Annotated in this window: 52 protein-coding genes and 1 tRNA gene (1 of these 53 only partly in view); 25 read left to right on the forward strand and 28 right to left on the reverse strand. The window is 70.1% G+C overall.

Annotated elements, in window-relative coordinates; genetic code table 11:
• On the forward strand, positions 1-277 hold the end of the coding sequence (locus QBJ89_RS08040) for a glycoside hydrolase family 43 protein (protein WP_277980007.1). Its footprint begins 1,280 nt before the window's first position; the window shows 277 of its 1,557 coding nt (coding positions 1,281-1,557); the start codon falls outside the window, past its left edge; the stop codon is at positions 275-277.
• Positions 278-394: 117 nt separating this feature from the next.
• On the opposite strand, the gene QBJ89_RS08045 is transcribed toward QBJ89_RS08040, so the two are convergent.
• Positions 395-2,341, reverse strand: a complete 1,947-nt coding sequence (locus QBJ89_RS08045; RefSeq protein ID WP_277980008.1) for a sialate O-acetylesterase — start codon at positions 2,339-2,341, stop codon at positions 395-397.
• Between the two features lie 121 nt (positions 2,342-2,462).
• Positions 2,463-2,918 (reverse strand): YaiI/YqxD family protein, encoded by a 456-nt coding sequence (locus QBJ89_RS08050; RefSeq protein WP_277980115.1) that lies wholly within the window; start codon positions 2,916-2,918, stop codon positions 2,463-2,465.
• Positions 2,919-3,060: 142 nt separating this feature from the next.
• On the opposite strand from QBJ89_RS08050, the gene QBJ89_RS08055 reads away from it, so the two are divergent.
• Positions 3,061-3,546, forward strand: coding sequence for a hypothetical protein (locus QBJ89_RS08055; protein WP_277980009.1), 486 nt, complete (start codon positions 3,061-3,063; stop codon positions 3,544-3,546).
• Here the strand turns inward: QBJ89_RS08055 and QBJ89_RS08060 are convergent.
• A complete protein-coding gene (locus QBJ89_RS08060) occupies positions 3,516-4,679 on the reverse strand; it encodes an MFS transporter (protein ID WP_277980010.1) in 1,164 nt (387 codons plus the stop codon). The genes QBJ89_RS08055 and QBJ89_RS08060 overlap by 31 nt on opposite strands.
• Positions 4,680-4,692: 13 nt before the next feature.
• Positions 4,693-5,727, reverse strand: a complete 1,035-nt coding sequence (locus tag QBJ89_RS08065) for an aldo/keto reductase (RefSeq protein ID WP_277980011.1) — start codon at positions 5,725-5,727, stop codon at positions 4,693-4,695.
• 89 nt (positions 5,728-5,816) lie between these two features.
• Between QBJ89_RS08065 and QBJ89_RS08070 the strand changes: the two genes are divergently transcribed.
• The gene (locus QBJ89_RS08070; protein WP_277980012.1) at positions 5,817-6,734 is read left to right on the forward strand and encodes a LysR family transcriptional regulator; all 918 of its coding nucleotides are present in this window, start codon (positions 5,817-5,819) and stop codon (positions 6,732-6,734) included.
• A 23-nt stretch (positions 6,735-6,757) separates the two neighbouring features.
• Here the strand turns inward: QBJ89_RS08070 and QBJ89_RS08075 are convergent.
• From QBJ89_RS08075 to QBJ89_RS08085, 3 genes are all read right to left on the reverse strand, one after another.
• A tRNA-Thr gene (locus QBJ89_RS08075) sits at positions 6,758-6,832 on the reverse strand.
• Between the two features lie 204 nt (positions 6,833-7,036).
• Positions 7,037-7,159 (reverse strand): hypothetical protein, encoded by a 123-nt coding sequence (locus tag QBJ89_RS08080; RefSeq protein ID WP_260172996.1) that lies wholly within the window; start codon positions 7,157-7,159, stop codon positions 7,037-7,039.
• Positions 7,138-8,937, reverse strand: coding sequence for an aminopeptidase P family protein (locus QBJ89_RS08085; RefSeq protein ID WP_277980013.1), 1,800 nt, complete (start codon positions 8,935-8,937; stop codon positions 7,138-7,140). Before QBJ89_RS08085 ends, QBJ89_RS08080 begins: the two co-directional genes overlap by 22 nt.
• 156 nt (positions 8,938-9,093) lie before the next feature.
• Between QBJ89_RS08085 and QBJ89_RS08090 the strand changes: the two genes are divergently transcribed.
• Positions 9,094-9,663 carry an HNH endonuclease gene (locus QBJ89_RS08090; RefSeq protein ID WP_277980014.1) on the forward strand — a complete coding sequence of 190 codons (570 nt, stop codon included), beginning with the start codon at positions 9,094-9,096 and terminating at the stop codon, positions 9,661-9,663.
• Between the two features lie 37 nt (positions 9,664-9,700).
• The gene (locus tag QBJ89_RS08095) at positions 9,701-10,129 is read left to right on the forward strand and encodes a hypothetical protein (RefSeq protein WP_277980015.1); all 429 of its coding nucleotides are present in this window, start codon (positions 9,701-9,703) and stop codon (positions 10,127-10,129) included.
• A 183-nt stretch (positions 10,130-10,312) separates the two neighbouring features.
• Here QBJ89_RS08095 and QBJ89_RS08100 read toward each other — a convergent pair whose 3' ends face one another.
• Positions 10,313-11,269, reverse strand: a complete 957-nt coding sequence (locus QBJ89_RS08100; RefSeq protein ID WP_219748277.1) for a UDP-glucuronic acid decarboxylase family protein — start codon at positions 11,267-11,269, stop codon at positions 10,313-10,315.
• Positions 11,270-11,431: 162 nt separating this feature from the next.
• On the opposite strand from QBJ89_RS08100, the gene QBJ89_RS08105 reads away from it, so the two are divergent.
• Entirely contained in the window at positions 11,432-12,430 is a 999-nt protein-coding gene (locus QBJ89_RS08105) for an acyltransferase family protein (protein WP_277980016.1), read from the forward strand.
• Here QBJ89_RS08105 and QBJ89_RS08110 read toward each other — a convergent pair.
• The gene (locus QBJ89_RS08110) at positions 12,384-13,559 is read right to left on the reverse strand and encodes a glycosyltransferase family 2 protein (RefSeq protein WP_277980017.1); all 1,176 of its coding nucleotides are present in this window, start codon (positions 13,557-13,559) and stop codon (positions 12,384-12,386) included. The two genes, QBJ89_RS08105 and QBJ89_RS08110, sit on opposite strands and share 47 nt — an antisense overlap.
• A gap of 294 nt (positions 13,560-13,853) precedes the next feature.
• Between QBJ89_RS08110 and xrtV the strand changes: the two genes are divergently transcribed.
• Positions 13,854-14,750 carry an exosortase V gene (gene xrtV / locus QBJ89_RS08115; RefSeq protein ID WP_277980018.1) on the forward strand — a complete coding sequence of 299 codons (897 nt, stop codon included), beginning with the start codon at positions 13,854-13,856 and terminating at the stop codon, positions 14,748-14,750.
• On the forward strand, positions 14,743-15,450 hold the full coding sequence (gene epsI, locus QBJ89_RS08120) for an exosortase-associated protein EpsI, V-type (protein ID WP_277980019.1): 708 nt from the start codon (positions 14,743-14,745) through the stop codon (positions 15,448-15,450). Before xrtV ends, epsI begins: the two co-directional genes overlap by 8 nt.
• Positions 15,451-15,456: 6 nt before the next feature.
• Here the strand turns inward: epsI and QBJ89_RS08125 are convergent, their stop codons facing one another.
• Positions 15,457-15,708, reverse strand: a complete 252-nt coding sequence (locus tag QBJ89_RS08125) for an XrtV sorting system accessory protein (protein ID WP_277980020.1) — start codon at positions 15,706-15,708, stop codon at positions 15,457-15,459.
• An 87-nt stretch (positions 15,709-15,795) separates the two neighbouring features.
• Here QBJ89_RS08125 and QBJ89_RS08130 point away from each other — a divergent pair, with 87 nt between their 5' ends.
• Complete coding sequence (locus QBJ89_RS08130) at positions 15,796-16,647, forward strand: SurA N-terminal domain-containing protein (RefSeq protein ID WP_277980021.1); 852 nt, start codon at positions 15,796-15,798, stop codon at positions 16,645-16,647.
• Positions 16,648-16,959: 312 nt separating this feature from the next.
• Here QBJ89_RS08130 and QBJ89_RS08135 read toward each other — a convergent pair whose 3' ends face one another.
• The 4 genes from QBJ89_RS08135 to QBJ89_RS08150 are packed head-to-tail and all read right to left on the reverse strand — an operon-like array spanning position 16,960 to position 21,021.
• The gene (locus tag QBJ89_RS08135; protein WP_277980022.1) at positions 16,960-17,769 is read right to left on the reverse strand and encodes a CpsD/CapB family tyrosine-protein kinase; all 810 of its coding nucleotides are present in this window, start codon (positions 17,767-17,769) and stop codon (positions 16,960-16,962) included.
• Between the two features lie 2 nt (positions 17,770-17,771).
• A complete protein-coding gene (locus tag QBJ89_RS08140; RefSeq protein WP_277980023.1) occupies positions 17,772-19,244 on the reverse strand; it encodes a GumC family protein in 1,473 nt (490 codons plus the stop codon).
• Entirely contained in the window at positions 19,241-20,443 is a 1,203-nt protein-coding gene (locus tag QBJ89_RS08145) for a hypothetical protein (protein ID WP_277980024.1), read from the reverse strand. The genes QBJ89_RS08140 and QBJ89_RS08145 overlap by 4 nt, the downstream gene beginning before the upstream one ends.
• 5 nt (positions 20,444-20,448) lie before the next feature.
• Positions 20,449-21,021 (reverse strand): polysaccharide biosynthesis/export family protein, encoded by a 573-nt coding sequence (locus QBJ89_RS08150; protein WP_277980025.1) that lies wholly within the window; start codon positions 21,019-21,021, stop codon positions 20,449-20,451.
• 239 nt (positions 21,022-21,260) lie between these two features.
• Between QBJ89_RS08150 and QBJ89_RS08155 the strand changes: the two genes are divergently transcribed.
• The 7 genes from QBJ89_RS08155 (at position 21,261) to QBJ89_RS08185 (ending at position 28,208) form a co-directional block, all read left to right on the forward strand.
• The gene (locus QBJ89_RS08155; RefSeq protein ID WP_277980026.1) at positions 21,261-22,640 is read left to right on the forward strand and encodes a tetratricopeptide repeat protein; all 1,380 of its coding nucleotides are present in this window, start codon (positions 21,261-21,263) and stop codon (positions 22,638-22,640) included.
• A gap of 67 nt (positions 22,641-22,707) precedes the next feature.
• The gene (locus QBJ89_RS08160) at positions 22,708-24,123 is read left to right on the forward strand and encodes an undecaprenyl-phosphate glucose phosphotransferase (protein WP_277980027.1); all 1,416 of its coding nucleotides are present in this window, start codon (positions 22,708-22,710) and stop codon (positions 24,121-24,123) included.
• Positions 24,113-24,898 carry a WecB/TagA/CpsF family glycosyltransferase gene (locus QBJ89_RS08165; RefSeq protein WP_277980028.1) on the forward strand — a complete coding sequence of 262 codons (786 nt, stop codon included), beginning with the start codon at positions 24,113-24,115 and terminating at the stop codon, positions 24,896-24,898. Before QBJ89_RS08160 ends, QBJ89_RS08165 begins: the two co-directional genes overlap by 11 nt.
• A gap of 4 nt (positions 24,899-24,902) precedes the next feature.
• Positions 24,903-25,454: a hypothetical protein gene (locus tag QBJ89_RS08170; protein ID WP_277980029.1), complete on the forward strand. Its 552-nt coding sequence runs from the start codon at positions 24,903-24,905 to the stop codon at positions 25,452-25,454.
• A 356-nt stretch (positions 25,455-25,810) separates the two neighbouring features.
• Positions 25,811-26,320, forward strand: coding sequence for an FxDxF family PEP-CTERM protein (locus QBJ89_RS08175; protein ID WP_277980030.1), 510 nt, complete (start codon positions 25,811-25,813; stop codon positions 26,318-26,320).
• 142 nt (positions 26,321-26,462) lie between these two features.
• Positions 26,463-27,401: a beta-1,6-N-acetylglucosaminyltransferase gene (locus QBJ89_RS08180; protein WP_277980031.1), complete on the forward strand. Its 939-nt coding sequence runs from the start codon at positions 26,463-26,465 to the stop codon at positions 27,399-27,401.
• 48 nt (positions 27,402-27,449) lie between these two features.
• Complete coding sequence (locus QBJ89_RS08185; RefSeq protein ID WP_277980032.1) at positions 27,450-28,208, forward strand: metallophosphoesterase; 759 nt, start codon at positions 27,450-27,452, stop codon at positions 28,206-28,208.
• 38 nt (positions 28,209-28,246) lie between these two features.
• On the opposite strand, the gene QBJ89_RS08190 is transcribed toward QBJ89_RS08185, so the two are convergent.
• The 4 genes from QBJ89_RS08190 to QBJ89_RS08205 form a co-directional block, all read right to left on the reverse strand.
• Complete coding sequence (locus tag QBJ89_RS08190; protein ID WP_277980033.1) at positions 28,247-28,774, reverse strand: CAP domain-containing protein; 528 nt, start codon at positions 28,772-28,774, stop codon at positions 28,247-28,249.
• Between the two features lie 99 nt (positions 28,775-28,873).
• Positions 28,874-29,506, reverse strand: a complete 633-nt coding sequence (locus QBJ89_RS08195; RefSeq protein ID WP_277980034.1) for a L,D-transpeptidase family protein — start codon at positions 29,504-29,506, stop codon at positions 28,874-28,876.
• The gene (locus QBJ89_RS08200) at positions 29,503-30,168 is read right to left on the reverse strand and encodes a PEPxxWA-CTERM sorting domain-containing protein (protein WP_277980035.1); all 666 of its coding nucleotides are present in this window, start codon (positions 30,166-30,168) and stop codon (positions 29,503-29,505) included. The genes QBJ89_RS08195 and QBJ89_RS08200 overlap by 4 nt, the downstream gene beginning before the upstream one ends.
• Before the next feature lie 111 nt (positions 30,169-30,279).
• Positions 30,280-31,188, reverse strand: a complete 909-nt coding sequence (locus QBJ89_RS08205; RefSeq protein WP_277980036.1) for a LysR family transcriptional regulator — start codon at positions 31,186-31,188, stop codon at positions 30,280-30,282.
• An 84-nt stretch (positions 31,189-31,272) separates the two neighbouring features.
• Here QBJ89_RS08205 and QBJ89_RS08210 point away from each other — a divergent pair, with 84 nt between their 5' ends.
• From QBJ89_RS08210 to mmsB, 6 genes are all read left to right on the forward strand, one after another.
• Positions 31,273-32,826, forward strand: coding sequence for a CoA-acylating methylmalonate-semialdehyde dehydrogenase (locus QBJ89_RS08210; RefSeq protein ID WP_277980037.1), 1,554 nt, complete (start codon positions 31,273-31,275; stop codon positions 32,824-32,826).
• A gap of 22 nt (positions 32,827-32,848) precedes the next feature.
• Complete coding sequence (locus QBJ89_RS08215; RefSeq protein WP_277980038.1) at positions 32,849-33,346, forward strand: hypothetical protein; 498 nt, start codon at positions 32,849-32,851, stop codon at positions 33,344-33,346.
• 14 nt (positions 33,347-33,360) lie between these two features.
• Positions 33,361-34,524 (forward strand): acyl-CoA dehydrogenase family protein, encoded by a 1,164-nt coding sequence (locus tag QBJ89_RS08220; RefSeq protein WP_277980039.1) that lies wholly within the window; start codon positions 33,361-33,363, stop codon positions 34,522-34,524.
• Between the two features lie 41 nt (positions 34,525-34,565).
• Positions 34,566-35,609 carry an enoyl-CoA hydratase/isomerase family protein gene (locus QBJ89_RS08225; RefSeq protein ID WP_277980040.1) on the forward strand — a complete coding sequence of 348 codons (1,044 nt, stop codon included), beginning with the start codon at positions 34,566-34,568 and terminating at the stop codon, positions 35,607-35,609.
• Positions 35,610-35,620: 11 nt separating this feature from the next.
• On the forward strand, positions 35,621-36,397 hold the full coding sequence (locus QBJ89_RS08230; RefSeq protein WP_277980041.1) for an enoyl-CoA hydratase: 777 nt from the start codon (positions 35,621-35,623) through the stop codon (positions 36,395-36,397).
• A 166-nt stretch (positions 36,398-36,563) separates the two neighbouring features.
• Entirely contained in the window at positions 36,564-37,442 is an 879-nt protein-coding gene (gene mmsB, locus QBJ89_RS08235; protein ID WP_277980042.1) for a 3-hydroxyisobutyrate dehydrogenase, read from the forward strand.
• Positions 37,443-37,609: 167 nt separating this feature from the next.
• On the opposite strand, the gene QBJ89_RS08240 is transcribed toward mmsB, so the two are convergent.
• The 6 genes from QBJ89_RS08240 to QBJ89_RS08270 all read right to left on the reverse strand — a co-directional run bounded on the left by QBJ89_RS08240 (position 37,610) and on the right by QBJ89_RS08270 (position 47,509).
• Positions 37,610-40,264: a M1 family metallopeptidase gene (locus QBJ89_RS08240; RefSeq protein ID WP_277980043.1), complete on the reverse strand. Its 2,655-nt coding sequence runs from the start codon at positions 40,262-40,264 to the stop codon at positions 37,610-37,612.
• 189 nt (positions 40,265-40,453) lie between these two features.
• Positions 40,454-41,266, reverse strand: coding sequence for a tryptophan 2,3-dioxygenase (gene kynA, locus QBJ89_RS08245; RefSeq protein WP_277980044.1), 813 nt, complete (start codon positions 41,264-41,266; stop codon positions 40,454-40,456).
• Positions 41,266-42,459 carry a kynureninase gene (gene kynU / locus QBJ89_RS08250; protein ID WP_277980045.1) on the reverse strand — a complete coding sequence of 398 codons (1,194 nt, stop codon included), beginning with the start codon at positions 42,457-42,459 and terminating at the stop codon, positions 41,266-41,268. Before kynU ends, kynA begins: the two co-directional genes overlap by 1 nt.
• Positions 42,460-42,800: 341 nt before the next feature.
• On the reverse strand, positions 42,801-44,345 hold the full coding sequence (locus QBJ89_RS08255; RefSeq protein WP_277980046.1) for a DHA2 family efflux MFS transporter permease subunit: 1,545 nt from the start codon (positions 44,343-44,345) through the stop codon (positions 42,801-42,803).
• A gap of 192 nt (positions 44,346-44,537) precedes the next feature.
• A complete protein-coding gene (locus QBJ89_RS20205) occupies positions 44,538-47,057 on the reverse strand; it encodes an efflux transporter outer membrane subunit (RefSeq protein ID WP_431522519.1) in 2,520 nt (839 codons plus the stop codon).
• Positions 47,045-47,509 (reverse strand): MarR family winged helix-turn-helix transcriptional regulator, encoded by a 465-nt coding sequence (locus QBJ89_RS08270; RefSeq protein WP_277980047.1) that lies wholly within the window; start codon positions 47,507-47,509, stop codon positions 47,045-47,047. The genes QBJ89_RS20205 and QBJ89_RS08270 overlap by 13 nt, the downstream gene beginning before the upstream one ends.
• Positions 47,510-47,639: 130 nt before the next feature.
• Between QBJ89_RS08270 and QBJ89_RS08275 the strand changes: the two genes are divergently transcribed.
• Entirely contained in the window at positions 47,640-50,498 is a 2,859-nt protein-coding gene (locus QBJ89_RS08275; protein WP_277980048.1) for a M16 family metallopeptidase, read from the forward strand.
• A gap of 10 nt (positions 50,499-50,508) precedes the next feature.
• On the forward strand, positions 50,509-50,808 hold the full coding sequence (locus QBJ89_RS08280; protein ID WP_277980049.1) for a hypothetical protein: 300 nt from the start codon (positions 50,509-50,511) through the stop codon (positions 50,806-50,808).
• A gap of 121 nt (positions 50,809-50,929) precedes the next feature.
• Here the strand turns inward: QBJ89_RS08280 and QBJ89_RS08285 are convergent, their stop codons facing one another.
• Entirely contained in the window at positions 50,930-52,006 is a 1,077-nt protein-coding gene (locus QBJ89_RS08285) for an AI-2E family transporter (protein ID WP_277980050.1), read from the reverse strand.
• 163 nt (positions 52,007-52,169) lie between these two features.
• Here QBJ89_RS08285 and QBJ89_RS08290 point away from each other — a divergent pair, with 163 nt between their 5' ends.
• On the forward strand, positions 52,170-52,448 hold the full coding sequence (locus QBJ89_RS08290; protein ID WP_277980051.1) for a hypothetical protein: 279 nt from the start codon (positions 52,170-52,172) through the stop codon (positions 52,446-52,448).
• A gap of 16 nt (positions 52,449-52,464) precedes the next feature.
• Here QBJ89_RS08290 and QBJ89_RS08295 read toward each other — a convergent pair whose 3' ends face one another.
• Genes QBJ89_RS08295 through QBJ89_RS08305 form a run of 3 tightly spaced genes read right to left on the reverse strand, consistent with a single transcriptional unit; the run spans position 52,465 to position 55,062 of the window.
• Positions 52,465-53,538: a 5-(carboxyamino)imidazole ribonucleotide synthase gene (locus QBJ89_RS08295; RefSeq protein ID WP_277980052.1), complete on the reverse strand. Its 1,074-nt coding sequence runs from the start codon at positions 53,536-53,538 to the stop codon at positions 52,465-52,467.
• Positions 53,535-54,011 carry a 5-(carboxyamino)imidazole ribonucleotide mutase gene (gene purE, locus QBJ89_RS08300; RefSeq protein ID WP_277980053.1) on the reverse strand — a complete coding sequence of 159 codons (477 nt, stop codon included), beginning with the start codon at positions 54,009-54,011 and terminating at the stop codon, positions 53,535-53,537. The genes QBJ89_RS08295 and purE overlap by 4 nt, the downstream gene beginning before the upstream one ends.
• A gap of 52 nt (positions 54,012-54,063) precedes the next feature.
• Positions 54,064-55,062, reverse strand: coding sequence for an LLM class flavin-dependent oxidoreductase (locus tag QBJ89_RS08305; RefSeq protein ID WP_277980054.1), 999 nt, complete (start codon positions 55,060-55,062; stop codon positions 54,064-54,066).
• Between the last annotated feature and the right edge of the window lie 15 nt (positions 55,063-55,077).

Consider the following 55,077-nt stretch of genomic DNA (forward strand, 5'->3'; position numbering starts at 1 on the left):
TACCGAGACTCGCGCCACCGTGCCGCTCGCGAGCGCTCGGCTGTGGCTGCGTACCGAGATGGACTTCCGCGCCTCTATCGGTCGTGTCGCGTACAGCGAGGACGGGCGTCGCTGGCGCGGGCTCGGCGGCGACTTCCCGCTGCGCTTCGCCTGGCGCACCGGCACCTTCCAGGGCGAGCAGTTTGCCTTGTTCTGCTACGCGCCCGGCGAGAGCAAGGGGTGGGTGGACGTGGACTCGTTCACGCTGTCGCCGGTGGCGGCGGGCGCGCGGCCGTAGCGAGCGGAGTCTTACGGCGATCCAGTGAGCCCCTCCCCTTCAGGGGAGGGGTGAGCTTATCCAGCGTCCCGTTCGTCGTGCCGGACCATGTACCCGCCTTTTCCGAGGCCCACCCGCTCACTCCACCGGCACGTCGAAGGTCCCGACCGGCAGCTGCGCCTCGTCGAACAGGTTCACCACCGGCGTCTCGGCCCAGGCATAGCGGACGTGCGTCACCGGTTGCCCGTCGCCCGCCAGCGTCACCATGTCGCCCGCGACCGTCCCCGCGGCGAAGCGGCACGATCCCGCCGCCGCACCGCACAGCTCGAAGCCGATCGCCTGCGCCGCGCCGCGCGCGCTGAGCGTCCCCGTCGCCCCGGTGAAGCGCAGCACCGCGCCGCCGTCGGCGCCGCGCTTCGCCCCCGCGATCGCGGGCCCCGCCGGCGCGACCGGCTCGCCGTAGCGTGCCGCCTGCATCGCGCGCGCGAGCCGCAGCCCGACCTCGCGCTTCTCGCCAGGGTGGATGTCGAGCGCGTCGCCCAGGTCGAGCGCCACTGCCATCCCGGCGTGCGGGTCGGCCGCGGTGACGCGGCGCTGCGCGTCGCGCACCATGCCCCAGCCGCTCTCCGCCGGCGCCTTGGCGCGCGTGCCATAATCGGCGAGTTGCACCACCGCGAAGCCCGTCTCGGGCGTGCCCATGCGGCGGCGCCAGTCGGCGATCAACGCGGCGAGGCGCTTGTCATAGCCGGGCAGGCCGGTGTCCGATTCGCCCTGGTACCAGGCGATGCCGGCGAGCTGGAGCGGCGCGAGCGGGGCGATCATCGCGTTGTCGAGCGTACCCGCGCCGTTGATGTCGTCCCACGGCACGCGCGGCGCGCCGCCGGCGACCCGCTTGGCCACGGCATAGCGCCAGCCGCCATCGAGCGGGACGCTGCTGCCGTCGGCGAAGGTCAGCCGCATCCGCTCGGTCGGCCCGGTCATCCCGCCCAGCGCATAGACGTCATCATCGTTGACGGTGATCACGTTGCGCCCCGCGCGCAGCGTGCCCGCGGGCAGCGCGTAGACGCGCGGCTGCGACGCGAGGCTGCTCGAGCCGACGCCGACGCCGTTGATCCAGGTGGTGTCGGCGTCGTCGACGACACCGAGCGACAGCGTCGCTGCGCCGCGCGCCTGCGCCGGCGTGAGCTCGGCCGCCTTCTGGTACCAGATCATGCCGTTGTAATCGGCCAGCTCGGGCACGCCCCAGGTTTCGAAGTTGGTGAGCGCCGGCACCGCGCGCCAGTCGAGCGCGGCCTCGGGCTGCCAGGGCTCCTTGCCGCGCGCGTCGCCGCTGGCGCCGCGCCACCATTCTTCCCACTGGCCGATCGCGCGGCGCACCGCGGTGGCGGGATCGCGGGCGTAGAGCGCGATCAGCGTCGCGGCGTCCGCCTGGCCGCCGGCGCGCAGCGCGGCGTCGCTCATCCAGGCGCTGATCCGTGACCCGCCCCAGCTCGAGTGGATCGCGCCGATCGGCACCTTCTGCGTCCGCCGCAGCGACTGCACCATGTAGAAGCACGCGGCCGAGAAGCTGCCGACCGAGTCCGGTCCCGCCGCCTGCCAGCGCGGCGGCGTGCCGAGGCGGTCGAGCGGCGTAACGCTGGCGTTCTTGGCGATCGTCAGCAGCCGGAGCTGCGGGTCAAGCGGTGGGTGCGCGTCGGCGAACAAGGTCTGCGCGTCGTCGACGGTCAGCTCCATGTTGCTCTGGCCGGAGCAGAGGAAGACGTCGCCGATCAGGAGGTCGCCCAGCAGCGTCGCGCCGCTCGGTGCGGCCACGGTCAACTCATAAGGGCCGCCCGCGGGCAGAGCCGGTAGGCGCGCGGTGAAGCGACCGTCACGCGCCGCAGTAGCGCTCACGCTGTGACCCGCGAGGCTGATCATCAACGTCTCGCCCGGCGCCGCGGTGCCGCGCACGTCGATCGGGCGGTCGCGCTGGAGCACCGCATGTTCGCCGATCGCGCCGTCGAGCTTCGGCGCTGCGAGCGCAGGGGTGGCGAGGGTGGAGGCGGCGAGCAGGAGAGCAAGGCGACGCGCAGGACGGATCGGCATGGGTTCAGGATTCCGCTGGGACGATCGGCGCCGGGGCGGGTGCCGCGCGACGCGGGAGGCGTCGCTGCGGCGAGACTGCGTCAGCGCGCGTCGCGGCGCAATCTCCCGTGATGTCCGGTCTTTAGCCGATCCACCGGCGGGCGCGCTGGATCGCCTCGTCGAGCGCGGAGAGGAAGCGGGAGCGATCCTCCTTGGCGAAGGGCGGCGGACCGCCGACGCGGTCGCCGCCCGCGCGCAGATCGCTCATGATCGCGCGCACCGCCACCGCGCTGCCGATCGAACTGGCGGTGAACGGACGCCCGTTGGGACCGATCACCGCCGCTGCGCCGCCCTTGAGCGCGCGGTCGGCAAGCAGGATGTCGGCGGTGACGACGATCGCGCCCGCGTCGGTGTGCTCGGCGATCCAATCGTCCGCCGCGTCGAACATGTCGCTCACCGTCACCCGCTCGATCAGCGGGTGGACGGGGACGCGCAGGTGCGCGTTGCTGACGATCGCCACAGGCACCTTGAGCCGGTAAGCGACCCGGTAGATTTCCTCCTTCACGGGGCAGGCGTCGGCGTCGACGAGGATATGCACGCGCTGGACCATCGCCGCGCTCTGCCACAAACCCGCGGGTGCGTCGCCACGGATCACGAACAGGCGCGATCCCGATGTCACTCCGGACCGGCCTGCCTCGTCTATCGACGCGCGCGCGACGGAGCGCGCCAGGAGACCGACGATGCCACCCCGTATCCGCGACCCGCACGCACTCGCACCCGAGGACCGGGAGCGCGCCGCGCTCGGCTGGGCCGAGGCGCTGACCCGGTTGCCCGAGAGCCGTGCTCCCGACGATGCCTATGCCGCGCTGGCAGCTGCCTTCTCGGAGCGCGGCGCTGGCGCGGCTGCTCGCCGCCGACGTCGCGATCCACGCCGACGGGGGGGGCGCGTGCTCGCGCTCCGCAACGTCATCCGCGGCGTGGATCGCGTGCGGCGGCTGTATGCCGGGTTGGCGCGCAAGCACCGCGACACGCCGCCGGAACTGCTCGCGATGACCTGGATCGACGGGCTGCCCGGTCATGTCAGCCGTGAACGCGGTGGCGTGGTGCAGACCACTGCGCTCGAACTGCGCGACGGCCGGATCGCCGCCGTCTACATCGCGCGCAACCCCGACAAGCTCGCGCACGTCCGCGTGCTTCACGCGGCGGAGGTGATGCCGCGCGGCTGACGCGCCGCCACCAGCAGCAGCGCGAGCGCCGCCGCCGCCATCGCCGCGCCCGCCAGCGACACCGCGGGCAGGCCGAGCCCGGCGGCGATCACCCCGCCGCCGAGCGCCGCGCCGATCGCATTGCCGAGGTTGAAGGCGCCGATGTTCATCGCCGAGGCGAGGTTGGGCGCCTCGCCCGCGGCGGCCATCACCTGCATCTGGAGCGGCGGCACCGTCGCGAAGCTGGCGATGCCCCAGACGAGGATCGCGGCGCTGGCGGCGAGCGGCGCGTGCATCAGCCAGGCGAAGGCGAGCATCACCAGCGTCAGCAGCGCGAGCATGGCGGCGAGCGCGCGCGTCACCGAGCGGTCGGCGAGCCGGCCGCCGAGCGTGTTGCCGATCGTCGCGCCAATGCCGAACAGCATCAGCGACACGGTGACCATCGCGGTCGAGGCGTGCGCGACATCGCGCAGGATCGGCACGATATAGGTGAAGACGGTGAACACCCCGCCGAAGCCGAGCGTGGTGAGCGCCAGCGCAAGCAGCACGCGCGGGCGGCCGAGCACGCGCAGCTCGCTGGCGAGGTCGGCCCCCGCCGGCGCGGGCAGCGGCGGCAAGGCGAGGCGCAGCGCGACCATCGCGACCGCGCCGATCGCGGCGATGCCGGCGAAGGCGGGACGCCAGCCGATCGTCTCGCCGACCCAGGTCGCGAGCGGCACGCCGCCGATCGTCGCCACAGTCAGCCCGGTGAACATCGCCGCGACCGCGCCGGCACGCCGCTCCGGCGGCACCAGCCCGGCCGCGACCACCGCGCCGACGCCGAAGAAGGCACCGTGGTTGAACGCGGTGACCACCCGCGCCGCCATCAGCCACGCATAGCCGCCGGCCACGGCGGACAGCGCGTTGCCGAGCGTGAAGATCGCCATCAGCGCGATCAGCACGGTGCGGCGGTCGAGCCGCGCGCTGGTCAGCGTCATCAGCGGCGCGCCGATCAGCACGCCGAGCGCATAGGCGCTGACCAGCAGGCCCGCCGAGGGGATCGAGACGCGCAGGTCGGCGGCGATCACGGGCAGCATGCCCATCGGCGCGAACTCGGTGACGCCGATGCCGAAAGCACCGATCGCCAGCGCGAAGAGGCCGGGATTGAACTTCATGACGGATCTCCGCTCAGACCAGCCGCGGCGCGAGGCGGGCGAAGCCCTCCTGCTGGCGGTAGGGTGTGTGAGGATAAGGCGGGAGCTGGTCGCTGGCGGCGTCGAGCGCCGCGATCTGCTCGGGACTGAGCGCCCAGCCGACCGCGCCGAGATTGTCGCGCAGCTGCGCCTCGTCGCGCGCGCCGAGGATCACCGAGGCGACCGTCGGTCGCTGCAACAGCCAGTTGAGCGCGATCTGCGGCACCGTCCGCCCGGTCTCGGCGGCGATCGCCTCGAGCGCGTCGACGACGCCGTAGACATGCTCGTCCGTGACCGGCGGCGCGAACTGCACGGTCTCATGCAGGCGGCTCCCCGCCGGTATGGGCCGATCGCGCCCGATCTTCCCGGTCAGCCGGCCCCAGCCGAGCGGGCTCCACACCAGCGCGCCGACACCCTGATCCTGCGCCAGCGGCATCAGCTCCCACTCATAGGCGCGGCCGATCAGCGAGTAATAGACCTGATGCGCGACCAGCCGCGGCCAGCCGTGGCGATCCGCGATCCCCTGCGCCTTCATCAGCTGCCAGCCGGGATAATTGGAGACGCCGGCGTAGCGGACCTTGCCCGCGGCGATCAGCCGATCGAGCGTCGCCATCAGCTCCTCGGCGGGGGTGTGCGCGTCATAGGCGTGGAGCTGGAGCAGATCGAGGTGATCGATGCCGAGCCGCCGCAAGGAATCCTCCACGGCGCGGATCAGCCGCGCACGCGAGGCGCCCCAGTCCTGCGGGCTGTCGCCCATCGGCAGGCCGGTTTTGGTCGACACCAGCACCGCGTCGCGCCGGCCCTTGATGGCGGCGCCGAGCACCTCTTCCGACGCGCCGTCCGAATAGACGTCGGCGGTGTCGAACAGGGTGACGCCGGCGTCGAGGCAGATGTCGAGCAGCCGGCGCGCCTCGGCGGCGTCGCTCTGCCCCCAGGCGCCGAACAGCGGGCCCTTGCCGCCGAACGTGCCGGTGCCAAAGGACAGTGCGGGAACGCGCAGCCCTGATGCGCCCAATTGCCGATAGTCCATGCTCCACCTTTTGCGATCCGTTCCGAAGCGGTTAGATGGCGCGAGCGGCGTAGGAGAAGAACTGCCGCTATAAACGAAGGATCTGTGCGATGGATGCAAAGCTGACAGGTGGCAGCGACCGGGCACGCGCGCTCGCCCTGTTCGCCACCGTGGTCGAGGCGGGGAGTTTCTCCGCCGCCGCCCGCACTCTGGCGCTGACCCCCTCCGCGGTGGCACGCGCGGTCGACCGGATCGAGGCGCGGCTCGGGGTGCGGCTGCTGCTCCGCTCGACGCGCGCGCTGACGCTGACTGCGGAGGGGCAGGCCTATCTGCTCGCGGCGCGTCGCATCCTCGCCGATCTCGACGACGCCGAGCAGCAGATCGCCGATCAAGGCAGCCCGCGCGGGCGGCTGCGCGTGTCGGCGGCGCTCTCGCACGGGCGGCTGTGCGTCGTCCCGCTGCTCGGTGACTTCGCGCGCGCCTATCCGCATATCCTGATCGACATCGCGCTGACCGACACGTTGGTCGACGTCGCGGCGGGGCAGGCCGACGTCGCAGTGCGCTTCGGCCCGCTTGCCGACAGCGCGCTCACCGCGCGCAAGTTGGGGCAAAGCGGCCGCGTCATCGTCGCCGCGCCCGAGTATCTCGCGCGCCACGGCACGCCGGCGGTGCCCGAGGATCTGCACGGGCACAATTGCCTCAACTTCAGCTTCCGTCGCGCCGAGCCGACCTGGCCGTTCCGTCGCGACGGCCGCGACGTCACCTTGTGCGTCGACGGCGGGATCGTCGCCAATAACGGCGAGACGCTGGGGCAGCTCGCCGCCGCAGGTGTCGGGGTGGCGCGGGTCGGGCGGTTCAGCGTCGAGGGCGAGATCGCCGACGGGCGGTTGGTGCCGCTCCTCGAGGATTATAACCCCGGCGATATCGAGCTGATCCACGCGGTGTTCGTCGGCGGCGCGCATCTGCCCGCGCGGGTACGCGTGTTCGTCGACTTCCTTGCCGAGCATTTGGCGGGATCAGCCGGGTGAGTCGTCGAGATGAAGAAGAAAAATGGTGCTGCCGGTGAGGATTGAACTCACGACCTCAGCCTTACCAAGGATGCGCTCTACCACTGAGCTACGGCAGCACTTCCGACCTCGTCGGGCGGAGGGCGCCTAAGAGACGAGCCGCCGGTGATTGTCAAGGTGCCTCGCTCGCTCTAGCGCGCTTTTCATGAGCGACCGCGACGAACGGGCGGCCCGTCTGGCCGAGCAGCTGCGCCTCAACCTGCGGCGGCGCAAGGCGCAGGCGCGCGCCGGTCAGGACGTCGATCCGCGGCCGGACGCACCGGTCAGCCCCCCGCGGCGCGATGACCCAGCGTGAAGGCGAGCGACAGCACCTGCCAGACACTCACCGACGCCGCGCCGAACAGCGCGCCCACACCCGCCACGATCAGCGCATGATGCGCGTACACTTTGCCTCGAGCCATGCCGCGTCGTCTCCCCCCAGCACCGGCGCGAGCGTTTCCGCCACGCGGTGGTGGTACGTATTGATCCACGTCAGCTCCGCGTCGGTCAAGAGCGCGGGTTCGATCAGATCGCGATCGATCGGTGCCAGCGTCAGCGTCTCGAAGCCGAGCATCGGCGACTCACCGTCGGGCAGCTCGCGCTCCACCACCAGCAGCAGGTTCTCGATGCGGATGCCGTACGCCCCGGCCTTGTAATAGCCGGGCTCGTTCGAGAGGATCATGCCGGGCAGCAGCGGCTCGGCCGGGCCGCCGCCCGGGTAGCTCGGCTTGGCGATGCGCGCCGGCCCCTCATGGACGGAGAGATAGCTGCCGACGCCGTGGCCGGTGCCGTGCGCATAGTCGAGCCCGGCGTCCCACAGCGGCCGGCGCGCGAGCGAGTCGAGCTGGCCGCCGTTGGTGCCGCGCGGGAAGGTTGCGGTGGCGAGTGCGATATGCCCCTTGAGCACGCGCGTGAACCGGTCGCGCATTTCGTCGCTCGGGGAGCCGATCGGCACCACGCGGGTGACGTCGGTGGTGCCGTCGTCATACTGGCCGCCTGAGTCGATCAGGTACAATTGTCCCACCTCGATCGGCAGGCTCGACTCGGGCGTGACGCGATAATGCGGGATCGCGCCGTGCGGCCCGGTTGCCGAGATCGCATCGAACGACTGGTCGCGCAGCAGCCCGCCCTCGGCGCGGAAGGCGAGCAGCCGCTCCGCCGCGGACAGCTCGGTGACGCCGCCGCGCGATGCCGCGTCGGCGACCCAGCGCAGGAAGCGGGTCAGCGCCGCGCCGTCGCGCAGCGAGGCGGCGCGATGGCCGGCGACCTCGGTCGCGTTCTTGGTGGCGCGCGGCAGCACGGTCGGGTCGCGCAGCGGCAGCACAATGCCGCCGGCGCGCTCGACGCGGTCGGCGATCGCCGCGACCGCCAGCGACGGGTCGATCGCGACCCGCTTGCCGGCGAGCGAGCCGAGCGACGCGGCGAAGGCGGCGCGGTCATGGACCCGCACCGCGTTGCCGAGGTGCTCGGCCACCGCGGCGGACATCTTCCCGGGGGCGACATAGAGATCGGCGGTGCCGTCGGCGTGCGCCACCGCGTAAGCGAGTGCCACCGGGGTACGCGCGACATCGGCGCCGCGCAGGTTGAGCAGCCAGGCGATCGAATCGAGGGCGGTGATCACGGTCGCGTCCGCGCCGGCAGCGGCGAGCCAGTCGGCGACGTCGGCGCGCTTGGCGGCGGCACCGCGCCCGGCGAGCCGCTCGGGGTGGACCGCGAGCGGCGCGGGGGAGGGGGCAGGGCGGTCGGCCCAGATCGAGTCGATCGGGTTGCGCTCGACCGCGACCAGCTCGGCGCTGACGCCGGTGAGGGCGGCGCGCGCCTCCTCGACCCACCCGCGCGTGTGCAGCCACGGATCATAGCCGATGCGCATGCCGGCGCGGGCATGCGCGCCCAGCCAGGCGGCGACATTGCTCTCGGGCACGCTCACGAACGACCAGTCCGCCTCCGAGACCTGTTCGCGCACCTGGATCGTGTACCGGCCGTCGGTGAAGACGGCTGCCTCATCCGCCAGCACCACCGCCGTGCCGGCCGAGCCCTCGAAGCCGGTGAGCCACGCCAGCCGCTGCGCATAGTCCCCGACATACTCGCTCATATGCTCGTCGGTGAGCGGCACGACGAACCCATGGAGCTGGTCGCGCACGAGCTGGTCGCGAAGTGCGCGGAGGCGCGCAGAGGGGGTCGGCATGGACGGCATCCGGTGGTGGAGAGGCGAAGCCGCGTGGCGTGCCACAGCCGCGCGGTGGCGACCAGTCTTGAAGCCGCGGAGTCGGGCTGTCATCATGTCGTCACGCCTCTGCGCGACAGCGCCGGCGCGAGTAAGAGGTAAGGGAGACGTTCAAGCGTGTTCCATCCCGACCTGATCCGGCATCCGGACAGCTGCCCGACGTTGGTGCTGAACGCCGATTACACGCCGCTGTCTTATTACCCCCTCAGCATCTGGCCGTGGCAGACCGCGGTGAAGGCGGTATTCCTCGATCGCGTCGACATCGTCGCGCATTATGATCGCGAGGTGCGCAGCCCCAACCACGTCATCCGGCTGCCCTCGGTGATCGCGCTCAAGCAGTTCGTGCGGCCGTCACAATTCCCCGCCTTCACGCGGTTCAACCTGTTCCTGCGCGACACCTTCGCCTGCCAATATTGCGGCAGCAACGCGCGCGAGCTGACGTTCGATCACGTCGTGCCGCGCGCGCAGGGCGGGCGCACGACCTGGGAGAACGTCGTCACCGCCTGCGCGCCGTGCAACCTGAAGAAGGGCGGCCGCACCCCGCGGCAGGCGCATATGCCGCTGGCGATCGAGCCGATCCGCCCGACCAGCTGGCAGCTGCAGGAGCACGGGCGCCGCTTCCCGCCGAATTATCTGCATGAAAGCTGGCACGACTGGCTCTACTGGGACGTCGAGCTCGAGGCGTGACGCGTCGCGGCTGACACACACGGGAGTTTCGCGGCGCATGCGGTGGCAGATGATGGTGGCGGGGGCCGTGCTGCTCGCCGCCTGCTCGAAGGAGAATGCGGAGGACGCGGCCGATCCCGCGGTACTGGCCAATTACGTGCCGCCGTTCGTGATGTCGCGGCTCGATTACGGCGGCGTGGTCGAACGCCGCTTCCGCCGGCTCGACGTCAACCACGACGATCACCTGACGCCCAACGAGCTGCCCAAACGGCTGGCCGACCGATTCGCCGAGATCGACCGCGACAAGGACGGCCGCATCTCCAACGACGAGTGGAGCGCGTGGATGCTGGCACGCTTCGACCAGCAGGACGCCAACCATGACGGCACCGTCACCAGCGACGAGCGCGAGCGCGCGCGCGAGCAGAAGGAGATGGATTTGCCGACTCCGGCAGAGGAACCCGACAACAGCGCCGCGCCGGCGGGGTAAGGCGGCGGCGGGGGGCTCGCGAGCCGGGAGCTAGGTCCTCCGGCGACACCCTCCTTGGTCATGCCCGCGCAGCGGGAATCCAGACGCGCGGACCTCGCGGGATGAGCGGCGCGTCAGCGTGTCTGGATCCCCGCCTTCGCGGGGATGACGGCGAAGGAAGCAGGGCCGCCGCCGCCCGTCACCTCAGGCGGCGAACTCGCGGAAATAGTCGATCGTGCGCTGCAGCCCCTCGCGCAGCTGCACCGTCGGCTCCCAGCCGAGCTTCGACTGCGCCAGCGAGATATCGGGCTTGCGCTGCATCGGATCGTCCTGGGGCAGCGGGCGATAGTCGAGCGTCGAGGACGAGCCGGTCAACTCGATCACCAGCTCGGCGAGCTCGCGGATGGTGAATTCGTTGGGGTTGCCGATGTTGACCGGCCCGGCGAAGCCCGGCTCGCTATCCATCAGCCGCAGGAAGCCCTCGATCAGATCATCGACGAAGCAGAAGCTGCGCGTCTGCGAGCCGTCGCCGTAGAGCGTGATCGGCTCGCCCTTGAGCGCCTGCATGATGAAGTTGGACACCACGCGGCCGTCCGCCGGGTGCATGCGCGGGCCATAGGTGTTGAAGATGCGCACCACCTTCACGTCCAGATTCATCTGGCGGTGATAGTCGAAGAACAACGTCTCGGCGCAGCGCTTGCCCTCGTCGTAGCAGGAGCGGATCCCGATCGGGTTGACGTTGCCCCAATAGTCCTCCTTCTGCGGGTGGACGTGCGGATCGCCGTAGACCTCGCTGGTCGACGCCTGGAACACCTTGCACTTCAGTCGCTTGGCGAGGCCGAGCATGTTGATCGCGCCGATCACCGAGGTCTTGGTGGTCTGCACCGGATCATACTGGTAGTGGATCGGCGAGGCGGGGCAGGCGAGGTTGTAGATCTCGTCCACCTCGACGTAGAGCGGGAAGCACACGTCGTGGCGCAGAAACTCGAAGCGCGGGTTGCCGTGCAGATGGTCGATGTTGCGCTTGGCACCGGTGAAGAGATTGTCGACGCACACCACTTCGTCGCCGCGGTCGAGCAGGCGATCGATTAGGTGCGAGCCGAGGAAGCCGGCACCGCCGGTGACGAGCACGCGCTTCCGCGACTGATAGTTGCGCGACATAGACGGTGAAACTCCCTGATAGCGCCGGCCGGCGCCCGACCGACCGCCGGGCGCGTGCTTGTGCCAATGATCCCGCGCGGCGACAAGGAAGCTTTGAGACAAAGCCGTCATCACGTCGTCGACGCTGGCCAAGCATGGCGGCGAATGACTAAGGGACCATTGATGCAGCGCATTCCGATCCTCGACGGCTGGCGCGCGCTGAGCATCCTGCTGGTGCTCGCGGGGCATCTGCTGCCGCTCGGGCCGCATCGCTGGGGGCTCAACGGCGCGGTCGCGGCGAGCGGCATGGCGCTGTTCTTCACTTTGTCGGGCTTCCTGATCACGCAGTTCCTGTCGCATCGGCCGGAGGTCGTGCCGTTCCTGATTCGCCGGCTGTTCCGCATCGTGCCGCTCGGCTGGGGCGCGATGATCGTCCTGGCGCTGGCGAGCCGCGCCGGGGCTGAGTCGCTGGGTGCGAACCTGCTGTTCGTCGCCAACCTGCCGCCGACCCGGCTGCTGCCCGCAGGCGAGCATCTGTGGAGCCTGTGCGTCGAGGTGCAATTCTACGTCGGCGTCGCGCTGCTGGTGGCGCTGGGCAGCCGGCGCGCTCTGTGGCTGCTGCCCGCTTTGTGCATCGCGGTGACGCTGACGCGGGTGGCGCAACACGCGCCGATCAGCATCTTCACCTGGCAGCGAGTCGATGAGATTCTGGCCGGTGCGACGCTGGCGCTGCTGCACGCGCGCGCACCGCGCTGGACCGCGTCGCTGCCGCGCGTGCTGCCGCTGCTGCTCCTGCCGCTGTTGCTCGCCTCCGGCCACGAGGGTGCCGGCGCGCTGATGTACCTGCGCCCCTATCTCGCCGCGGCGACGGTGGGCAGCTCGATCTACGCCGCGCCGGCATGGCTGCGCGCGGTGTTCGGCTCGGCGCCGGCGCGCTACGTCGCCGAGGTCTCCTACGCGGTCTATGTCTTCCACGCGATGTTCGCGGCGACCTGGCTGGGCAGCGGCGACACGTTGGTGCGCTATGCCAAGCGCCCGTTGCTGTTCGCCGCCACCTTCGCCGCCGCGCATCTCTCCACCTTCCGCTTCGAGCGGCCGATGATCGAACTCGGCAAGCGGGTCGAGCGCCGCTGGATCAGCGCGCGCGCAGCCAGGACGTCGGCCGACCGCCGAGCAACTTGAGGTAGAGCGGGATCTTCCACAGCACGTAGAGCGGCAGCCGCGCCGCCGCCCCGGCCGAGAGGAACGGCCGCCCGACCCGCCGCCACGCCACCCACAAAGCGACCGCCGCGGCAGTCAGCGCGGCGGCGAGCAGCACAGCGGGCCACGGCGACGCGCCGGCGAGTACGAGCAGGCCGGTGACCACCAGCGCGGCGAGGTCGAGCATCAGCAGCAGCGTCAGCGGGGGGATGGCGAGGCTCAGCCCAGCCCAGAGGGCGCGCGCGTCGCGCCCACGCAGCGCCGCCGCCATGGCCGGCAGCGCGCGGGTGAGCGAAGTGGCGAGGAAGCCGCCCTCCCAGCGCTGGCGCTGCTGCAACGTCCCCTCGGCGCTGCTCGCCGCGCTCCACACCGTCGCCTCGGGAACGTAGCGCGGCAGCTTGCCGCGGCGGGCAAGGTCGAGCCCGAGCGCGAGGTCCTCGACGATGTCGGAGGTGGCGAGCGGCGCGTCGCGGAAGATCGGCCAGGGGAACGCCATGCCCGTGCCGGTGAGATTGGCGCGCCCGGCCAGCCGGGCGAGTCCGCCCTGCCGCACCAAATTCTTGATGACGAACGCGAAGTTGGAGACCTGCACCATCGGCGCGGCGGTCAGATCGGGGGCGAGCAGGTTGGTCGCCTGCACCGGCCGCTCGGTCGCGCGCCCCGCCATGGCGAGCAGCGAGGCGCGATCGGTGGCGCCGTCGGCGTCGAGCACCATCACCACTGCGGGCTGGTCGCCAGGAGCGCGCGCCGCAAGCTGGTCGCGCGCGTGCGCCAGCGCATAGCCCTTGCCGCGGCGCGTCGGATCGTCGCGCCGAGTCACGCTCGCGCCCGCCGCGGCGGCGATCGCGGCGGTGTCGTCGCGGCAATTGTCGGCCACCACCAGCAGCTCGAACCCGGTCGGCAGCTCGGGAAGCAGGCGCGCGACCGTCGCCGCGATGATCGGCCCCTCGTCGTGCGCGGGCATTACGATCACCGCGCGCGGCGTGGCGCCAGCCGGCGCAGGGGAGACGGGTGAGCGCAGTCCCGCGACCACCTCGATCACGAACGCCGCGGTGAGCGCCAGCAGCGGCGCCGCGACGAGGGCGGCGACGACGGTCGCGATCACTGCCACTGCTGTCACTCGCTTATTCCCCTGAACGCCGCTCAACGAGCGCGGCCGCGGCTGTAGCGCAGCGGTGCGCGCGCTGGCCACTAGCTTGTCGCTGGTGAGTGTTCGGTAAACGCCGCGTTAGCCTAATACCGTGCCACTTTCGTCAATCAGCGCCAGCGCATGGTCGCCCCGGTCAGTTGCGAGCGGGTGGTTTGATGTTTATGCCCAGGTCCGCCGGAAGGGGTCGCCGGTGCCGCGTCGGTATGTGCCCGCTCGTCGAGTCTGATACAGGTGAATAGTCAGCATAGTGCGACCATGTCGACCGCGGCCCAGCTGGATCGGCCACGCGGCCGGCCCGCGCCGCGTCTCCCCTCGCTGTCGCTCTCGGCCTGGCTGCTGCTGATCGGCTGCGTCGCGCTGGCAGTCCCGACGATGCTGACGGTCGCACGCTTCAGCTGGTCGACCGAGCAGGGTGGCCACGGTCCGCTGGTGCTCGCCACCGGGCTTTGGCTGCTCTGGCGCGAGGTGCCCGGCGTATGGCCGCTGCGGCGGCCCGGCTCGGCGGTGGTGATCGCGCTGCTACTGCCGGTCTGCCTGCTGCTCTACCTGGTGGCGCATATCACCGGGATCATCGAGATCGAGGGCTTCGCGCTCTACGGCGCGCTGCTGGTGGCGGCCTATGCGCTGCTGGGCGGCGCGGTGCTGCGCGAGCTGTGGTTCCCGATCGTCTACCTCGGCTTCATCTTCCCGCCGCCCGATCAGGTAGTGGCGGTGATCACCCAGCCGCTCAAGATCGCGATCTCGGAGCAGGCGGTGAACCTGCTCTACGCGCTCGGCTATCCGATCGGCAGCTCGGGCGTGACGATCCAGATCGCGCAATATGACCTGCTGGTGGCGGCGGCCTGCGCGGGGCTGAACTCGATCATCAGCCTCACCGCGATCTGTCTCTTCTATATCTACGTGCGGCATCAGGCGAACTGGCGCTACGCCGCGCTGCTCATGCTGACGATCGTGCCGATCGCGATCTTCGCCAACTTCATCCGCGTGATCCTGCTGATCCTCATCACGTATTATTTCGGTGACGCGGCGGCGCAGGGCTTCGCGCACGATTTCGCCGGGCTGGTCATGTTCCTGGTCTCGGTGCTCACCATCTTTGCGATCGACGCGCTGGCGACGCCGCTGCGCCGCGCGCTGGGGAACGGCCATGACTGAGGCGAGCGGCCCCGCGCTGCCCGAGACGCGCCTGCTCGACCGGCGCCGCGCGCTGCTGGGCGGCGCCTTCCTGCTCACCGCGGGCGTCGCCGCGGCGCGGGTGCCGGGCAACCACATCGACCTGCTCGGCAAGCGCAAGCTCGACGCGCTGATCCCGGCGCGTGTGGGGCCCTGGTCCTTCTACTCGAAAAGCGGGTTGGTGACGCCGCCGCCCGACCAGCTCTCCGACCTGCTCTACTCGCAGTTGCTCACGCGCGTGTATCTGGCGCCGGACCAGCTGCCGATCATGCTGCTGATGGCGCAGAGCAGCGGCCAGACCGGCGTGCTCCAGGTACACCGTCCGGAATATTGCTACCCCGCGGGCGGCTTCACGCTGACGGACAAGGCCGTCCGTTCGGTGCCGCTGCCCGGGGGGCCGCTCGACGCGACCGTGATGACCGCGAGCGCCGACAATCGCGTCGAACAGCTGATGTACTGGACGCGCGTCGGCCGCGACATGCCGCTGAGCTGGGCGCAGCAGCGCTGGTCGGTCGCGCGCGCCAACCTGCGCGGCGACGTGCCCGACGCGATGCTGGTGCGGATCTCGACGCTGACGCACGACCGCGAGGCCGGAATGGCGACGCTGGCGACCTTCACTCGTGCGCTGTTCGCCGCGGTGCCCGCCGACGTGCGCCGCGTGCTCGACAGCGCCGCCGGCTGAGCCGCCTCACGAGCGGCGGCTGGGCAGGTCGATCGGCTTCAGGACGAGGAGGATGAAGATCAGGTTGGCGATGATCAGCGCGATCGCGAGAAGATGCTGACCCGAATTGCCAAAATAATTGGCGAGCGCGCAGATCACCGCGCCGGCCAGATAGGCAAGCATCGAGTCCTGCCGTTCGCTGGAAACAGATCGTTGCAGAAACAGCACGACAAGGCCGGCGAAAATGGCCAAAGTCACCCAATCGTAAGCAGTTTCCATCCGGCGGTCCAATCCTTGACGCGGTAGCGGTACAGCAAATCCGCAGCTTGTGCTAGGTAGGCCATCAACAGTGAAAAGGGGATTGAGATGTTCAGGCGTGGGACTTTAATCGCGGCGAGCTCGCTCGCGCTGCTCGCGGCGGGGTGCGACCGCAAGCCGACCGGACAGTCGGTCGCGGTGGTCAACGGGGACGAGATCTCGATCGGCGAGCTCAACGCCGAGCTGCAGCAGGCCAATGTGCCGCAGGGCGCCGACCAGAAAGCGGTGCGCGCGCAGCTGCTGCAGAATATCATCAGCCGCCGGCTGCTCGCGCAGGACGCGCGCAAGAACGGCGTCGACAAGACGCCGGAGTTCCTCAGCCGCCAGCGTCGGCTCACCGACGAGCTGCTGATCGCGATGAACGCCGAGCGCCAGAACGGCAGCCAGAAGCTGCCCGACCAGAAGGCGATCGACCAGTTCATCGCGGCCAACCCGCAAGCCTTCGCGCAGCGCCAGGTGCTCGCGCTGCAGCAGATCGCGATCGATCCGCCGAGCGATCCCAAGTCGCTGGAGCCGCTCAAGGACGCGCACTCGCTCGACGCGGTCGCGGCGGCGCTGACCAAGCTCAACATCCCGTTCACGCGCACCAGCGGCCGGCTCGACACCGCCAGCGTGCCGCCCGAGGTGCTTAAGCGCATCCTCGCGTTGCCGTCGACCGAGCCGTTCGTGCTGCCCGCGGGCGGCAAGCTGTTCGCCAACGTGATCGTCGGGCGCGAGCCGGTGGCGATGTCGGCGGACGACATGCGCAAGGCCGCGCTCGGCGCGTTGCGCAAGCAGAACGAAGACAAGAGCCTTAACGATCAGGTCAAGCAGCTCCGCTCGACCGCGAAGATCGAGTATCAGCCGGGCTATGCCCCGCCGCCGACCGGCTCGGGCGCGCCGGCTGCTGCCGCTAAATGAGGTGAGGGCGGCGGCGTCATGGGACGCCGCCGCTCGTCCGCGTGGTCCTGCGGACACGAAAGTGAGTGCGTTCAGCGCCCGTGCCATCGGGCCGCGGCGTTCGTAGGAGCACGCCGGAGCGCTGCATTATTGTCGTTGTGCTACTCGACCGTCGTCATCCCGGCCTCGAGCTGGGATCCACGGTTCCGCTCGAACAACGAGTCGGACGAGCGCGGCTCGATGGGTCCCGGCTCAAGGCCGGGATACCCAGGTGTTGCGATGGGCGCGCGCCGCTGGCCCCGATCGCTCGGGCCGCAATACCAGTCCTACCGTTTACTTATAATAGTCCGCATAGCCGGCGCCGTAGCCATAGCCATAGCTGTCGGCGAGCAGCCCGCCGTCGAAGCGGTTGAGCACCACGCCGGCGCAGGGCGCCTGATCGAGCACGTGAAGCGCGTCCTTAACCTGCTTCTTGGTCGTGCGACCTTCCTCGACCACCATGATGAAGGCGTCGAGCTTGGTCGTCACGATCGTCGCGTCGTCGTTGGCGAAGACGGGCGGCAGATCGCACAGGAAGATCGAGGGCGCGGTGACCGCGCGCATCGATGCGATCGTGCGCTCCATCCGCGACGAGGCGAGCAGCTCGGCCGAGTGCGCCGGGGCGCGGTCGGTCGGCAGGATCACCAGCCGCTCGCCCTGCGGATGGCAGGCGAACGCAGCGAGCGAATCGACGTCACCCTCGAGATAGTCGCGCATGCCACGCTCGACCGGGATGCCGAAATTGTACGCGATCGAGCCGCGGCGGAGGTCGAGGTCGACGAGATAGGTGTCGAGCCCCGGGGTACGCGACAGCGCCGCCGCCAGGTTGGTGGCGCAGAACGACTTGCCTACCGCCGGCGTCGCCGAGACGATGCCGAACAGCCGCCAGCCCTTGTGCCGCTGCAGCTTGAGCAGCCGCGAGCGCAGCATGTTGAACGGGCGCGAGCGCACGTCGCGGCTGTCGAAGCCGTAGATGCCGCGCTGCTTCGCCTCGGCGGTGGACCAGGCGAACTCGGCGCTCCGGTCGAACTCGGGGAAGGTCTCGCCCGCGAACGGAGCGATCTCGGGCTTGGTCATGGGAATGGCCTTGAGCATGTCGGTCATCTTCACAGCGCTCCGCCAGACTCGGCGGCCAGACGGGGTTTGCGGCGGAACGGCAGCCCGGGCAGCCAGCGGCGGATCTTCTGTCCCGGCGCGAGGTCGGGCGTGAAGGTGGGCACCACCGTCAGCGTCTCGAGCCCGAGCGCCTTGAGCTGGTCGACCCCGCGGATCGGGCGCATCAGGAACTCGAGCGCGAGCGCGAGCACCAGGCCGAGGCCGAGGCCGCCGGCGACGCCGCCGCCGATCAGCATCAGGCGGTTGGGCGAGACCGGGCGGTCGGGTGCCGCGGGAGGATCGACCACGGTGAGTCGCTCGCCCTTCTGCTCCTGCGCCATCCGTGCCGAATTCTGCGCACGCAGCACGTTCCCGGTGATGTCCTTGAGCTGGTCGCGCAGGCCGCTGGCGCGCGCCTCGAGCTGGTTGACCTGCTCCATCACCACCGGCGCACGCGAGGAGTTGGCAAGGCTGGCCGAGGCGCGCGCGTTGTCGCTGGCGCGATAGGATTCGAGCTGCGCGATCTGCGAATTATTGGCCTGGATCTGACTTTGCACCAGCGGGGCGTCGGACGTGTCGCCCTGCGACTTGGCGATCTCCTGCGCCTGCGCCAGCCGCGCTTTGGCGCGGATCACGTCGGGGTGACCCTCGTTGTAGACCGCGCGCGCCGCGATCAGCGCCTGCTCGGCCTGCTGCACCAGCGGGTCCTTGCCGCCGGACCTGCGCGACTGCGCCAGCAGCGCCCGGTTCTCGCTCTGGAGCTGCGCGATCTGCGCACTGTAGCCGCTGCTGTTCGAGGGCATGACGATGCCGCCCGACGACAGCGCGAGGCCGTTGCGCGCCTTGAGCTGGGTGATCTGCCCCTCGATCTGGCCGATCTGGTCCTGCAGCTTGCGCGACTGGTCCTGGAGGAAATCGACCGTGTTGGTCGCCTGCGCCGCCATGGTGGTGGCGTCGATCTCGAGGAAGCGGCTGACGATGCTCTGCATCACGGCCTGCGCCTTGGCGGGATCAGCGTAATCGAAGCTCATCGTGAAGGCGATCGTGCTGGTGCCGCCGTTCTGCGCCTGCTGCCCCTGGCCGATATCGCCGCTCACCGCCTGCACCGCGGTGGCCTTCTGCATCGTCTCGACGATCTCGGACAGCGGCTTGGAGCGCCGCTCCTTCTCGTACAGATTGTTCTGCTCGATCAGCGCGATCAGGTCGCCGCGGCTGAGCACCTGCTCGCGGATCTTGGCGATGCGCTGATCGATGATCGTCGTCAGCGGCGAGCTGACCAGCGTCGAGGGCAGTTCCTGCGACTCGACCAGCAGCGTCGCCGACGAGCGGTACGTCGGCGGCAGCAGCAGCGCGAGCGCTACCCCGATGGTGGAAAGCACCAGGAAGGGAATGATGATCAGCCAGCGGCGCTGCCACAGGATCGTGGGGATGTAGCCGAAGAAGCCGCCGCCGCCCTCTTCCTCGTTCGTGTCGACGTCACTCACTGCGTATCGCCCCATCTCGCTCGCACGAATACTTTGACGTTGAGGTCCGACGGCCAGTCCTGCCCGCCACCGGTTGCTCGACGATAGCCGCCCGCCACGCCCCCGAAGAGGCGCCGCGAGAAGCCATGTTCGTAACTTGCACCACCAGTGATGAAGGAGGCGTTGCGCGCCTGAAGAAGATTCGACGTTTCCTGCACGCGCGAGTAATCGACCGAGGCACGCACCACGTCATTCTCGCGGACCTGGTACGAATAGTCCAATCCGGCGCCCTGGCGCTTGGAAATGTCACCGAAGCCGGTCGGCTGCGCGTCCGAATAGGCGCGGAAGCAGGTGTTGCTGCGCTGCCCCGCCTTGCACGCGAAGACATTGCCCGAGACGCCGGTCGAGTGCGTCGTCCCCAGCGGCGTGCGCGAGGTGATGAACAACGCACCGAGGGCGGCCGTCACCGTGACCGAGGAGCTGAACTGGTGCGTCAGCGTCACCTGCGGCTGGTAGAAGGCGCCCGAGGTACGCTGGCGCTCGAAGCTGGTCCACGATCCCGAGCCTTGGAGGCCGACGCTGGTGCGCGCCGACACCGCGTGCGACCAGCCGAGCGTCGCCGACTTGGTGGTGGACGAGGTCAGGATACCGCTGTCGGCGTAGCTGATCCGGCTGGCGCGTAGCTCGCCGTTGACGGTGTCGCGCGTGCTGATCCGCAGGTCCGCGCCGAGCGCGGCAACGAGGCTCTTCTGGCGCTGACGCAGGCCGAGCAGCGCGATATCGGGCGTGCCGAGATCGGGCGGGAGCGACGGATCGAGCACGCCGACCACCCCATAGCTGCTCTGGCCGATGATCGAACTGTCATAGCTCACCACCGCGTGCGCGTTGAACGTCTGGCTCAGCTGGCGCCGCGCGCGCGCCTCGACGCCGTAGCTGTCAGCCGAGTCGTAGCGCGTGAAATAATCGGTGCGGCGATAGTATGCACTCAGCGCCGCCTCGCCCTTCTCGTCGAGGCGGACGAGCTGGGGCGTGATCGACAGCTCGGTGAAGGCGCTGCCCGTATCATTGTCGTCGACGACGAACGGGTTGGTGGAGTAACCGACACCCGCCTGGCCATCGACGATGAAGCGCGTGGTCTGCGCTTCGGCCAGCGCGGACGGCAGCACCGCCAGCGCGACACCGAGCGGCAGCGCAACACCGGCGCGCAGACGACGACTCACGCCACTCACGGGACGATTACCGTGTCGCCGCCGCGCACCAGCGGCAGCGAATCGTTCGAGAGATTGTCGGTCGAGCCGCGCATCAGATCGCTCAGCCGCACGCGCACGGCCTGCGCGCCATTCGGCGTCTTGCGCAGGATCACGACGTTGCCGAGCGAGGCGAACTCGGTCGGGCCGCCGGCGAAGCTGAGTGCCTCGAGCACGTTGACGTAGCGACCGGGGTTGAACGAGCCGGGCGAGCGGACCTTGCCCAGCACTGAGAATTGCATCCCCTGCGGCGTCTTCACCGAGACGGTCACCTGCGGCACGGCGGTGCGATACTGGCCTTCCAGTCCCTTGGTGATGCGCGCCTCGATCTCGCTGGGCAGCGCGTTGAGCGCGTCGACCTTGCCGACGAGCGGGAAGGAGAAGGTGCCGTCGGGCAGAACCCGGACGGTGCGCTGCAGGCGCTCCTCGCCCCATACGAAGATGTCGAGCTCGTCGCCCGGGTTGATGCGATAGGCCGCAAGCGCCGCGGCCGAGCCGCCGGCGCCCGACTGCGCCGACGCGGGCACGGCCCCGATCAGCGCCAAGGCCATCGCTGCCCCGGACAGTAGCTTATTCACCATTCCCTTGACCCCCCAACTACTAAGGCCTGATCCACAAATCGATCGGCGCGCGCCACGAGTTTATTTGATCGCTCGTCCCATATCGAGTAACGGGCGCAGCGTCAGCCGCCTTACCGCATTTTCCTTTCCATGTACGCACGAGATTGTTGAGTATGTGCAGCATTCTGGTGCGTCGAACGAAGCGGTCGGGGCGCGCCGCGCTATTGTTAATGCTTTTCACCCTGGCCGCCTGCCGCGCGCCGGAGGAACGCGCCGCGCGCTACGCTGGCATGTACGAGGCGGCGTTGGCCGGCAACGATCCCTGGACTGCCCGGCTGGCGATGCAGCGCGCCGTTGCGATCGATGATTCGAATCCGCAATATTGGGCGGCGCTGGGCCGCGTGCAGCTGACCCTGGGCGATTACGCCGGCGCCTTTGCTGCATTCGTCCGCGCCAACGAGCTCGATCGCTCCAACGCGAACGTGATCCAGACACTCGCCGACCTCGCCGCGCTGAGCGGACGGGTGGAGGACGCGCGGCGCTACGCCAACCAGGTGTTGCTGCTGCTGCCGAGCGACCCGGCGCCACAGGCCACGCTCGGCTTCGTCGCGCTGCACGACCGCGATTTCGACACCGCGCTCAAGCGCGCCGACACGGTGCTTGCCAGCCGCCCCGACGATTCGAACGCCACGATCCTGAAGGCGCGCGCGCTGGCCTCGAGCGGCGATCCCGACGCGTCGCTGAAGCTGCTGACCGCTTTCACCGCGGCCCACCCGCGCGACGGAGCCGCGCTCGACACGATGGTGACGGTGGCGCGGCGCTTCAATCGGCTGCCGTCGCTCGCCGCGGCGCGCGAGAAGCTGGTGGCGCTGCGTCCGCACGATGCGGCGGGTCGCGTCGCTTATGCCGAGACGCTCTACGCGCTCGGCCAGCGCGACCGAGCGCGGGCGCTGACCGCGCGGCTGATCCGCGGCGGCGACTATGGCGACTCGCTGGTGGACGTGCTCGCGCTGTGGCGCCGCTACGAGCCGCGCGACTGGAGCGTGCCGACCGTGCGCACACTGGCCGCAGCGGCGGCGCCGCGCGACCGGCTGCGCTACGCCTATTTCCTGATGCTGACCGGCGCGGCCGACGACGCCGAGTCGCTGGTGGCGCCGCTGGCGAAGCCGCCAGTGACCGCCGCCAACGCTTCGGTGCTGGCCTTGCTGGCGCAGATCCGCGCGACTCGAGGGCGGGACAGCGAGGCCGAGTCGCTGCTCAATCAGGTGCTGGCCTTCGATCAGAGCAACGTGGTCGCGCTGCGCGCGCGCGCCGATCTGTACCTGCGCACCGGGCGGGGGCGGCAAGCGGTGTTCGATGCGCAGAAGCTCGTGGCGGAAAAGACCCGAGCGCCCGACGATCGGGTGCGACTCGCCCGCGCCTACCGCCAGGCGGGGCAGCCGCAGCTGGCCGAGAACGCGTTGCGCGGCGGCCTGCAGGACATTCCCGCCGATCCGCTGCTCTATGGTGAGCTGCGAAAATATCTCGCCGCAACGGGGCGCAGCGACGAACTCGACGAGTTGGGTCAACAATTTGTAGAGCAGCAGCGACTAGCACGGTTGCAGTGGTGAGATATTCTCGCGCGAAAAGGGAAGAGCGAGGCGTGAGCGAGTGGCGACGGTAGTGCGGCCCACCAGAGTGAGGCGGTTCACGTCCAACGTGATTCCGTCGCTGATCTTCGTCGTCGATCTGCTCTGCCTGCTGATCAGCATGCCGGCGGCGCTGCTGCTGTACGAGTTTTCCGTCGGCCTGGCGGTGGTGCCCGGCGTCCACACGGCGGCGGCGTTCATCGCCGGGGTCGCCTTTTTCCTGATCCGGCAGTCACGCGGCGTGTACAGCCAGTCGCTCGCGCTGCTCCGCTCGAGCGACGCCGCGGTGGCGCTCGACTATGTCTTCGCCGCGCTGCTGAGCAGCGCAATCGTCTGGCAATTTGGTTTGGTCGATGAATTCTCGCGCGGGCTGACGCTCTGGTACGTCGGCTCCTGCGTGGGCTCGCTGCTGGTCAGCCGCTTCGTGCTGCGCGCGCTGCTGCATCGGCTCGCGGTCGGCGGGCGGATACGCCAGCGCGTCGTGCTGTATGGCGCGGACACCGAGATCGTCGAGCGGACCTGCCGCATGCTCGACCTCCAGGCGCTGCCGCAGCTGCTGCTGGTCGGCGTGGCGGACGATTATTCGCGCCGATCGCGTGACGAGACGGTCGGGGATCTGCCGTTCATCGGCGGCTTCTCCGAGCTGCTGGCGATGGCGCGCGACGGCGAGGTGGACCAGGTGCTGATCGCGCTGGCCGACCTCACGCGTGACCGGCTCGACCTGATCCTCGACAAGCTCAGTGAGGTGGCCATCGACATCTCGCTGATCCCGCGCGAGGCGATCGCGCTGGCACCGGACTATCGGGTGAACTTCGTCGGCGCGATCCCGGTGCTGACACTGTGGCAGCGCCCGATGCGCGACGGCGATACCTTGCTCAAGGACGCCGAGGATCTGTTCATCGCCGCGGTGGCGCTGGTGTTCCTGTCGCCGCTGCTGCTCGTCACCGCGCTGGCGATCAAGGCGACCAGCCGCGGTCCTGTCTTGTTCAAGCAGCCGCGCTTCGGCTTCAACAACCGCGAGATCATGGTCTACAAGTTCCGGTCGATGTACGTCGACCGGCAGGACGTTTCGGGCGCCGAGCGGACGCGCAAGGGCGACCCGCGGATCACGCCCGTCGGTCGGCTGATCCGCAAGCTCAGCATCGACGAGCTGCCGCAGATCTGGAACGTGTTGCGCGGGGAGATGTCGATCGTCGGCCCGCGCCCGCACGCCACGCACATGAAGGTGGGCGACCATTATTACTTCGATGCGGTGAAGGGCTATGCCGCGCGCCACCGCGTCAAGCCGGGCATCACCGGGTTGGCGCAGGTGCGCGGGCTGCGCGGCGAGATCCAGACGATCGAGCGCGCCAAGCGCCGCGTCGAGTTGGACCGCTATTACATCGATCACTGGTCGCTCACGCTCGATCTCAAGATCATCATCCAGACCGTGGCCAACATCCTGTTCGACAAGAATGCGTACTGAACCGGACGCGGCACGTAGCTTCCTCGGGCTGCGGTTCGACCCGCTCGACACCGATGCGGCGGTCGCCTGGCTGCGGCAGGCGACCGCGGCGGCTCCCTTCGCTTATGTGGTGACGCCCAACGTCGACCATATCGTTCGGCTCGACGCGGCGGGGCGCGACGAACCCACCGGGGCGGCGCTGTGGCGTGCGTATGAGGGCGCGGCGTTGACCCTGTGCGACAGCCGCGTGCTTGCTCGGCTGGCGCGCTGGTGCGGCGTGACGCTGCCGGTCGCGCCGGGGAGCGATCTGACGGTGCGGCTGTTCGACGAGGTCGCGCAGCCCGGCGACCGTCTCGCCATCATCGGCGGCGACTCGATGCTGGTGGCGGCGCTGCGGCAGAAGTATCCCGGTTTCGACATCGTCCAGCACGTCCCGCCGATGGGATTGCTGCGCGACCCCGCCGCGCTGGAGGCTGCGGCGGCGTTCGGGCGCGACTCGCGCGCGCGATTTCTCCTGCTCGCGGTCGGTTCGCCGCAGCAGGAGATCGTCGCCGCGCGAATCGCGGCACTGCCCGAGGCGCGCGGCGTAGCGCTGTGCGTCGGCGCGTCGCTCGACTTCATCGTCGGGCGCCAGCGCCGCGCGCCCCGGCTGGTACAGCGACTCGGACTGGAATGGGCGCACCGGCTCGCCTCGCAGCCGCGTCGGCTGTGGCGGCGCTACCTGATCGAAGGGCCGCGCATCTTCCGCCTGGCGCGGTCGTGGCGCGCAGGGCGCGGTTCGTTCGCTCCGGACTGAGCGCATGGACGATCGCTGGCATCCCGGCATCGGCGATCCGACCGCGATCGGCTGGATCACCGTCCTGGCCTATTTCAGCGCGGCGCTGCTGTGCGCCGCGGCGCAGCGCCGCGATTCGGCGGGGCCGCGACCACGGCATTTCTGGCTGGCGGTGGCGGTGCTGCTCGTCTTGCTTGGGATCAATAAGCAGCTCGATCTGCAGTCGCTCTTCACGCAAGTTCTACGTGACCGGGCCAAAGCGCATGGCTGGTACGAGCAGCGACGCGAATTCCAGGCGCTGTTCATCTTCGTCATCGCGGCCGTCGGCGCGGCGTTCTTTGCTGCACTGCCATATGTCATGCGGCACCAGCCGCGCGCTCGAAACGTGACCTTGGCGGGTCTCGTTTTTCTTTATTGCTTCATCCTGGTGCGCGCTTCGTCGTTCCATCATGTCGACTGGGCGCTGAGCCAGACGCTTTTCTGCATCCGGCTCAATTGGATCCTGGAATTGGGCGGTATCATCATTGCCGCAGCAGGGGCGTTGTTGGTCTCGCGTCGTTCGCGGGCGAGTCGTTAACTATAAAATATAGTCGAATGCTCGCGCCCGATGTGGCGGATGCGTCTGTCCGAAGCGGATCGATCATGCTCCGGCCATGGGCGGCAGTGACTTGCTCGTCCCGATCTAGGAAAAGCCGAGCATTGCGATGCGCGGCGTCCCGCGCTCTTAAGTGCGCAGGACGAAATGAGGCGGCTCTGACCCATCCTAGCATTTGTTGCACCGAGGACGTGTCCCGAAACAGTCCGAAGTGCCTCAAAACGGCGATGGTGTACCTTCCGTAAACGAGTATCAGCTCGGTCATCGGGTGGTGAAACAGCCTCGTCATTCAACCGTCCGGGTCGTGGTGTTTTCAGGGATCTAAGGGAGTTATCCGCATGAAGAAGTTCGTTGCATCCGCACTTGTCGCCGCCGCCTTCAGCGCCGCGACCCCCGCCATGGCGACCGAGCTGGCGCTCGAGCAGTCCGCCGACGGCACCTATTCCGCCACCACCGGCTTCGTCTCGAAGACGGCGGGCAGCTTCACCGACAGCTACACGTTCAACGTGCCGTCGGTCGGCAAGGTGGGCGCGAGCGTCATCTCGCTGTCGATCACCGGCGCGCTCCAGCTGCTCTCGGGCACGCTCAACGGCACCGCGCTGATCATGCAGCAGCTCGGCACCGACTCCTACGTGCTGCGCTCGGCCGACGGCGGTCAGCTCACCATCGACAATCCGCAGAAGCTGATCATCAACGGCACCTCGCAGGGCGGCGGCAGCTACACCGCCAACGTGACCTTCGCCGCGGTGCCGGAGCCGGCGACCTGGGCGCTGATGATCCTCGGCTTCGGCGTGGTCGGTTACTCGATGCGTCGCCGTCCGGCGGTGCGTTTCTCGCAGGCGATCTGATCCGGGGCGGGGCGCCTCGCCCCGTGGATCGAATGATGCGATCAAGCAAGCGGCGGTCGCCCACCCGGGCGGCCGCCGTTTTCGCGTTGCCTCGCTCCGTGCTTCGGCGCAGGGCAGGGCGCGCCGAGGGGGAAGGTGAGGGATGAGTCCGCAGATCGGTTTCGTGATCCTGTCGCACCGCGAACCGCGTCAGCTGCTGCGGCTGGTGCGCACGCTCAACCGGCTCTATGGCGACCCGCCGATCGCGTGCCATCACGACATGGCGCAGTGCCCGATCGATACCGCGCCTTTTCCCGACAATGTCCGCTTCGTCGCGCCGAGCATCCGCACCGGCTGGGCGAAATGGTCGGTGGTGCGTGCCTTCCTCGCCGGGCTCGAGCTGCTGTACCGCGACGCCGACCCGGACTGGTTCGTGCTGCTCAGCGGCGCCGATTATCCGATCAAGCGCGCCGCGACCGTCCGCGCCGAGCTGGCCGCGACGACGGCCGACGCGTTGATCGACTATCGCCAGGTCGGCGACACCGCGCAGAGTGCGCTCGAGCGGTTCGGGCCGCGCAATCCCGAGCTCGACCAGTTCGAGTCGGACGGCAACCGTCGGCTCAAGTGGAGCCACTATCAGGGCGCCGAGCTGTGGTTCCCGATGCTGCGCTTCAACGACGGCGGCCGGCGTGTCCGGCCGGGACGGTTCACCTGGCACCTGCCGTTCGCCTCGCCCTTCGCGCCGTTCTCGCGCGATTTCCCGTGCTTTTACGGGGATCATTGGATCACCGCCGACCGCCGCGCGGCACGGCTGCTGCTCACGCCGAGCGAGCGCCACCGTCGGCTGCAACGTCACCTCCACCGCCGCGCCATTCCGGAGGAATGCTATTATCAGACGGTGCTGTGCAACGAGCCGGGGCTGACGCTCGACCGCGACAATCGCCGTTACGCGCAGTGGAACGGCGGCGGGGCGCATCCGCAGCAGCTCGGCGTCGCGGATCTGCCCGCGATCATGGCGTCAAACGCCCATTTCGCACGCAAATTCGATCACGACGATCCCGTGCTTGACCGGATCGACGCGCTGCTGTTCGACGGCGGCTGACCGCGCCGCCGCGGCACGGTGGGACATGTGTGAGGCAGCGATGCGGCGATGATCGGGCGATGGCTGAGCCGTGACCGCGAGCACCGCTATTGCCTGCCCGAGGGCGTGCGCGCCTATGCCGTCGGCGACGTCCATGGCCGCGCCGATCTGCTCGCGCCGATGCTCGAGTGGATCCGCGCGGACAGCGACTCGCGTGGCGGCTATCCCGAGGTTCATGTCGTCTTCCTCGGCGACCTGATCGATCGCGGCCCCGCCTCCGCTTCGGTGGTGAGCATGCTCGCGAGCGGGCGTGCCGCCTTCGGCCAGCGCCATTTCATCCGCGGCAACCACGAGCAGGTGCTGCTCGACATTCTCGACGGCGCGTGGGAGCGGCTCGACGATTGGCTCGCGGTCGGCGGGGTCGAGACGCTGCTGAGCTATGGCATCGACCCGGCACTGCACCTGCGTGACCCGGAGGCGTTCCGCCGCGCGATGCGCGACTCGATCCCGTTGCTCCACGTCGGTTTCCTGCGGCGGATGGTGCCAATGGTGCGGCTCGGCGACTATGTCTTCGTCCACGCCGGCATTCGCCCGCGCGTGCCGATCGAGGAGCAGAGCGAGCGCGACCTGCGCTGGATCCGGCGCGATTTCCTCGCCAGCCGCGTGGATCACGGTGTGATGGTGGTGCACGGCCACACCGTCAGCGACAAGGTGGACGTTCGCCGCAACCGCATCGGCGTGGACACGGGCGCTTATGCCTCGAACCGCCTGTCGGTGCTGGGGCTGGAGGCGGACCGCCGCTGGGTGCTCACCAGCCGGCTGGGATGAGGGGGAGGCGACCGCTCGATAGCGAGTCCCTCGGTGCCTCAGAAGGGTTGCTCGCCCAGGTAATTGCCCGCGTTCTTGTAGCGGCACACCAGCACGTCCTCCGCGCCGCCGCGCGCCACCGCGCAGCCGACCTCGTCGGTGTCGCGCCACATCAGCTGGGTGTAGTGGCCGACGTCGTCGACGCGGCCGGTCACGCTGTTATACGGGAACACGCCCTGGCGGAAGTAGCGCTTCTCGCGGATCCAGCCGTTGACCATCGCCTCGGGCGTGAAATAGCCGCGCGTGCCGGCCCAGAGGTTCTCGCCCTCGGGGTCATAGTGGCGCTCGGGCGCATGCTCGAAGCGGCCGGTGCTGGCGAGATAGTCGGCCCAGCGCTGTGCCGACTGGACGAGGTCGCGGTTCCACCGCAGCGGCGCGAGGCCCACGGAGGCGCGCTCGTGATTATGCGCCGCGAGCACGCGCGCATCGAAGGTCTGCGAGAAGCTTGCCGCGCCGCTCAGCAGCGGGGCAGCCAGCAGGGCGGCGACGGCGGCGATGAGCCGGCGGGACGCTCGGGCGCGGGGCATGTCCGGAACCCTTCCTGATGCTCGATCCAGGAAGACGTTGTATGGGCCGGCCACTTGCCAACCGGTCGCCAAACGCGGTTAGCGGCGGGTAAGCTATGTTTACGCGGTGATCGTCACCAGGTCGCCGCGCGCACTGGTGCCGAAGACGCGGCGTGCGAAATCCTCGGGGATGCCGACGCAGCCGTGCGTGGCATAGCCGCGCCGCACCGCGCTGGCGTGGATCGCGACGCCGTCGTTGGTGAGCCGCAGCATGTACGGCATCTCGGCGTCATAGAGCGTCGACTGGTGCAGCCGCGCGCGTGCAAGGATCGGGAAGGTGCCCGTCGGGGTAGGCTTGTGGTCGGTGCCGTAGAGGATCACCGCGGTGCCGATCTCGTGTCCGCCGCGGAACACCGACATGAGCTGGCGCGACAGATCGACGCGGATGCGCGTGTCGCCTTCCGCCGGAACGCCGCTCTCGTTCCAGACATAGTCACCGAAATGCATCGGGCGGTCGACGCGGAGGAGGCTGTGCACCAGCAGCGGCGTTCCGCCGGGCGCGGCAAGTGACGGCTCGCGACCGGCGGGGTAGCTCACCCGCGTGCCATAGCTGCCGATGGTAGTTGCCGGCACCTCCGCGCGCGGTGCGGGCAAGGACAGGGGGGCGGTCGCCGGCCGGCTCCACCACGCCATGCCGAGCGCACCGACGCCGGCCGCGGCGAGCGCGATCGCCCCGCCGGCGAGCCGGCTCATGCGGCCGCGTCGACCTCCGCCGCGCGGCGGCGTGCGACGCGACGGAGGGCACCGCCGACCATCAGGAAGCCGAGGATCATCGTCGCCCAGGTGGCGGGCTCAGGCACCGCGGGAGGCGGCACGACATCATCGCCGCCGCCGCCGCCGCCGCCGCCGCCGCCGGTGCCGCCGCCCGGGATGAACGGCGTCGTCGGGGTGAAGCCGCCGCCGGACGGCAGCGGACCGAGCACGGCCGGGGTGAGCGGCACGTCGCCGACCGGTACGCCCGGCCCGAAGGCGAGCGGTGTCGCGGGCAGCTCGACAAAGGGCGGCGCCCAGCCGATGCTGGGCCGCTCGCGCACGTTGCTCAGCACGCGCTCGCGCGGCGCGCCGGGCACCGGCACGCGCGGACGCGACGCGAGCCGCTCTTTGGCGGGCTTGGTGGTGAACATCGCACCGGCATCGCGGCCGCCGGGCGAACGCGCGCCGAGGATCGCAGCAGGATCGGGAAGGTCGATCAGGCGCGCGACCTTGGCGGACGCCTCGGCGATGCCGAGGCCGCCGATCGTGCCGCCCAGCGCACCATAGCTGCCGACCGCGGCCACGCCGACAAGACCGCCGATCACCACGCGGGCGATCGTGAGGTGCCACAGCAGAGTGAGCGGGCGACGCACGCTAATCATTGATGAGACCTACCCCTGTTCCAAACCGACCAACGGTTAAGGAAGCGCGATGCTCCCTCTCTACGTAGACAGCCGCGTGAGTCCAGAAAAATGTCCTGTGTTAAGACCTTATCATGGGACAGTGTTGCAAGCGGGCAGCAGTCGATGACGCTGTTGATCGACCAATTGTGTTAACCATTGGCGAAACGCGCGGACTCGCCGCAACTGTCGCGTGTCACGGTGCGTGACCAGCCAGAAGCCGCGCGTGACCGCCACATCAGGGATCACGCGCATCAGCGACTCATCATGGCCGCCGATGAAGTGTGGCAGAACGCCCACACCAGCGCCCGCCGCGATCAGCCGAGCCTGCGCATTGATGCTCGAACTGCGCAGCGTCGGCGCCAGCGCCGAATCGATCTCGTTCAAGTATCGCAGCTCGGGCGCGTACAACAGATCGGGGATATAGCCGACCAGTCGGTGGCGTATCCCCAGTGTCGCCAACGTCGGCAGGCCGTCGCGCTCGACCAGCGAACGCGCCGCATAGAGGTGCAGCGCATAGTCGGAGAGCTTGCTCGCCACCACCGGGCCATGGCGCGGACGTGCGAGCAGAACCGCGACGTCGGCCTCGCGCCGTGACGGGCTGAGAAAGCCCGAGTTGGCCACCAGGTCGATCGTCAGCGCCGGATGCACCGCCGCGAACGCGTCGAGGTGCTGCGCCACCAGCCAGATGCCGAACCCCTCCGATACGCTCACCCGCAGCGTGCCGGTGAGCGCCCCGGGCGGATCGGCGCCCTCGCCGATGCGCTCCGCCGCGCTCGCCATCTGCTCGACCTGGGCGAGCAGCGACTCGCCCGCCTCGGTGAGCACCTGCCCCTCGCGGGTCTGCTCGAACAGGGTCCGGCCCAGTCGCGCCTCGAGTCGTCGCAGCCGCCGACCGACCGTCGTGGCGTCAACGCCGAGCAGCGCGGCGGCGCGGGCGATCTGGCCGGTGCGCGCGACCGCGAGGAAATCCTGCAAATCGTTCCAGGCGATCGGCTGCATCATCGCAGCCGGAGGTTGCAGAATTGCCGCTTGCCTGCAACCGCGCCGGGTCGCACAGCGGAGGGAAGAGAGAGAGGAGAGGCGATGCGCACCATCGACCATCACATCGTCGGCGTGGCAGCGGTCGCGGGCGGCGGTGGCGCTGCGACCGACGGCGCGCGCTTCGGGGACGTCTACGACCCCAACACCGGGCAGGTGCAGGCGCGCGTGACGCTCGGCACGTCGGCCGACCTCGACCGCGCGGTCGCGGCGGCGCAGGCGGCGCAGCCCGGCTGGGCCGCGACCAACCCGCAGCGCCGCGCGCGCGTGATGTTCCGCTTCAAGGAGCTGGTCGAGCGCGAGATGGACGAGCTGGCGCGGCTGCTCTCGTCCGAGCACGGCAAGGTAATCGCCGACTCAAAGGGCGATATCCAGCGCGGGCTTGAGGTGATCGAGTTCGCCTGCGGCATTCCGCACGTGCTCAAGGGCGAGTATACGCAGGGCGCGGGGCCGGGGATCGACGTCTATTCGATGCGCCAGCCGCTCGGCATCGGGGCTGGCATCACCCCGTTCAACTTTCCGGCGATGATCCCGATGTGGATGTTCGGTGTCGCCATCGCCTGCGGCAACGCCTTCCTGCTCAAGCCGTCGGAGCGCGATCCCAGCGTCCCCGTGCGGCTCGCCGAACTGATGCTCGAGGCGGGCGCGCCTGAAGGCATCCTGCAGATCGTCCACGGCGACAAGGAGATGGTCGACGCGATCCTCGACCATCCCGCGATCGCCGCGGTGAGCTTCGTCGGCTCCTCCGACATCGCGCATTACGTCTATCGCCGCGGCGTCGAGGCGGGCAAGCGCGTCCAGGCGATGGGCGGCGCGAAGAACCACGGCATCGTCATGCCAGACGCCGACCTGGATCAGGTCGTCGCCGATCTCGCCGGCGCCGCCTTCGGCTCGGCGGGTGAGCGCTGCATGGCGCTGCCCGTCGTGGTGCCGGTCGGCGAGCAGACCGGCGACCGCCTGCGCGAGAAGCTGGTGCCGGCGATCCGCGCGATGCGCGTCGGCGTCTCCACCGACCCCGAGGCGCATTACGGGCCGGTGGTCAACGCCGCGCACAAGCAGCGCATCGAGGAGTGGATCGGCACCGCGGTCGAGGAAGGCGCGGAGCTGGTCGTGGACGGTCGCGACTTCACGCTCCAGGGCCATGAGCAGGGCTTCTTCGTCGGCCCGACGCTGCTCGACCGGGTCACGCCGCAGATGCGCTCCTACCAGGAAGAGATCTTCGGCCCGGTGCTCCAGATCGTCCGCGCCCCCGATTTCGAGACCGCGGTGCGGCTGCCGAGCGAGCATCAATACGGCAACGGCGTCGCGATCTTCACGCGCAACGGCCATGCCGCGCGCGAGTTCGCCGCGCGCGTCAACGTCGGGATGGTCGGCATCAACGTGCCGATCCCGGTGCCGGTGGCCTATCACAGCTTCGGCGGCTGGAAGCGCAGCGCCTTCGGCGACGTCAACCAGCACGGCACCGAGGGCGTGCGCTTCTGGACCAAGGTCAAGACCGTGACGCAGCGCTGGCCCGACGGCTCCGCGCTCCCCGGCGGCAGCGAGGACGGTGGACCTTCGCGCGTGCAGGACGCGTTCGTGATCCCGACAATGGGGTGACGAGATGCGGCGAAGCGGACGGATGGCGATGACGGTGGGGCTGGCGGCGATGCTCGCCGCGTGCTCACCCGACACGGCGGACTATAACCGCCACGACGTGCCCGAGGACGAGGCGCGTGCCCAGGCCGCGATCGAGCGCGCCGCGGCGCAGAACGGCGTCGCCACCACCGCCCGCGCCGGCGTGCCGATCGCCGCGCCGGCCAAGACCGCGGCGCGTGCCCGCGCCTTCCCGACCGACTTCCTCGGTTACTGGGGCGTCAGCTACGACGACTGCCAGCTCGCCAACACCAACGCCACCGGGCGGATCAGCGTCGACGCCGACACGATCCGCTTCCACGAAGCGAAGGCACGCGTGCAGCGGCTGGAGCAGCACTCGCCCTATGAGGTTGTGGCGGACCTCCGCTTCGACGGCGCGGGCGGTCCGTCGTGGGAGCGGCGCGACCGTTTCACGCTCGAGCAGGGCGGCACCATCCTCGTCCGCAGCGAGGCTCCCAATGTCCAGCGCTACCGGCGCTGCTGACCGCAAGGCAGGACATGACCGACCAGTTCGACCTCACCCCACAATTCGATCTCACAGGCGAGCAGCGCGAGATCCAGGAGCTTGCGCGCCGCTTCACCGCCGACCGCATCACGCCGCACGCGGCCGAGTGGGACGAGACGCATCATTATCCCGTCGACGTATGGAAGGCGGCGGGCGAGCTCGGCTTCGGCGCGATCTACGTCAGCGAGGCGGCGGGTGGCATTGCGCTCGGCCGGCTTGAGGCGGCGCTGGTAATGGAGGCGATGGCTTATGGCTGCCCCGCCACCAGCGCGTTCATCTCGATCCACAACATGGTGGCATGGATGATCGACCGCTTCGGCTCGGCGGAGATCAAGGAGCGCTTCCTGCCCGGTCTCGTCACGATGGAGACGATCGGCAGCTACTGCCTCACCGAGCCCGGCTCGGGCTCGGACGCGGCGGCGCTGAAGACGAGCGCGCGGCGCGACGGCGACGATTACGTGCTCAACGGCACCAAGCAGTTCATCTCGGGCGCGGGCTATAACGACCTGTACGTCTGCATGGTGCGGACGGGCGAGGAGAAGAGCCGCGGCATCAGCGCGATCGTGGTGGAGAAGGGCGCGCCCGGCCTGTCCTTCGGCGCGCCCGAGCGCAAGCTCGGCTGGAATGCCTCACCGACCGCGCAGGTGATCTTCGAGGACTGCCGCGTGCCCGCCGCCAATCTGGTCGGCGCCGAGGGCGAGGGGTTCCGCATCGCGATGGCGGGGCTCGACGGCGGGCGGCTCAACATCGGCGCCTGCTCGCTCGGGGGCGCGCAGCGCTGCCTCGACGAGTCGATCCGCTATGCGCGCGCGCGCCAGCAGTTCGGCCAGCCGATCGCCGACTTCCAGAACACGCTGTTCACGCTGGCGGACATGGCGACTGACCTGGAGGCGGCGCGCGCCTTGCTCTACCTCGCCGCCGCCAAGGTGACCGCGGACGCGCCCGACAAGTCGCGCTTCTCGGCGATGGCCAAGCGGCTGGCGACCGACAACGGCTCGTCGATCGTCGACCGCGCGCTGCAGCTCCACGGCGGCTACGGCTATCTCAAGGATTATCCGATCGAGCGGTTCTGGCGCGACCTGCGCGTCCACTCGATCCTGGAGGGGACCAACCAGGTGATGCGCATGATCGTCGGCCGCGAGCTGACCCGGCAATGAGGGGGGCGACTCAGATCCTCCCCGCAAGCGGGGAGGATTAGATGGCTGACCTCATCGCCGAGACCGAGGGCGGCGTCGCCAAGCTGCGGCTCAACCGGCCGCAGGCGCTCCACGCGCTCACCGCCGAGATGTGCGCTGCCGTGCTCGACTCGCTCGAGCGCTGGCGCGGCGACGATACGATCCGCTGCGTCACGATCGACCATCGCGAGGGTCGTGGCTTCTGCGCCGGCGGCGACATTCGCCTGCTCGCCGAGAGCGGCGCGGGCGACGGCAGCGCCGCGCGCGCCTTCTTCCACGTCGAGTATCGCATGAACCACCGGCTGTTCACCTACGCCAAGGACGTGGTTGCGTTCATGGACGGGGTGACGATGGGCGGCGGCGTCGGCCTGTCGCAGCCATGCCGTTATCGCGTCGCCACCGAGAACACCAAGCTGGCGATGCCCGAGACCGGCATCGGCCTGTTCCCCGACGTCGGCGGCGGCTGGTATCTCTCGCGCCTGCCCGGCCGGATCGGCCAGTATCTCGCGCTCACCGGCGCGCGTGTCGACGGCGCGGCCTGCCACGCGCTCGGGCTGGCGACTCACTATGTCGAGAGCGCGCGGCTCGACGCGCTCAAGCGCGACATCGCCGCGCGCCCGGGCGAGCTGCGCGCGGTGCTCGACGCCGCGCATGTCGAGCCCGGACCCGCCGCGCTGCTCGACCAGCGCGAGGCGATCGACCGGCTGTTTGCCTCGGACGAGGTCGAGGCGGTGTTCGCCGCCCTGGAGGCCGACGACAGCGAGTTCGCGCGCGCCACGCTGGCGACGCTGCGCACCAAGTCGCCGCAGACGCTGAAGGTCTCGCTCAAGCTGCTGAAGCATGGCGCGGGCATGGCCGACTTTGCCGACGAGATGCGGCAGGAATATGCGGTCGCCACGCGCGTGGTGCAGCGCCACGACTTCCTCGAGGGCGTACGCGCGGTGATCGTCGACAAGGACAATGCGCCGAGGTGGGAACCCGCCACGCCCGAGGGCGTCAGCGACCATGTCATCGACCAGATCTTCGCCCCGCTGCCCGAGGCCGAGGCCTGGACTCCGCACGATTGAGGGACCCACGCATGGCCGATTACGAGACGATCCTGGTCGAGCGACGCGGCGCGGTGACGCTGCTGACGCTCAACCGTCCCAAAGCGCTCAACGCGCTCAACACGCAGGTGCTCGCCGAGCTGCTGCGCGCGCTCGGGGACTATGACGCCGATCCGGCGCAGCGCTGCGCCGTTCTCACCGGCAGCGAGCGCGCCTTCGCCGCCGGCGCCGACATCAAGGAAATGGCGGGGCAGGGCTTCGCCGACATGTACGCAGGCAATTTCTTCGCGGGCTACGAGCAGCTGACGCGCACGCGCAAGCCGCTGATCGCGGCCGTCGCGGGCTATGCTTTGGGCGGTGGCTGCGAGCTGGCGATGATGTGCGACTTCATCCTGGCGGCGGATACCGCCAAGTTCGGCCAGCCCGAGATCAAGCTGGGCGTGTCGCCGGGCATGGGCGGGTCGCAGCGGCTGGCGCGCGCGGTCGGCAAGGCCAAGGCGATGGAGATGGTGCTCACCGGCCGCATGATCGACGCCGACGAGGCCGAGCGTGCCGGACTGGTCAGCCGCGTCGTGCCCGCGGCCGAGCTGCTCGACGAGGCGCTGCGCACCGCCGCGATGATCGCCGAGATGGCGCCGCTCGCCGCCATCGCGAACAAGGAGATGGTCAACGCCGCGTTCGAGACGACGCTGGCTCAGGGCGTCCAGTTCGAGCGCCGGCTGTTCCACGCCTTGTTCGGCACCGCCGACCAGAAGGAGGGGATGGCGGCGTTCGTGGAGAAGCGCGCCGGGCAGTGGAGCGGGCGGTGAGAAAACCGGCTACCCCCTCCGGTCCCCTCGAGCAGTGATCGAGCTTGCCGAGATCACGTGTCGAGAGGGCCGCACGCACCGACCGCTCGATACGGCGTCTTGGTAAGCTCGACGGCTACCTATGCGAACGGATGGGGGGAAAGCCCCAGCGAGCAGGAGAGAGACAATGGCACGCGTTGCGTTCATCGGGCTGGGCAACATGGGCGGCGGCATGGCTGCCAACCTGGCGAAACACGGTCATGACGTGCGCGCCTTCGATCTCTCCGCCGAGGCGCTGGCCCGCGCCGAGGCCGCCGGCTGCCTCGCCGCCGAGAGTGCCGCGGCCGCGGTCGAGGGGGCCGAGGCGGTCGTCACCATGCTGCCCGCCGGGCGCCACGTCGCCCAGGTCTATGACGAGATCCTTCCGCTGGTCGATGCCGCGACGATCCTGATCGACTGCTCGACCATCGACGTCGCCACCGCGCGCGCGGTCGCCGAGCAAGCGCGCGCGCGCGGCGTCGCCGCGGTCGACTCGCCCGTGTCCGGCGGGATCGCCGCGGCGACCGCGGGCACGCTCACCTTCATGGTCGGCGGTCCCGCGGCGTCGTTCGATCGCGCGCAGCCCTTCCTCGGGGCGATGGGCAAGGCGGTGATCCACGCCGGCGCGAGCGGCACCGGGCAGGCCGCGAAGCTGTGCAACAACCTGATCCTGGGCGCGACGATGATCGCGACCTGCGAGGGCTTCGTGCTCGCCGAGCGGCTTGGGCTCGACCCGCAGGTGTTCTACGACATCGCCAGCAAGGCGACCGCGCAGAGTTGGTCGATGACGAGCTACTGCCCGGTGCCGGGGGTCGGCCCGCAGTCGCCCGCGGACAACGACTATCGCGGCGGCTTCGCCGGCGCGCTGATGCTCAAGGACCTGGAGCTGGCGATGGCCGCGGCGGCGGACGGCGGCGCGACGCTGCCGCTCGGCGAGCACGCGCGCGACCTGTACCGCGCGTTCGGCGAGGGCGGACATGGTGGCGAGGATTTCTCCGGCATCATCCGGATGCTGCGGGGGGCTTGAGGCGTGCCCCTGCGCGTGTCGCGGGTGGCGCGCCGGTTCCTCCACGAGCGTGCCGCCGGAGAAAGCGCCCCACCCCAACCCCACCCCTGGGGAGGGGCTCGTCGCCACTCGACGTGCTGCTATTCCGCGGCGGGTTCCTTTTCGCCTAAGACGGACCGCCAACCCCCTCACCGCAGCGCCGTCTCCACCTCCGTGCGCTTGGCCGCCCGTAGCGCGACGCACTGGCGGATCGCGCCGAGCGCCTGGCTCAGCTCCAGTTCGCCGCCGCCCAGCGTCGCCAACCGTGGACGGAACAGCGCCTCGACCGCGTCAGCCTTGTCCGCGCTGCAATAGCCGCCGAACACCGTCGGGATGCGTGCGCGCGCGAAGGCCGGCACGCCCGCGATCGCACCGTCGAAGTCGCGCGTGAACAGCGCCAGCAGCGCGTCGCGCCCGAGCGGCTGGCCGGCGAGCCGGGTCATCAGCGCCAGTCGCTCGGTCGATTGCAGCGCCGGGTCGCGCGTCAGCTCGAGTGCGCGCCCCACCTCGGCTTCGCTGGTGGCATGGCCGAGCGCGCGCACCGCGTGCGAGCGGAACAACGGGTCGCCGCTCTTCGCCAGCGAGTCGCGCAGCCGGTTCATGAAGGTCACGCCGCGGTCCTCCACCGCCACCGCGAACGCCAGCTCGCGATAGGAGGGATCGATCGGCCGCGGCGTCGCCGCGAGCGCGCCCTCGGCGGCTGCGGCGAGCTGTGAACGCAGCGCCGCGTCGCGCGCGGTCTGCGCGGCATAGTCGATCAAATTCTGCCGCAGCAGGCTCTGCCCGGTCTCCTCGCCGGCATAGGCGCCGGGCGCGAACGACACCGCGCCGAGCGCGCGCAGCCGCGGCAGCGACAGCTCGCCCGCGAGCCGGCGCAGCCCCGCGCTCGCGGCGGGCGACAGGTCGAGCAGCTCGACCTCTGCGATCGCCTGCGGCAGCTGGAGCGTCGCGCTGCGCTCGCGATGCGCGGCGAAGGCGCGTGCTCCCGCGATCACGCGCGCGAAGCTGGCGTTGCCCGCGAGGAAGTCAGCCCAGAGGCTGTCCGCCGCCGCCATCGCCTCGCGCGCGGGCAGCGTGTCGGCGCCCTGTAGCAGCCGCGCCCAGCCGGCGTCGTCGAGGCTGTAGCGCCAATATCCCGCGCCGTCGGCGTTGGGCACTGCCAGGCCGTTGCCGCGCAACGCGAGCGTGCCGGTCGCGCCGGCGAGCAGGGTGCAACTGCGCGTCTCGCCCTGGCGCGCGCAGACCGGCACCGTCCAGGTCTGCGGCGTCGGTTGTGCGGCGACGCCGATCGGGCGGTAGCGCTGCTGGCTGAGCTGCCACCGTCCGGCCGCGTCGGCGCGGATACGAACCACCGGCACGCCGGTTTGCGTCACGAAGCTGCGGAACACCGGGACGATGCCGGGATCGCCCGAGCCGGTCGCCATCGACTCGAAGAAGTCGTCCGCGGCGGCGGTGCCGTAGCGAAAGCGGTTCAGGTGGAACTGCACGCCTTTGCGGAACTTCTCCGCGCCGAGATAGCGCTCCACCATCGTCAGCACCTGGCCGCCCTTCTGGTACGTGATCGAGTCGAAGGCGCTGGCGATCTGGTCGTTGCGCGTGATCTCCTGGCGGATCGGGCGCCCGACTGCGCGGCTGTCGGTATCCATGGCCGCGAACGCCTCGGCGAGCTGCGCCACGTCGGTGCCGAGCCCGGGCTGCCAGATCTCGCCGACGCGGTTGCCGGCCCATTCGGCGAAGCTCTCGTTGAGCCAGATGTCGGTCCACCATCGCGGCGTGACGAGGTCGCCGAACCATTGATGCGCCAGCTCGTGCGCCACCACCGTGCCGAAGCCGCGCCGCTGCGACGCGGGTGCGTCGGGGTCGAGCAGCAGCAGCGTGTCATTGTAGCTGACGAGACCGGCATTCTCCATCGCACCACTCATCACCGGGCCGGCGATCTGGTCGAGCTTCTCGTAAGGGTAAGGAATGCCGAAATATTGCTCGTGCAGCGCGAGAATCTTCGGCCCTTCGGACGCGGCGAGCCGGAGCCGCTCGGCCTGCCCCTTGGTGGCGATCGCGCGGTACGGCAGCGCAGTGGTGCGCACCGCGTTGGCCGGCGCGTCGCCGGGCACCACGTCGAACGGCCCGACCGCGATCGCGACGAGATAGGTCGGCAGCGGCTTGGAGGGGGCGAAGACGTGGCGGGTCAGCCCGGCGCCCGCTGGCGTGGCGGCGGTCTCGGGCGTGTTGGCGAAGACCTTCTGCCCGCTCGCCGCGGTGACGCTGAGCGTGAACGGCGTCTTGAAGCCGGGCTCGTCGAAGCCGGGGAACATGCGCCGCGCGTCGATCGGCTCCATCTGCGTCCAGGCGTACCAGTCGTCGCCGACCTTGGCGCGGTACAGCCCCTCGGCGCCGGTCATGAAGGGCGCGTCATAGTCGAAGGCGAGCGTGACGCGGCCGGCGGGGAGCGGCGTCGCGAAATCGAGCCGCGCCACCCCCGAGGCGTCGACCTGGGTGTAGCGCGCGCTGACGGTGCGATCGCCGGAGCGCGCGACCGCCTTGGCGACCGCGAGGCCGTTGCCATGGAGGTAGAGCGAGGGGGTGGCGCGGCGGAGCTCGGCGTCGACCTCGGCGTGGCCGGTGAAGCGCTCCTGCTCGGGGCGGACGGTGAGGTCGATGCGATAGGCGCTCGGGCGCGCGGTGTCGGACAGCTGGCCGAGCGGGACCTCTCCAGGGGCGGTGCTGGCTGCGGCGACGGGCGCCTGCTGCGCCAGTGCCGGGGCGGCGAGGAACAGAGCGGTGGAGGCGAGCAGCGGGAGTCTCATGGGGCGCGACCTTCGTGGTGGTTGCCTGGGGCGTAGGACGGAACGCCGAGGAGCGGAACCACGGTGAAGCGCGCTGGGCTCGCCCCTGACGTTCGCCGGCGGAGGCCGGGGCCCAGTGGGGGTACGCTGGTGAGACACGCGACGGCCTTCCCACCTGGGCCCCGGCCTTCGCCGGGGCACTAGCCCCCCTCACAACCGCGTGCGCACCTGCCAGAGCTCGGGGAACAGCTCGACCTCGAGCATCTTGCGCAGGTACGACACGCCCGCGGTGCCGCCGGTGCCGCGCTTGAGCCCGATCACGCGCTCCACCGTGGTGACGTGATTGAAGCGCCAGCGCCGGAAATAATCTTCGAGGTCGACGAGCTTCTCCGCCAACTCGTAGAGCGGCCAATGCGTTTCGGGCGAGCGGTACACCTGCTCCCACGCGGCCAGCACCGCCTCGCTCGCGAGATGCGGCGCACGCCAGTCGCGCGCCGGGTCGGCGAGCAGCCCGGCGGCGTGGAGGCGGACCAGCGCGGCGTCGTAGACGCTCGGCGCGGCGAGGATCGCCTCAAGCCGCGCCAGCGTCGCCGCGCGGTGGCGGTGCGGCCCGAGCGTCGCCGACACGCGGTTGCCGCACAGATATTCCACCGCGCGATACTGCCACGACTGGAACCCCGACGACTGCCCCAGCGCGTCGCGGAAGCTGGTATAGTCGGACGGCGTCATCGTGCGCAGCACGTCCCAGGCGCCGTTGAGCTGCTCGAGGATCCGCGCCACCCGCGCGAGCAGCTTGAACGCCTGCGGCAGCCGATCGGCCAGGATCGCGTCGCGCGCGCTCTCCAACTCGTGCACCGCCAGCTTCATCCACAATTCGCTGGTCTGGTGCTGGATGATGAACAGCAATTCGTCGTGCGCGTCGCTCAGCGGATGCTGCGCGTCGAGCACGCGGTCGAGCGCGAGATAGTCGCCATAGCCCATGCGCTCGGCGAAGTTGAGCTCGGCGTCGTGATGCTCGCCCATCACGTCACCGCGGCGCGGGCGTGATGCTCGGGGCGGTCCCAGGCGTCGGTCACGAGGATGTCGGCGAGGATGTCGACCGCGCGCACCACCTCCTCCTCGCCGAGGTATAGCGGTGTGAAGCCGAAGCGCAGCAGGTCGGGCGCGCGCACGTCGCCGATCACGCCGCGCGCGATCAGCGCCTGCATCACCGCATAGGCCTGGGGGTGCGCGAAGCTCACCTGGCTGCCGCGCGCGTCCGGGTCACGCGGCGAGGCGAGCGTGAGCTGCGGGCAGCGCGCCTCCACCTCCGCGATGAACCGCTGCGAGAGGCGGATCGAGGCGGCGCGCAGGTCGGCCATGTCGACCCCGTCCCAGACATCGAACGCGGCGTCGAGCACCGCCAGCGCGATCACCGGCGGCGTGCCCACCCGCATCCGCTCGACTCCGGGCGCGGGCGAATAGTCGCGCTCGAACGCGAACGGCGCACGATGGCCGAGCCAGCCGCTCAGGATCGGCCGCGCGGTTTCGGCGTGGCGCGGCGCGAGGTAGAGGAAGGCGGGGGCGCCAGGGCCGCCGTTGAGATATTTGTACGTGCAGCCGACCGCGAAGTCGGCGTCGGCGCCGGTGAGGTCGACGCGCAGCGCGCCGGCGGAATGGGCCAGGTCCCACAAGGCGATTGCACCCGCGACATGCGCGCGGGCGGTGAGCGCGCGCATGTCGTGGAGGCGACCGGTGCGATAGTCGACCTCGGTCAGCATCGTCACCGCGACGTCTTCGTCGATTGCGTCCATCACCTCCTCGGGGGCGACGACGCGCAGTTCGTGACCCTGGCCGAGCGAGTCGAGCAGCGACTGGGCGATGTAGAGGTCGCTCGGGAAATTGCCGCTGTCGCTCAGCACCATGCGGCGGTCGGGGCGCAGCGCGAGCGCAGCGGCGAGCGCCTGGAACAGCTTGATCGAGAGCGTGTCGCCGGTGATCACGCTGCCCGCGGGCGCGCCGACCAGCCGCGCAATACGGTCGCCGACGCGCGTCGGCAGTGTCATCCACTCACAGTCATTCCAGCCGCGGATCAGCCGCTCGCCCCATTGCTCGCGGATCACCGCGGCGGCGCGCGCCTCGGCCGCGCGCGGCAGCGGGCCGAGCGAGTTGCCGTCGAGGTAGATCACGCCCGGCGGCAGATGGAACAGCGCGCGGGTGGCGGCGAAGTCGGTCATGTCCGCGTCTTAGCAGGGGGGAGGGGGCGGGGCCAATCGCGACGCGCTCGGCACCCGCTCCGCCCTCACCACTGCTACGTTCTCGCCACCACGCCGCGCTTACGACCGTCCCGGCGGACGGCGGAGCCCAGTCGGGAAACGATGGTGAGTTTGACGGAGGCCTTCCCAACTGGACCCCGGCGTTCACCAAGGTGGCTGGCGGAAAGGGCGAGGGCCAATATCGGTACGACACATCGCTTTCATCGTTCCCCGGCGAAGGCCGGGGCCCAGTTGGGCGACGCTGGCGAGACCCACTCCCGCCGTACCCACAACCCCGGCCTTTGCCGGGGCACGAGCCCCTCTCAATCCGCCGCGACCGGCCCGGACGGCGCGCTCGGCCGGCGGCAGGTCCACACCAGCAGGATCAGCCCGGCGGCGAGCCACGCCGACAGGCGGAACAGATCAACCGAGGCGAGCAGATAGGCCTGGCCCACCATCTGGCGAGTCACCGCGCCGGCGGCCTGCTGCGCGCTCATGCCCATGCGTTGCATCTGCTCGGCCGCCAGCTGATAGGGCATGCCGTTGCCGATCGCCTCGGCGAGCCGGCTCTGGTGCAGCGCCTCGCGCCGGTCCCACGCGGTCGAGATCAGCGAGGCGGCGAACCCGCCCGCGGTGATGCGGCAGAAGTTCGAGATGCCGGTCGCGGAGGGCAGTCGCTGCGGTGGGATCTTGTCGAGCGAGATCGTCAGCATCGCCAGGAAGAAGGTGCTCATCGACACGCCCTGGACGAGCAGCGGCAGCACCAGGTCGCCGAAGGTCGCCTGCGCGGTATAGCCGGAGCGCATCCAGTAGCTGATCGCGAAGCCGCCGAAAGCGACGGTGGCGATCACGCGCGCGTCGACCTTCCCCGACAGCCGCGCCACCAGCGGCGTCAGCAGCACCGCCACGACGCCGCTCGGCGCCGCCACCAGCCCGGCCCAGGTCGCGGTATAGCCCAGCTGGGTCTGGAGCCATAAAGGCAGGATCAGGATGTTGGCGAAGAACACCGCGTAGCCGAGCGAGAAGCAGAGATTCCCGATCCAAAAATTGCGGCGCGCGAACAAGGTCAGATCGACCGTCGGATTGGCGTCGGTCAGCTCCCAGATCACCCAGGCGACGAAGGCGACCGCCGCGGTGAGCGTCAGCACCACGATCAGCGGGTCGTTGAACCAGTCCGCGTTCTTGCCGAGGTCGAGCATGACCTGGAGCGAGCCGACCCACAGCACCAGCAGCCCTAGCCCGACCGTGTCGATCGGCAGTTTCATCGTCGGCGTCTCGCGGCTGCGTAGGTTGAACCAGCACACCAAAGCGGTGACGACGCCGAACGGCACGTTGATCAGGAAGATCCACGACCAATGGTAGTTGTCGGAGATGTAGCCGCCTAGGATCGGCCCCATGATCGGCGCCACCAGCGTGGTCATCGACCAGATGCCGAGCGCGGTGGAGCGTTTGTCGTGCGGGAAGATCGAGATCAGCAGCGCCTGGCTGCCCGGCATCATCGGCCCGGAGACGGCGCCCTGAAGCACGCGGAAGATGATGAGCGAGGGCAGGTCCCACGCCACGCCGCACAGGAAGGAAGCGATGGTGAACAGCACCACCGAGGTGCAGAACACGCGCACCACGCCGAAGCGTCGCATCAGCCAGCCGGTGAGCGGCACCGCGACACCGTTGGCGACCGCGAAGGCGGTGACCACCCAGGTGCTATTGTCGCTCGACACGCCGAGATTGCCCGCGATCGTCGGCAGCGAGACGTTGGCGATGGTGCTGTCGAGCACCATCATAAAGGTGCCGAGCGCCAGCGCGAAGGCGGTGACGCCGAGCTGGACGCCGGTCAGCGGCGCCTGTTCCTGCGGCGCGGCGCTAGCCATGGTGAAGGTCCGTCCGCAAGGTGCAAAGGAGGATCGCTGTATCCCCCTGCCACCCCGGCGAACGCCGGGGTCCAGTTGAGTGAAGCCGGCGAGTTACGGCGAGGTCCCCCACCTCGGCCCCGGCGTGCGCCGGGGTGGACGGATAAGGGAAGAGCATCGCGGTCACCGCCCCGAGCCGCTCCGCGACGCCGCTCACCGGTTGGCCGCCACGATGCGGCGAATTTCCGCCTCGACCTTGGGGTCGGTCCCGACGTTGGTGTCGCCGCGATAGGGCGACGCCGCGGTCCGTGCGAGCCGCGCGCCGCGCTGGTCGGCGGTGTCGACGGTGACGTCGACCGAGAGGCCGACGCGCAGCGGATTGGCGCGCAGCTCGCGCGGGTCGAGCGCGACGCGCACCGGCACGCGCTGGACGATCTTGATCCAGTTGCCGCTGGCGTTCTGCGGCGGCAGCAGTGCGAAAGCGTTGCCGCTGCCCGCGGCGAGCCCGATCACGCGGCCGTGATAGACGATGTCGCCGCCGTACATGTCGGCGGTGAGCTTGACCGGCTGGCCGATGCGCAAATCCTTGAGCTGGGTCTCGCGGAAATTGGCGTCGACCCAGAGACGGTCGAGCGGCACGATCGCCATCAGCGGCGTGCCCGCATTCACCTGCTGCCCGACCTGGACGGTGCGCTGCGCCACCACGCCCGCGATCGGCGCGATCACGTGCATGTGCCCGCGCGCCACCGCCGCGTGGCGATAATTGGCGACCGCGGCGAGCACCGCGGGGCTGGTGTTGACGTCGGTGCCCTGGACGGTGCTCTGCGCCTGGCGGCGCTGCTCGCGCGCGAGCCGCAGGTTGGCGGTCGCCACCTTCACCGCGTCGGCGGCGTGGCTCAGCTCCTCACCCGAGATCGCGCCCTGCTGCGCGGCACCGCGGCGGCGCGCATAATCGTCGCGCGCGCGGTTGAGCTCGGCCTCGGCCTGGACGATCCCGGCGTCGGACTGACCTACACGCGTGAAGTCGGCGCGGGTCGAGCGCACCGCGCGCGCCAGCTCGGCGGCCGCGGCGGCGACGTTGACGTCGGCGGTGGTCGGGTCGAGATCGATCAGCGGCTGGCCCGCGGTGACCGACTGGGTGTTGTCGGCGTGGAGCTGCGTCACCGTGCCGGGGTCGCGCGCGGTGATCGCCACCACGTCGCCGGCGACATAAGCGTCGTCGGTCTCCTCCTCCGGCGGGGCAAAGAAGAAGTGCATGATCGCCCAGATGATCAGCACCACCAGCAGCACCGCGCCGAGGATCAGGAAGGCGCGACGGCGCGCCTTCGGCTTACCCGTGGGCGTGGGCGTCGGCAGCGCAAAGCCGCCGCCGAGCGCGGTGGCGAGCTGCGCGCGCGCCGCGAGCGAGTCGATCGCGAGATTGGCGTCGGCCAGCTCGGCGTCGAGCAGGCGGATGTCGGTGTTGACGAGGTCGAGCCGGCTCGACAGCCCGCTCTGCACGCGCACGCCGTTGAGCCGGTTGGTCTCCGCCAGCCCGGTCACGACCTCGCGCTGCCGCACGCGCGCGGCGTCGGCGGCCTGAACGCGCGCGATCGCGTCGGCGGCGTCGCGCGCGGCGGCGACGACCGACTCATTGTATTGCGCGGTGGCGACGTCGACCGCGGCGGTGGCGCCGCGCAGCTCGGCGGTGCGTCGCCCGCTGTCGAACAGCGGCAAATGGATGGCGGCGCCGCCCCCCGCGATCCCCGACGACAGGGCGACGAAATTGCCGAAGCCGATCGCCTGCAGTCCGACCAGCGCCGAGAGGTTGATGTTCGGGTAGAAAGCGCGGCGCGCGACCTGGCGCTGCGCGGCGGCAGCGGCGATCCGCGCCTGCGCCGCAGCGACGTCGGGGCGGCGCGCGAGCAGGTCGGCGGGCAGCGTCGCCGGCACCGGCAGCGCGGTGTCGGCCGCGAGCCGGGTCGGCTGGAGGGCGCGGGCATAGTCGCCGCCGCGCCCTGCCAGCGCCGCCAGCGCATCGGCGGCGAGCGCGCGCGCGCCCTGCGCCTGCACCAGCGCGAGCTGCGCCTGCGACACGAGCGTCTGCGCCGCGGTGATGTCGATACGACTGGCGAGCCGGTTCTGCTCGCGCACCTGGACCAGCCCGAGCGACTGCTGCCGCGTCGCGATGGTACGCTCGGCGATCGTCGCCTGGCGCTCGGCGCGCGCCAGCTCGACGTAGCTCTGCACCACCGCGCCGGCGAGCATCAGGCGCGCCGCGGCGCGGTCATATTCGGCCGCCTGGAGCTGCGCCGCGGCGCCCGCGATCGCCGCCTTCTGCCGCCCGAACAGGTCGAGGTTCCAGTTGAGCCCGGCCTGGCCGGTGCCGAGCGCGCGCACCGTGCCGGCGAAGGGCGGGGGGATGATGTAATTGCTCGACAGCCGCTGCCCCTGGACGTTGACGTCGAGCGCGGCGTCGGGGCGCAGCTCGGCGTCCTGCCGCGCCAGCGTTGCCTCGGCCTGGCGCACGCGCGCCGCGGCGACGTCGAGTGACGGGTTTCCCGCCAGCGCGTCGGTGACGAGGCGATCGAGCTGCGGGTCGCCGATCGCGCTCCACCAGTCGGGCGCGAGCGTCACCGACGGGCCGGCGAGCGCGAGTTCGGGCGCGGTCTTGGCGACGGTCACCGGCGGCGAGCCGGGGACGGCGCAGGCGCTGGCGAGCAGCGCCGCGGCGAGCGGGATCAGTCGTCGCATGCGTCGGTCTCCTCCAGCGTATGGCGCAGCTTGCGGAGCTGCGCGAGGAACTGCTCGATCTCGTCGGTGCTCCAGTCGGCGAGATGGCGGTTCCAGCACCCGATCGCCTTGTCGCGGCAGCGCATCGCGGCGTCGCGCCCGGCGTCGGTCAGCGACAGGTTGACGACGCGGCGGTCGTCCTCGCTGCGCGCGCGCTCGACCAGTCCGCGCGCCTCGAGCACGTCGATCAGCCGCGTCATCGCGCCTTTGTCATAGGCGAGGTCACGCGCGAGCGAGGCGCAGGTCGCCTCTGAATCGAGGTGGATGGTGAGCAGCGTCGACCATTGCGAGGCGGTCAGCTCCTCCTCGGCGAACGTCCGATCGAGCAGCGCCAGGTTGAGCTGGTTGCACCGCTTGATCAGATAGCCCGCCGAGTCATCAGGCATGAAATTGTTACGATTGTAGAACGGCATTCCGTTGCCTTAGCAACTACTGCCGGTGCAGTCAATAATTGTATCGGCATGTTGCTGGGCGCGACGCTTGCGGGCGGTCACCGGCCCGCTATGGTCGCCCCCGTCACCATCCCGCGGGGAGCATCATCCGTTGACCTATCGTGCGTTTCTGGCCGCCGGTGCCGCGCTGGCGGTCCTCTCTGCCCCTGCTCACGCCCAGGCGCCCACCGCGCCGCTTCCCGCCGCCGCGCCGGTGTCCGAGCTGGTGAAGGCGATCGACATTCCCTATCAGCAGTTCACGCTCAAGAACGGGTTGCGCGTGATCGTGCACACCGATCGCAAGGCGCCGATCGTCGCGGTCAGCGTGTGGTATGATGTCGGCTCCAAGCACGAGCCGCAGGGTAAGACCGGCTTCGCGCATCTGTTCGAGCATCTTATGTTTAACGGCAGCGAGAACGCACCCGGCGACTTCTTCGAGCCGCTCCAGCAGGTCGGCGCCACCGACTTCAACGGCACGACCTATTTCGATCGCACCAATTACTTCGAGACGGTGCCGACCGCCGCGCTCGACCGCGCGCTTTTCCTCGAGTCGGATCGGATGGGCTATCTCACCGGCGCGATAACCCAGAGCGTGCTCGACGAGCAGCGCGGCGTCGTCCAGAACGAGAAGCGCCAGGGCGACAACCAGCCCTATGGCCTGCTGCGCTACAAGGCGACCGAAGGGCTGTTCCCCGCGAGCCACCCGTACGGCCACACCACGATCGGTTCGATGGCCGACCTCGACGCCGCCAGCCTCGCTGACGTCAAGGAGTGGTTCCGCGGCCATTACGGGCCCAACAATGCCGTGCTGGTGCTCGCCGGCGACGTCGACCTCGCCACCGCGCGCGCCAAGGTGCAGAAATACTTCGGGGCGATCGCCGCGGGCCCGAAGAGCGTCGCGCTGCCCGCGCCGGTGCCCTCGTCGCTGCCGGGCAAGGCCAGCGAGATCATGAAGGACCGCGTCGCGGCGACGCTGGTGATGAAGGAGTGGGCGGTGCCCGGCCTCAACGACCGCGACGCGCCCGCGCTGGAGGTCGCCGCCGGCGTGCTCGGCGGGCTGGCCAGCTCGCGCTTCGACAACGTGCTGGTCAAGGGCGAGAAGCTCGCGGTGCAGGCGTCTGCGGAATATGAGAGCTTCGCGCAGGTCGGCACCTTCCAGCTCACCGCGATCGTCAAGCCCGGCGTCGACCCGGCGCAGGTGCAGGCGCGGATGGACCAACTCGTCGCCGACTTCGTCAAGAACGGCCCCAGCGCCGACGAGGTGGCGCGCTACGTCACCAGCACGGTCTCGTCGCGGATCGGCGGGCTGGAGGCGGTCGGCGGGTTCGGCGGCAAGGCGGTCGCGCTCGCCGAGGGCGCGCTCTATTCGGACGATCCCGGTTTCTACAAGAAGCAGCTCGCCGCGCTTGCCGCGCAGACCCCCGCCAGCGTCCGCGCCGCGGCGGCCAAATGGCTGACGCGGGCCGCCTATTCGCTCCAGATCATCAACGGCCAGCGCGACGCCTATGCCGAGAGCAAGGTGCCGCCACCCGCGCCGGTGAAGCAAGCGCCCGAGCAGCCGCCGAAGGGCACGCGCGGGCCGCTCCCCGACGTCGGCCCGATCGGCGCGCTCAGCTTCCCCAAGGTGGAGCGCGCGCGACTGTCGAACGGGATCGAGCTGGTCTACGCGCAGCGCGGCGCGGTGCCGGTCACCCAGGCGGTGCTCAGCTTCGACGCGGGCGTCGCCGCCGACGTCGCCGATAAGCTCGGCACGCAGCAGCTGACGCTGGCGATGATGGACGAGGGCACGCGCGCGCTGAACTCGATCCAGATCGCGGAGGCGCGCGAGCGGCTCGGCGCGTCGATCTCGAGCGGCAGCAGCGCCGACCGCACCTCGCTGGGGTTGCGCGTGCCGAGCGCCAATCTCGACGCGGGCGCCGCGCTGTGGGCGAGCATCGCGCGCGAGCCGTCCTTCGCCGAGGCCGAGCTGGGGCGCGTCAAGACGCAGCAGCTCACCGCGATCGCGCAGGAGCTGACCAGCCCCAACGGACTGGCGCGGCGCGTGCTGCCCAAGCTGGTGTCGCCGGGTTCGCCCTATGCCAAGGCGCAGGGCTCGGGCGATCCCGTCGCGGTGGCGTCGCTGAACCGCGCCGACCTGCTCGCCTTCCGCCAGGCCTGGCTGCGCCCCGACAAGGCAAAGATCTTCGTCGTTTCCGATCGCCCGCTCACCGAGGTGCAGCGCGTGATGGAGGCGCGCTTCGGCGACTGGCGCGCCGACGGGGCCGCTGGCACCAAGAGCTTCCCCGCGCGTGTCACCTCGGTCAGCCCGCGCATCGTCGTGATCGATCGCCCGGACAGCCCGCAGTCGCTGATCGCGGGCGGCGTGCAGACCGGCCTCAAGGGTACCGACGAGCTGCTGCCGGTCGAGGTCGGCAACGATGCGCTCGGCGGCAGCTTCCTCGGCCGGCTCAACATGGACCTGCGCGAGAGCAAGCATTGGTCCTACGGCGTCGGCGGCAATTTCAGCCGCAACGCCTTCGCCGCGCCTTATGTGGTCTCCGCGCCGGTACAGGCCGACCAGACCGGTCCGGCGCTCGCGGCGCTGCGCGGCGACATGGCGCAATATCTCACGTCGCAGCCGATGACCCAGGCCGAGTTCGAGCGCGCGGTCAACGGCGGCACGCGCTCGCTCTCGGGCGAGTTCGAGACGTCGGACAACGTGCTCGACGCGATGCAGTCGAACGACCTGTATCGCCGCCCCGACGATTATTACGCGACGCTCCCGCAGAAGTACCGCGCGCTGACGCTGCCGCAGGTGACCGCGGCGACCAAGGCCGCGATCGATCCGGCGCGGTTCGTCTGGGTGGTCGTGGGAGAGGCCGCCAAGGTGAAGCCGCAGCTTGACTCCTTGGGGTTGCCGGTGGAGGTCATGGCGGCATCCGCGGTCGCGGGCGCGCCGCCCGCGGCGACGCCTGCCGCCGCCCCGAAGTGAGGAGAGCGTGATGGCCGGAGTCGACGGAACCTACGATTGCACCGTGAAGTCGCCGCTGGGCGACCAGAAGCTGACGCTGACGGTGACGTCGCAGGGCGACAGCTTCACCGGCCAGGCCTCTGGCGCGATGGGCGCGTCGGACGTGCAGGGCAGTGTCAACGGCGACACGCTGGCGTGGAAGCAGCAGATGACCTCGCCAATGCCGATGACGCTCGACATCTCCGCGACGGTCGACGGCGACACGATCAGCGGCAGCGTCGGCGCGGGCGCGTTCGGCAGCTTCCCGCTGTCGGGCACGCGCGTCGGTTGAGGTGACGTTTTAGCCTCGCCCCCTTTAGAAGAGGGGTTGGGGTGGGGCGGTTCCTCGAACGCGCTGGTCTCGGTGAGACGGCGACGCCCCACCCCGGCCCTCCCCTGAACGGGAGGGAGCACTAAATATCCTTATCTGTCCGCTGCGCCGCGCGCTGCTCGGTGAGCACCTGCCAGCCCGTGATGAACAGCGCGCCCACCAACGGCCCGACCACGATCCCGCTGAGCCCGACCAGATCGATCCCGCCGAGCGTCGTCACCAGCACCAGCCAGTCCGGGATCCCGGTGTCGCGGCCCACCAGGATCGGGCGCAGGATATTGTCGGCGAGGCCGATCACCAGCACGCCCGACAGGATCACCACCACCGCCTGCCAGATCGCACCGGTAGCGAAGAGGTAGAGCGCGACCGGCGCCCAGATGATCGCCGGTCCCACCGCGGGCAGTAGCGCGGCGATCGCCATCAGGATTCCCCAGAGCAGCGCGGCGGGCAGCCCGACGATCCAGAAGGTCACCGCGCCGAGCGCGCCCTGCACGATCGCGACCACGCCGGATCCCTTGATCGTCGCGCGCACCACCGCGACGAACTTGTCCGCGAGCTGGCCTGCCACTGCGGGCTCGAGCGGCAGCGAGCGCACCACCGCCGGGCCGATCCGGTCGCCGTCGCGCAGCAGGAAGAAGGTGACGTACAGCCCGACGCCGAACGCCAACAAGAAGGCGGCGGCATTGGCGCCGATCAACAGCGCGCGTCGCGTCAGCGTGCTGGCGCTGTTGCTCACCGCCGCGCTCAGCTGCGCCTGCGCGCGCTCGAAGCTGTTGAAGCCCGAATTGTCGAGCATGCCCTGCAACCGTCGCGGCAATGCGTCATGCACCTGCTGGAAATAGGTCGCGAAATTGATCTGCCCACCGCGTAGCTGGGTGTAGACCCCCGCGGCCTGATCCACCACGAGGCTGCCGATGATCAGCGCGGGGATCACCACCGCCACGGTAATGATCAGCAGGGTCACGGCGGCGGCGACGTTGCGGCGGTCCGGCCAGCGCTTGAGCAGGCGCTGGTAGAGCGGCTGGAACAATAGCGCCGCCAACCCGGCCCAGAGCAACGCGCCGAGGAAGCTCGACACCACCGCCACCAGCGCGACGCTGATGAGCAACAGGAACAGGAGCAAGCCGCCGTTCTCGACACGGCGCCGCGGGATTGTCATTCGGTGAACCTCGGGGATCGTTACGCCACTGCAACCCCCCGCGGGCGGCTTTGCTCCGCGGCGGATCGTCGCGGCGGCGGCAGCGCATACGCCAATCCGGGTCAGCACGCGTTGGGGCAGCGGCGAGCCGGACATTACGGTCCGGTTTCACTCGGGGACGGCGATGCCTGATCTCACCGCCGCCGACCTCGACTGCCTCAATGCGGCGCCGGCCGAGTCGATCCAGCGCGCGGTGCTGCCGCGGTTGATCGATGTTCACGACGCCGATCTCAAGCAGGCAAGCTTCTTCTGTCTCGCCAGCGGGCGTGACGACGGGCTCGACGTGTCACCACGCGGCGGTCCGCCCGGCTTTGTCCGCGTGCTGGATCCGGCGCATGTCGCCTTCGCCGACCGGCCCGGCAAGAATCGCTATAACGAGGCGGTAAAGAAGGATCTCTACTGAGCCCGACTAACCCTGCTCAGCGCGTCACGCGCGTGACATGCCCCATCTTGCGCCCGGCGCGGCTCTCGCGCTTGCCGTAGAGGTGCAGGTACGCGTCCGGCTCGGCGACGAGCTCGGGCCAGCGCTCCCATTCGTCACCGATCAAATTCTCCATCGCCACCTGCGTAGCAGTAAGCGCGGTGTCGCCCAGCGGCAAACCGCAGATCGCACGAACGTGGTTGGCGAATTGCGAGGTGACCGCGCCTTCGATCGTCCAATGCCCGCTATTGTGGACGCGCGGCGCCATCTCGTTGAACACCGGGCCGTTCGCGCTCGCGAAATATTCGCAGGTGAGCACGCCGACATGGTCGAGCGCGTCCGCGATCCGCCCGGTCAGCGCGGCCGCCTCGGTCCGTTGCCGCGCGATCTCGGGCGGCGCAGGGACGGTGGAGCGATGCAGGATGCCATCGCGATGCTCGTTCCACGGCGGCGGGTAGCTCGTCATCGCGCCGTCGCGGCCGCGCACCAGCACGATCGAGAATTCGTGGCTGAACTCGACGAACGCCTCAAGCACCGCCGGCCCGCCGATCGCCTCCCACGCCGCGTCGGCGTCGGCACGGGAGGCAAGCCGCGCCTGGCCCTTGCCGTCATAGCCGAAGCGCGTCGTCTTGAGCACCGCGGGGCAACCGATCGCGGCGACGGCGGCGTCGAGTTCCTCTCGCGAGGCCACCGCCAGCCAGCGCGCAGGCCGGCCGCCGACCTGCTCGACGAAGCTCTTTTCCTTGATCCGGTCCTGCGCCACCGCGAGGCTCTTCGAAGCGGGATAGACGGGCACGCGCTCGGCCAGCCACTCGACCGGGCCGGCGGCGACATTCTCGAATTCATAGGTGACGACGTCGACCTGCGCGGCGAAGTCGGCGAGCACCACCTTATTGTGATAATCGGCGCGTGTCAGCGAGGAGGCGGTCTGCGCCGCGACGCTCTCACGATCGGGTGCGAGCACGTGCGTGCGATAGCCGAGGTCGGCCGCCGCGCTGGCGATCATGCGCCCGAGCTGGCCACCGCCGAGGATGCCGATCGTGCTGCCCGGCGGGATCGGCGCGTCGCTCATGCCGGGTCGACCGCGACCGAGTCGGTCTGCCGCTCGCGCCACGCCTTGAGCCGCGCGGAGAGGTCGGAGTCGCCCAGCGCGAGGATCGAGGCGGCGAGCAGGCCCGCGTTGATCGCGCCCGCCTTGCCGATCGCCAGCGTGCCGACCGGTATGCCGCCGGGCATCTGCACGATCGACAGCAGACTATCCATGCCCTTGAGCGCCTTGGACTCCACCGGCACGCCGAGCACCGGCAGATGCGTCATCGACGCCGCCATGCCCGGGAGATGCGCCGCGCCGCCGGCACCCGCGACGATCACCTGGAGCCCGCGCCCGGCCGCGCCGCTGGCGTAGTCGTACAGCCGCTGCGGAGTGCGATGCGCCGAGACCACCTTGGTCTCATGCGCGACGCCGAGCGCATCTAGCGTCTCGCTCGCGTGGCGCATCGTCTCCCAGTCGGAGGTGGATCCCATGATGATGCCGACGCGCGCCATCGCGTGCGGTTAGCGGCGCGATGGCGGTCGAGCAAGGGCGCGCGTGCGGCGATTATGCCGCGAGCTTGAGCTCCTGCATCGCGTCCGCCGCCAGCGCGATCGAGCGCCGGCGGGCCTGATGGTCGTACACCGCGCTGGTGATCATCAGCTCGTCCACGCCGGTGCGCGCGACGAAAGCGGCGATGCCGCGTGCGACCTCGTCGCGCGTGCCGATCGCGCTAGCCGACAGCGCCTGGTCGAGGATCGCGGCATGCTGCGGCGGCAGTGAGGCACGATAGCCCGGCACCGGCGGTTTCATCCGGCCGGGGTTGCCGGTGCGCAGCGCAACGAACTGCTGCTGCTGCGAGCTGGCGATCAGCTCGGCCTCCTCGTGCGTGTCCGCAGCAAAGATGTTGAAGCCCGCCATGGCATAGGGCCGCTCCAGCGTCGCGGAGGGGCGGAAGTCGCGGCGGTAGATCGCCAGCGCCTGGTCGAGCGCGTCGGGCGCGAAATGCGAGGCGAAGGCATAGGGCAGGCCCAGCATCGCGGCGAGCTGCGCGCCGAAGAGGCTGGAGCCGAGGATCCACATCTGCGGTTTCGCGCCGGCGCCAGGGGTGGCGGTGATGCCGGTGCGACCGTCGTCGGCGAAATAGCTTTGCAGCTCGACCACGTCGCGCGGGAACTCGTTGGCGTCGCTGCTCAGGTTGCGGCGTAGCGCATGCGCGACGCGCTGATCCGAGCCGGGCGCGCGGCCCAGGCCAAGGTCGATGCGGCCGGGAAAGAGCGCGTCGAGCGTGCCGAACTGCTCGGCGATCTGGAGCGGCGCCGAATTGGGCAGCATGATTCCGCCCGCGCCGACGCGGATTGTGCTGGTCGCTTGGCCGACATGCGCGATCACCACTGCGGTCGCGGCCGAGGCGATGCCGGTCATGCCGTGATGCTCGGCGACCCAATAACGGTTGTAACCCAGCGCCTCGGCGTGCCGCGCGAGATCGGCGGCATTGCGGAGCGACTCCGCGACCGAGCCGGACTCGGTGACGGGGACGAGGTCGAGAAGCGAAAAGAGCGTCATGGGTGAGAGGTGGGG

It is taken from the genome of Sphingomonas phyllosphaerae (assembly GCF_029623345.1).
GTDB lineage: Bacteria > Pseudomonadota > Alphaproteobacteria > Sphingomonadales > Sphingomonadaceae > Sphingomonas > Sphingomonas phyllosphaerae_C.

Excerpts from the sequence above, each read along its gene's own strand:
- QBJ89_RS08045 (WP_277980008.1), bottom strand. The coding sequence starts at position 2,341 with ATGCCGATCCGTCCTGCGCGTCGCCTTGCTCTCCTGCTCGCCGCCTCC.
- QBJ89_RS08055 (WP_277980009.1), top strand. The coding sequence starts at position 3,061 with ATGCCACCCCGTATCCGCGACCCGCACGCACTCGCACCCGAGGACCGG.
- QBJ89_RS08060 (WP_277980010.1), bottom strand. The coding sequence starts at position 4,679 with ATGAAGTTCAATCCCGGCCTCTTCGCGCTGGCGATCGGTGCTTTCGGC.
- QBJ89_RS08065 (WP_277980011.1), bottom strand. The coding sequence starts at position 5,727 with ATGGACTATCGGCAATTGGGCGCATCAGGGCTGCGCGTTCCCGCACTG.
- QBJ89_RS08070 (WP_277980012.1), top strand. The coding sequence starts at position 5,817 with ATGGATGCAAAGCTGACAGGTGGCAGCGACCGGGCACGCGCGCTCGCC.
- QBJ89_RS08085 (WP_277980013.1), bottom strand. The coding sequence starts at position 8,937 with ATGCCGACCCCCTCTGCGCGCCTCCGCGCACTTCGCGACCAGCTCGTG.
- QBJ89_RS08095 (WP_277980015.1), top strand. The coding sequence starts at position 9,701 with ATGCGGTGGCAGATGATGGTGGCGGGGGCCGTGCTGCTCGCCGCCTGC.
- QBJ89_RS08100 (WP_219748277.1), bottom strand. The coding sequence starts at position 11,269 with ATGTCGCGCAACTATCAGTCGCGGAAGCGCGTGCTCGTCACCGGCGGT.
- QBJ89_RS08105 (WP_277980016.1), top strand. The coding sequence starts at position 11,432 with ATGCAGCGCATTCCGATCCTCGACGGCTGGCGCGCGCTGAGCATCCTG.
- xrtV (WP_277980018.1), top strand. The coding sequence starts at position 13,854 with ATGTCGACCGCGGCCCAGCTGGATCGGCCACGCGGCCGGCCCGCGCCG.
- epsI (WP_277980019.1), top strand. The coding sequence starts at position 14,743 with ATGACTGAGGCGAGCGGCCCCGCGCTGCCCGAGACGCGCCTGCTCGAC.
- QBJ89_RS08125 (WP_277980020.1), bottom strand. The coding sequence starts at position 15,708 with ATGGAAACTGCTTACGATTGGGTGACTTTGGCCATTTTCGCCGGCCTT.
- QBJ89_RS08130 (WP_277980021.1), top strand. The coding sequence starts at position 15,796 with ATGTTCAGGCGTGGGACTTTAATCGCGGCGAGCTCGCTCGCGCTGCTC.
- QBJ89_RS08135 (WP_277980022.1), bottom strand. The coding sequence starts at position 17,769 with ATGACCGACATGCTCAAGGCCATTCCCATGACCAAGCCCGAGATCGCT.
- QBJ89_RS08150 (WP_277980025.1), bottom strand. The coding sequence starts at position 21,021 with ATGGCCTTGGCGCTGATCGGGGCCGTGCCCGCGTCGGCGCAGTCGGGC.
- QBJ89_RS08155 (WP_277980026.1), top strand. The coding sequence starts at position 21,261 with ATGCTTTTCACCCTGGCCGCCTGCCGCGCGCCGGAGGAACGCGCCGCG.
- QBJ89_RS08165 (WP_277980028.1), top strand. The coding sequence starts at position 24,113 with ATGCGTACTGAACCGGACGCGGCACGTAGCTTCCTCGGGCTGCGGTTC.
- QBJ89_RS08170 (WP_277980029.1), top strand. The coding sequence starts at position 24,903 with ATGGACGATCGCTGGCATCCCGGCATCGGCGATCCGACCGCGATCGGC.
- QBJ89_RS08175 (WP_277980030.1), top strand. The coding sequence starts at position 25,811 with ATGAAGAAGTTCGTTGCATCCGCACTTGTCGCCGCCGCCTTCAGCGCC.
- QBJ89_RS08180 (WP_277980031.1), top strand. The coding sequence starts at position 26,463 with ATGAGTCCGCAGATCGGTTTCGTGATCCTGTCGCACCGCGAACCGCGT.
- QBJ89_RS08185 (WP_277980032.1), top strand. The coding sequence starts at position 27,450 with ATGATCGGGCGATGGCTGAGCCGTGACCGCGAGCACCGCTATTGCCTG.
- QBJ89_RS08190 (WP_277980033.1), bottom strand. The coding sequence starts at position 28,774 with ATGCCCCGCGCCCGAGCGTCCCGCCGGCTCATCGCCGCCGTCGCCGCC.
- QBJ89_RS08195 (WP_277980034.1), bottom strand. The coding sequence starts at position 29,506 with ATGAGCCGGCTCGCCGGCGGGGCGATCGCGCTCGCCGCGGCCGGCGTC.
- QBJ89_RS08200 (WP_277980035.1), bottom strand. The coding sequence starts at position 30,168 with ATGATTAGCGTGCGTCGCCCGCTCACTCTGCTGTGGCACCTCACGATC.
- QBJ89_RS08205 (WP_277980036.1), bottom strand. The coding sequence starts at position 31,188 with ATGCAGCCGATCGCCTGGAACGATTTGCAGGATTTCCTCGCGGTCGCG.
- QBJ89_RS08210 (WP_277980037.1), top strand. The coding sequence starts at position 31,273 with ATGCGCACCATCGACCATCACATCGTCGGCGTGGCAGCGGTCGCGGGC.
- QBJ89_RS08215 (WP_277980038.1), top strand. The coding sequence starts at position 32,849 with ATGGCGATGACGGTGGGGCTGGCGGCGATGCTCGCCGCGTGCTCACCC.
- QBJ89_RS08220 (WP_277980039.1), top strand. The coding sequence starts at position 33,361 with ATGACCGACCAGTTCGACCTCACCCCACAATTCGATCTCACAGGCGAG.
- QBJ89_RS08225 (WP_277980040.1), top strand. The coding sequence starts at position 34,566 with ATGGCTGACCTCATCGCCGAGACCGAGGGCGGCGTCGCCAAGCTGCGG.
- QBJ89_RS08230 (WP_277980041.1), top strand. The coding sequence starts at position 35,621 with ATGGCCGATTACGAGACGATCCTGGTCGAGCGACGCGGCGCGGTGACG.
- mmsB (WP_277980042.1), top strand. The coding sequence starts at position 36,564 with ATGGCACGCGTTGCGTTCATCGGGCTGGGCAACATGGGCGGCGGCATG.
- QBJ89_RS08240 (WP_277980043.1), bottom strand. The coding sequence starts at position 40,264 with ATGAGACTCCCGCTGCTCGCCTCCACCGCTCTGTTCCTCGCCGCCCCG.
- kynA (WP_277980044.1), bottom strand. The coding sequence starts at position 41,266 with ATGGGCGAGCATCACGACGCCGAGCTCAACTTCGCCGAGCGCATGGGC.
- kynU (WP_277980045.1), bottom strand. The coding sequence starts at position 42,459 with ATGACCGACTTCGCCGCCACCCGCGCGCTGTTCCATCTGCCGCCGGGC.
- QBJ89_RS08255 (WP_277980046.1), bottom strand. The coding sequence starts at position 44,345 with ATGGCTAGCGCCGCGCCGCAGGAACAGGCGCCGCTGACCGGCGTCCAG.
- QBJ89_RS20205 (WP_431522519.1), bottom strand. The coding sequence starts at position 47,057 with ATGCGACGACTGATCCCGCTCGCCGCGGCGCTGCTCGCCAGCGCCTGC.
- QBJ89_RS08270 (WP_277980047.1), bottom strand. The coding sequence starts at position 47,509 with ATGCCGTTCTACAATCGTAACAATTTCATGCCTGATGACTCGGCGGGC.
- QBJ89_RS08280 (WP_277980049.1), top strand. The coding sequence starts at position 50,509 with ATGGCCGGAGTCGACGGAACCTACGATTGCACCGTGAAGTCGCCGCTG.
- QBJ89_RS08285 (WP_277980050.1), bottom strand. The coding sequence starts at position 52,006 with ATGACAATCCCGCGGCGCCGTGTCGAGAACGGCGGCTTGCTCCTGTTC.
- QBJ89_RS08290 (WP_277980051.1), top strand. The coding sequence starts at position 52,170 with ATGCCTGATCTCACCGCCGCCGACCTCGACTGCCTCAATGCGGCGCCG.
- QBJ89_RS08295 (WP_277980052.1), bottom strand. The coding sequence starts at position 53,538 with ATGAGCGACGCGCCGATCCCGCCGGGCAGCACGATCGGCATCCTCGGC.
- purE (WP_277980053.1), bottom strand. The coding sequence starts at position 54,011 with ATGGCGCGCGTCGGCATCATCATGGGATCCACCTCCGACTGGGAGACG.
- QBJ89_RS08305 (WP_277980054.1), bottom strand. The coding sequence starts at position 55,062 with ATGACGCTCTTTTCGCTTCTCGACCTCGTCCCCGTCACCGAGTCCGGC.